The sequence below is a fragment of the Bradyrhizobium iriomotense genome (assembly GCF_018130765.1).
In the GTDB taxonomy this organism is placed as follows: domain Bacteria; phylum Pseudomonadota; class Alphaproteobacteria; order Rhizobiales; family Xanthobacteraceae; genus Bradyrhizobium; species Bradyrhizobium iriomotense_A.
On sequence record NZ_JAFCJZ010000026.1, the window covers coordinates 1 to 54,366 of the forward strand.

Genomic DNA, 54,366 nt, shown 5'->3' on the forward strand with positions numbered 1-54,366 from the left:
TCTGCTACAACTTTACCCGTGCGCTCAACATCCTTGGATTCGACGGGTTTCTGGCCGCGCTCGCAAAGACGCTTGCTCTTTGCCGATGCATCCTCGCAGCCCTCCGGCGCCGCATCCAGCTTGCTCAAGGGGCACTCTGGACAAATATCCGGCCTCTGCCCGCAATCGGCCCGTTCGCTCCGGCCTGACGCCGCCAGCGACCAATTCTTGCCCAGCCTCGACGGGTCAAACGTCGCTACCGCCGGCGCAAGCCTGTTTGCCACCTGCGCAAGTCCTTGATCCGACTAGCGCCGGCTACTGTGCATGGGGTTGTTTCGCGACTTTTATGTCGCAGCAGCTCTCACGCCGCCTGCGACACCACCCGATTACGCCCGTCGTGCTTGGCGCGGTAGAGCGCGGTGTCGGCGCGCTTGAGGACGTCGGCGACCGCCTCGCCCTTCTGCTCCAGCGTGGTGAGGCCGATCGAGATCGTGACCTCGATGCGCTTCGCCCCTTTGTGGATCGCGAACGGCTCGCCCGCGATCGAGCGGCGCAGGCGCTCGGCGACCATGCCCGCGACGTGGAGATCGGTCTCCGGCATCACGATGACGAACTCCTCGCCGCCGTAGCGGCAGGCGAGATCGATGCCGCGGATCGACTTGCGCACCCGCACCGCGAATTCGCGCAGCACGTCGTCGCCGGCATCGTGGCCGTAATTGTCGTTGATCGACTTGAAGTAGTCGATGTCGAGGATCATCAGCGCCAGCGGCTTGCCGCGGGTCGCGGCCTGCTCGGCGAGCGTCGCCAGATGGCTCTCCATGTAGCGGCGATTGTGCAGGCCGGTGAGCGCATCGGTGATCGCCATCTCGATCGAGTTCTGCACGTTGTCGCGCAAATGATCGGTGTAACGGCGGCGGCGGATCTGGGTGCGGGCGCGCGCCAGGAGCTCGGTCTTGTCGATGGGGCGCAGCAGGTAGTCGTTGACGCCGATCTCGAGGCCCCGCAGCAGCCGCGTCGAGTTGTCGGGCTCGGCGATCGCCAGGATCGGCACATGGCGCGTGCGCTCCAGCGAGCGCGCCTGGCTGCACAGGCGGAGGCCGTCGAAATTGTTGAGGTCGAGCGAGACGATCAGGAGGTCGTAATTGCCTTCGGCGGCGTGGAACAGCGCCTCCGTCGGGTTCGGCTCGACGTCGACGGTGTGCTCGGCCGCGAGGATCGTCGCCAGCCGCTCATAGGAGGACTCGCGGTCGTCGACCAGGAGGATGCGGCCGCCCTTGCCGGTGTCGGCCACCGCGCTGCGCTCGGGCGCCTGCATGCCGATCTCGAGCGAGGTGATGGCGCGCATGCGCAGCTCATCGGTCATCATCTTCAGCCGCGTCAGCGAGCGCACGCGCGCGATCAGCACGACATCGGAGACGGGCTTGGTGAGGAAATCGTCGGCGCCGGCCTCGAGCCCGCGGTTGCGGTCGGCGGGGCTGTCGAGTGCGGTGACCATCACGACGGGAATGTGGTGCGTGGCCGGATCGGACTTCAGGCGGCGGCAGACTTCGAAGCCGTCCATGTCAGGCATCATCACGTCGAGCAGGATGATGTCGCATTCGGCCCGCCGACTGATCGCCAGCGCCTCGGTGCCGTTCGAAGCGGTCATCACGTCGAAATATTCGGCGGACAGACGGGCCTCTAGCAGCTTGACGTTGGCAGGAACGTCATCGACGACGAGGATACGCGCGGACACTTTGCACTCACTTCCTATCCGATAAAACGCCGGACCGTCTCAATGAATTTGCCGACCGAGATCGGCTTGGACAAATAGGCCTCGCAGCCGCCCTCGCGGATGCGTTCTTCGTCGCCCTTCATCGCGAACGCCGTGACCGCGACGACGGGAATGGTGCGCAGCTCTGGATCGTCCTTGATCCAGCGCGTCACTTCGAGGCCGGAGACCTGCGGCAACTGGATGTCCATCAGCACGAGGTCGGGCCGCATCTTGCGCACCAGATCGAGCGCCTCGTAACCGTTGCTGGTGCCGGAAGTCTGGTAGCCATGTGCTTCCAACAGGTCGCGGAAGAGCTTCATGTTGAGCTCGTTGTCTTCCACGATCAGGACGGTCTTAGCCATCCCGCCCTCCTGATTGGCACGAAGCCGAATACATGTGACGCCTCAGGCGCCGCTCGCCGGCGCTTCGAAAACTGGATTCAAACTAGCCTCAGATTCGCTCTAGTTTCGTTAAACCCGAGGGGCCACTTTCCACGATGTGGTTTCCAGTTGCTTGCCCCGGATCGCAAGACTCAAGGCGGAGACTCGGGCATGATGCAAAGTAGACACCGAAAGTTAACGGAAAGGCAAACTGGCCCCTTGAAAAAGCCTGTTCACAACCCTCGCGAAGTCGCTGAAATCGTTGCGATTCAGGCCCTGTCCTTTGTCGCGGGCGAGCCCGAGCGGCTGGGCCTGTTCCTGGCCGAGACAGGTGTCGGCCCGGAGACCCTGCGGAACGCCGCCGCGGACCCGAATTTCCTGCTCAGCGTGCTCGATTTCGTGCTGCGCGATGACGCCACCGTGAAGGCCTTTGCGACGGCCTCGGAGCTGCATCCGACCAACGTTGCCGCAGCGCGGCAGGTCCTTGGCGATGCGCTCGGCGACCCCAATTGGGAGCGCGACGTGCCGTGACCGCCCCCGTCCCGGCCGGGCCCCGCTGCTTCTGCCGGGATTGTCTGGCCGATCTGGACATGAGCGTCCGCCGCTGCGGGACGTGCGGTTCCCCCCGCCTCGTCCGCCACCGGGCACTGGCGAGCCTGACCATCGCCCATATCGACTGCGACGCCTTCTATGCGATGGTCGAGAAGCGCGACAATCCTGACATCGCCGACAAGCCCGTGATCATCGGCGGCGGAAAGCGCGGCGTGGTGTCGGCCGCCTGCTACATCGCGCGCACCTATGGCGTGCGCTCGGCCATGCCGATGTTCAAGGCGCTGGAAGCCTGCCCGCATGCCACCGTGATCCGGCCGGACATGGCCAAATACGTCCGCGTCGGCCGCGAGGTCCGCCAGGCCATGCAGGCGCTGACGCCGCTGGTCGAGCCGCTCTCGATCGACGAGGCCTTCCTCGATCTCTCCGGCACCGAGCGCGTGCACGGCATGATCCCGGCAAAGGTACTGGCGCGCTTTGCCCGCGAGGTCGAGCGCGACATCGGCATCACCGTCTCGGTCGGCCTGTCCTGCAACAAGTTCCTGGCCAAGATCGCCTCCGACCTCGACAAGCCGCGCGGCTTTGCGACACTCGACCAGGAGGAAGCGCGCTTGATGCTGGCTGAGAAGCCGGTCGGCTTCATCTTCGGCGTGGGACCGGCGACCCAGGAGCGCCTCGTGCAGCGCGGCTTCCGCATCATCGCCGACCTGCAAAAGGCCGACGAGATCGAGATGATGCGGCAGTTTCCGAGCGACGGCCGCAGGCTGTGGCGGCTCGCCCGCGGCATCGACGACCGCCGCGTCGAGCCCGACCGCGGCGCCAAGACGATTTCCAGCGAGACCACCTTCGAGACCGATATCCGCGACTTCGCGACGCTGGAGAAGATTTTGTGGCGCCTCTGCGAGAAGACGTCGTCGCGGCTGAAGAGCAGCGAGCTTGCCGGCTCGACCGTGACGCTGAAGCTGAAGACCGCCGACTTCCGCCAGCGCACCCGCTCGCAATCGATCGCCGCGCCCACGCAGCTTGCCGCGAAGATTTTTTCGATCTGCCGCGAAATGCTGGCGAAAGAAATCGACGGCACCGCCTTCCGCCTGATGGGCGCCGGCGTCAGCGCGCTGCGCGAAGGCTCAGCTTCCGACGACACCGACATGCTCGACCGCCGCGCTGCGCATGCCGAACGTGCCGTGGACAGCCTGCGCAAGAAGTTCGGCAGCGCCGCGGTGATCCGCGGCATTGCCTATGATGGGCCGGAGAAAGCGCAGGAGTGATCGGGTCCTGCTCAACTCAGTCGCGTTCGAAGATCCGTGCACCCGGATAGACGCGCCTGGCATACTGAACGACCAACTGCCGATCCTGAGTCTCCAGGAACGGAGTTCGGATCTGACAAGACCCGATGATGAGGTGCCACAAGCCGTTGAGCTTTCGAATGACGACGTTCATTTGAGCTTCCTCGCAGTGACCCGAGCAGACTCAAATTGTAAGAATCTCCCGCCGTCGCTCAATTGTACCAGCGTAAGATCGGCGTATTCGAAGTATTGGAGGAGATATACGAAGGTATGTTGGTTGAGATTTCAACAGCCGCTGGCGCCAATGGCTTCGCAGGGGTTCAAACGATCTTACCGGCTCAGGGACTGGCACCGTGACAGGCGAACACAATCTCAACGCGCTGCTGCGTGACATGAAGCCGGAGATCCTCGACGGCATCTTCGTGTTTTGCACGCTTGCGCCGGGCGCGAGCATTCCAGCCACCATCAGCCCGATGCTGGCGTTTCGCGAACGCGAAGGAACAACGCTGGTGATCCTGCGCGAGGAGTCCGAACGTGCCGGGCTACGCTCCGCATTCCCCTCGCGCCTGATCACCCTGACGGTTCACTCCGCGCTCGACGCGGTGGGCTTTCTGGCAGCAATCACGGCGCGTCTGGCCGAAGCCGGCATCAGCGTGAACGCCGTGTCGGCCTTTCACCACGACCATCTCTTTGTGCCTGTCGACCGGGCCGATGAAGCGATGGTCGTCCTGCAGGAGATGTCCAGAACGATCCAAGATTAGTCCGTCGAGATCGCTGGGATGTTCTTGGCCAGCCCCCACTCGTCGTGAGAGAAGAATATCATTCTGCGCTGATCCCGGCAGATGACATAGCAGTCAAAGAGAAACAACACGGCAATCACAACGAATGAGGTCGCGTCTTCAATTTCTCCTTGCTCGAACAGTTGCGCCGGCACATCGATCAGCCTGCGCGTCTCGCCATAGGACTGGCGCAGACGGCTGACCAGCGGCATCCATTGTCCTGACGGCCACACCATCCAGTCATCAAACCAGACCAGCAGGCTCGTCGTATCAGCGAATTCCTCCATGACCCGCTTGACCAGATTGACTCTCTTTTGAGCATCCACCGGGATATCGAACTTCTGTTCGGGGTTGGCGTGGTCCGGCAGTTTCCACGCGCTCAAGGCAACGCCGTTGCCCGAACACCAATCCATCGCTTCTTGTTTGTTTAGGAACTGAACCATACTGGCCTTTGCGATACTTCCGGTCGCCTACGCATCGCCGCCGGATGCGCTACGGGACTGGCCGCGAACACAGCGGAAGCAGCTTGTCGCGCGTCAGAGGTGCGAGCTTGACGGCTCCGGGCGAGGACGGATCGAGCCAGAGGATCTCCTCGATCTCCGCGCCCGGCTCGACTGGATGTGCGATGACGATGCGGAAGACTTCCGCATCGACCTGCCGCCCCGGCTCATTCGCGGCAGGCGCAATGTATCGTCCAACATAGGTCATCTCGTTCGGATCGACGTCGATCCCGAGTTCTTCGGACAATTCCCGCCTGAGCGCGACTTGCGGATGCTCGCCGGCCTCGATCTTTCCGCCGGGCTGCATGAAGCTTTCGGTGGCCTTCTTCCTGACCAGCAGGACGCGCCCATCGCTCCTGCTCATCAACGCGGCCGCTATCCGAATGGCACTTTGCGATGTCATTCCGTCCACCTCAATCCGCAACCGCCACGGCCTCGATCTCGATCAGCCATTCCGGCGCAGCCAGCGCGGAGACGCCGACCAGCGTCGAGGCCGGCGGCTCCATGCCCTCGAAGAAGGCCGAGCGGGCCTTACCGATGATCGGGCGCAGCTCCGGCTTGTAGTTCACGACGAAGGTCGTGATCTTGACGATGTTCGCATAGCTCGCGCCGGCCGCTTTCAGCGCGTGCCCAAGATTCTGCATCACCTGCGTCGTCTGCGCGGCAATATCGCCTTCGCCGACGATCCGCCCTTCCTCGTCGGTCGCGACCTGTCCGGAAATGTAGATCGTCCGCGCGCCGGTGGCAGTGACGACGTGGGAATAAGCGGGATTGTGATGCAAGCCGCTGGGGCGGAGATGATCGAGCTTGGGCATGGAGGGGCTCCCGGAGTTTGTGGTTGGGAGAGAACGTAGCGGGAGAGTATGACGAGAGCTAGTCTGTCACTGCGAGGAGCAAAGCGGCAAAGAGAGATCTCGTAGGGTGGGCAAAGGCGCACAGCGCCGTGCCCACGATCCTGCAGCTCGCCGGGGAAGTGGTGGGCACGCTTCGCTTTGCCCACCCTACGGCTCTGCTCGCGCAGAGGGATCTGCCCTCAATTGCAGGGCTTGCTGTCCTTGACGTCGAACTTGCCCATCGCGCCGGAGATGACGAAATCGTTGTAGTCGAGCACGAGCTGGCGCGAGACGCCGTTCTCGTAGAGCTCGAACGCCATCGCGTAGATCGGGGTCTGCTCGCCTTCCTTCTGCTGGGCCTCGCGATCGAAATAGCTGACGGTGACCGGCCAGCGCTTCAGCGACTTCATGTGCTCGTCGGACGTCGACGGGTCAGACGAGGTGGTGCGGTCGGCGGCGACCGGCTGGCCGATCACGGTCAGCGTGTTGTAAACTTTCTGGCCGTCGTCGGAGCCGTCATAGACCGAGAGCTCAAGCAGCGACTTGCCATCCTTGGCGGCGGCGATGATGCGCTGGATCTGCTCGGTCGGGAACACGATCTTGCCGTCGAGCGTGAAGCTCTTCGGCGCCGGCAGCTTCAGCTTGACGTTGATATGGTCGCCGTCGCGCTCCGCCGAGCCGTCGACCCGGCCGGCGTCGGCCTCGTTCATCCGCGTCTCGATCTTGAAGCGGTAGCTCTTGCCCGCGGCGTCCTCCCAGGAATTGGAGCGGAGATCGCTGAGCGTGACCTTGCCCTCGCCGCTGTCGAGTTCGGACACCTGGCGGAATTCGGAAGTGTAGCCCTCGCAGGAGCTGCCGCTGAAATTGTAGAGGATGCGGCCGCGCGCGCTGTTGACCGAATTGGAGCGCGACTTGACGAGGCGCAGATCATAGAGCGCCTGGTGCGCGAGGAACGGACCGTTGGCGGCAAGCGCCTCGCCGCCGGAGCCGAAAGCGGCCACCGCAAGCGCCATCACACCGAGCGAAGTCCGGAAAAGGTGCACCATGTCTGTTCCCTGAGGAAAGCGCAGATTCGACATTTTAATGACCGTTCCATTGCGTCGCAACTGAGGCCGTTTCACGTAAAGTTGCGGCCTCCGCATTGAACCTGCTGCCCTGCCTCAACAAAATGCAGCCCCTCCGGTTGCTTGCATGTGGCGGCTCGATGGGCGAAACAGGGCGCGCCCGGCCGCCTGCGGACGTGCCGGGGTGAATGATTTTTGGACAACGAGGTCGGACATGGCGGGCACGGTCGAGCAGAAACTGGCGGAACAGGGCATCAAGCTGCACGAGGCCCCCACCCCCGTCGCCAATTACGTCCCGTTCGTGCGGACCGGCAACCTGCTGTTCGTCTCCGGCCAGGTCTGCTTCGACCCCACCGGCAAGCTGATCGCCAAGGGCAAGCTGGGCGCCGGCGTCTCGATCGAGGACGGCGCGGCGGCCGCGCGCGGCTGCGCGGTCAACCTGCTGGCCCAGGTCAAGGCGGCGCTCGGCGACCTCGACAAGGTCGTGCGCGTGGTGCGGCTCGGCGGCTTCATCAACTCGGCCCCGGACTTCCTGGACGGGCCCAAGGTGCTCAACGGCGCCTCGGATCTCATGGTCGCCGCCTTCGGTGACAAGGGCCGCCACGCCCGCACCACCGTCGGCGTCGCCTCGCTGCCCGCGGACGCGGCGGTCGAGGTCGAAGGCGTGTTCGAGGTCGCCTGACGCGCATGCGCGCTCCGGATTGGCTGACAGCCCGGCCGGTCGCCCATCGCGGCCTGCACGACATTGCCCGCGGTATCGTCGAGAACATGCCGGGCGCGGTGCAGGCCGCGATCGCGGGTAATTTCTCGATCGAGGTCGACATCCAGCTCTCGGCCGACGGCGAGGCCATGGTGCATCACGACCATGCGCTGGGCCGCCTCACCGAGGCCACCGGCGAGGTGGTCGAGAAGACCGCGGCCGAGCTGAGGGCCGTCAGGTTCAAGGACACCGACGAGCGGATGATGCCGCTGTCCGACCTCTGCGCCATGGTCGCCGGCCGCGTGCCGCTGGTGATCGAGGTGAAGAGCCGTTTCGGCGGCGACCGCAAGCTGGTGAAGCGGATGGCCGAGGTGCTGGCGTCCTATGACGGCCCCGCCGTCGGCATGTCCTTCGACCCCGACCAGGTGCTGGCGCTGCGCGAGCTTTTGCCCGCCCGCCCGCGCGGCATCGTCGCGCAGCGGAGCTACGAGGACGAATACTGGGCCTACCTGACGCAGGCGCAGCGCGACAGCATGTTGTATCTGCGCCATGGCTTGCAGACCCAGCCTCACTTCGTCGCCTTCAAGGTCGACCACCTCCCGGCCCCCGCTCCTTGGCTCGCCCGCAACGTGTTCGGCTGCGCCCTGCTCGGTTGGACCGTCCGCACGCCGGAGCAGCGGACGCGGGTCGGGCAATATGCGGATCAGATGATCTTCGAAGGGTTCGTGCCGTAGGGGCAGTCGCCATTCTCGTGTCCCGGACGCGCAGCAACGCGTAAGCGTTGTGCGCAGAGCCGGGACCCAGAAGGCGGCACGTTCGGCTGCGAGATGGGCCCCGGCTCTGCAGCGCACCGCTGAAGGAGTGCTGCGCTGCGTCCGGGGCACGAGAGCTGTGTTCCCCTCCCCCTTGAAGTCGCTGCTGCAATGCACGATCTTGGGCGCAATGGCATCATCCGACATTACGCTCGAGGCCGTACCGTCCATTGGCGAAGTCTCGCCCGAGGATTGGGACGCCTGCGCCAATCCCGGCAAGGCTCTTAACGAGAAGGCTTGCAACGGGCATGGCGCGGGAACCTCATCCGCCCTTCCAGGCGATTCCCTCGGCCTCTCAAGACCCGCCTATAACCCGTTCGTCTCGCACGCCTTTCTCTCCGCTGCCGAGAAATCGGGTTCGGCCACGATCCGCACCGGCTGGGCTGCCCGGCACCTGGTGGCCAAGCTCGACGGCCGCGTCGCCGGCGTCGTGCCCTGCTATCTGAAATCGCACAGCCAGGGCGAATACGTCTTCGACCGCGGCTGGGCGGATGCCTATGAGCGCGCTGGCGGGCGCTACTACCCGAAACTCCAGGTCTCGGTTCCCTTCACGCCGGCGACGGGACCGCGTCTGCTGGTCCGCGACGGCGTCGACCGCGACCAGATCAGGGAAGCGCTCGCGAGCGGGCTGGTGGCACTCTGCGGCGTCAGCAAAGCCTCGTCCGTGCACGTCACCTTCGCGCGCGAGGACGAATGGAACCTGCTCGCCGAGCACGGCTTCCTCCAGCGCACCGACCAACAGTTCCATTGGCACAACCTGGGTTTTGCGAGCTTCGACGATTTCCTCAGCACCCTGAACTCGCGCCATCGCAAGTCGATCAAGCGCGAGCGGCGCGATGCGCTTGCGGCCGGGATCACGATCCACTGGCTCACCGGCAAAGACATCACCGAGGATGCCTGGGATGCCTTCTTCGGATTCTACATGGAGACCGGCTCACGCAAATGGGGCCGCCCCTATCTCACGCGCGAGTTCTTCTCGCTGATCGGCGAGACCATGAGCCAGGACGTGCTGCTGGTGATGGCCCGCCGCAGCGGCCGCTGGATTGCGGGCGCGATCAACTTCATCGGCTCGGACACGCTGTTCGGCCGCAACTGGGGCGCGGTCGAGCATCATCCCTTCCTGCATTTCGAGGTCTGCTACTACCAGGCGATCGATTTCGCGATCAAACACGGCCTCACCCATGTCGAGGCCGGTGCGCAAGGCGAGCACAAGATCGCGCGCGGCTACCTGCCGCGGACCACGCACTCCGCTCACTTCATCGCCGATCCCGGCCTGCGCCGCGCCATCGATGATTACCTCAAGCGCGAGCGCGCTTATGTCGCCGAGGCAGGCCGCGAGCTTGCCGAGCTCGGCCCGTTCCGAAAGGGCGCCGACGAGGCGCCTTGACGGTTTGCCGTCGCTGGTGAAAGTAAGCGCAAATTCTAAGCCTGAAATTCCCGGGAGCCGCTGCCATGACCGCCTACGACACCAACAACATCTTCGCAAAGATCCTGCGCGGCGAGCTGCCCTGCCACAAGGTCTACGAGGACGAGCACGTCTTCGCCTTCCTCGACATCATGCCGCGCGTCCCCGGCCACACGCTGGTGATCCCGAAGGCCCCTGCCCGCAACATCCTCGACATCAAGCCCGACGACTACGCCCATGTCGCCCGCGGCGCGAAGAAGATCGCGATCGCTGCGATGAAGGCGTTCAACGCCGACGGCATCACCGTGCAGCAATTCAACGAGCCCGCCGGCGGACAGGTGGTGTTTCACCTCCACATGCACGTGATGCCGCGCCACGACGGGATCGCCATGCTGCCGCCCGCGAGCCGCAAGGAAGACGTCAAGGTGCTGGAAGAGAACGCGACCAAGCTGATGGCGGCGTTGAAGAGCTGATCGTCATTCCGGGGCGCGCCCCTTGGCGCGAGCCCGGAATCCATTCAACCACCGACTCTGACGTCCAATGGATTCCGGGCTCGACGCTTCGCGTCGCCCCGGAATGACAGACTACTCCGTCTCGAAATCGCCCTTCTGCGGCGCCGCCAGCGGCGTGAACTCGCAGCGGTCGGGCTTGATGTCGATCAGCGGCGTGTTGTCGATGCAATCGAGGCCGCGCACCAGAATGGCATTGCCCTCGATTCCGACCAGCTTGACGATCGAGGTGCCGATCGGATTGGGCCGCACCGGCGAGCGCAGCGAAAAGGTGCCGCGGGTCTTCTCGTTGTTCTTCGGGCTCTGCAGGACGATGTCGCGGCGCGACCTGTCGAGCCAATAGAGCACTTCGAGATTGCTGTAGAAATCGACGCCCTTGATGGCCGGCACGAACGGCTCAAAAATCTCGAGGCGGCAGATCGGACCGTCCTGGCGCCCCTGCCGCGGCGTCTCCAGTCGCGAGGCCCAGGGTGTGCGGATGCGGCCGATGAAGACGAGGCCGGCATCCTCGGTGGACGGCAGCTCGATGGCGACCTCGCCCTCGCGGAGTTCGTTTTCGCGAACCATATTTCCTGTTCCTTAGCTTGTCGGGGGCGGTTTTAGCCCAACCACCACTTGCCGGCCAGCATGAAGACTTCGCCGGTGACAACGCCGGCGAAGATCGAACGGCGGGTCAGCAGGAAAACGATCAGGCCCACGCCGACCGCGCCGTAGCGCAGCACATCAGGCACACTGGCCAGCGCGCCCGGCGGCTCGACCACGATCTGGGCGATGACGCCGGCGAGGATCGCGGTCGCGACCGCCCTCACCCAGACCAGTAGCTCCGAGCCCTCGTCGATGCCGCCGCCGAACCACAGCCCCAGCATGCGCCAGATCTGGTTGGGAACGACGCCGGCGATGAACAGCACGGCGAGCGCGTGCCAGTCCCCGATGAGTTGCGCAAAGCTCACGCGCGCACCTCCCGCCACCAATGCACGCCATAGGCGATCGTGCCCGCCACCACGCCACTGACGAGGATATCGAGTCCCGAGTTCATCTTCGCCGCCAGCGGATAAAGCAATATCCCGAGCGTCAACGCCACGACATCGGCGACCTCGCGGCTATTGCGCGCGGTCGAGAACAGGAAAGACAGCGGCGTCAGCAGCAGGATCGCCGCGCCAAGCGTCTGCGTCAGGTTGGCGGCGAGGAAATAGCCGACCGTGTTTGCGGTGAGGCACACCGAGACGAGGCCACAGCCGAGACCATGCACGAAGGCGATGCGCCGCTCGCGTGGCACCTGCGGCAGGAAGCGATGACACTCGACCCACAGCGTCACGGCGGTGAGATGCGCGGCGAAGATAAGCTCGCGCCGTTTCGTCGTCGGCGTGCGCATCAAGGGCAGCACCGAGACCACCATCGGAAACAGGCGGATGGCGCTGACGGTCACCGCGATCGCCGACTGGATGATGGTGGCGCCCGAGCCGAGCGTGGTGATCAGGATGATCTGCGCCGGACCTGCCCAGACGAACAGCGTCGAACAGAGCGCCCAGAGCAGGCTGAAATGGGTGTCATGGGCGAGCGCGCCGATGCCGAGATAGGTCACGAACAGCACGACGGTGAGGATCGTCTGCGTGATCGAGCGCAGCCCCCACGCAAAGGCGCGCCACGGACTTTGCCATTGAGGTGAATCGAGCGGGGGAAGCGCCACGGGAGTGCTGGCCGAGGTTACGGAATCGTGGCTGCATAACGGGCAATGCGGCCGTCCGCGTCAAGGAAGCGCGCGGCGGGGCTGGCATGCGCGCGACACCCACCGCCTGTCATTCCGGGGCGCGACGAAGTCGCGAGCCCGGAATCCATCAGGCCGCCGGGACTGCGGAGAAATGGAGTCCGGGCTCGCGCCCCAAGAGGGCGCGCCCCGGAATGACGACAGGAAAGAGACGCGCCCCTAACCCGCCACACCTCGATTCCTCAGCACAAAGCACGCGCCGCCCGCCTTGCGGATGCGGTTGCACAGATCATCCGCTTCGCTGCGCGTATCCGCCCCGATGCGCACCTGGTAGAACGCGCGCGTGCCGCGACTGCGCATCACCGAGCTCAGCAGGCTCGGATCGCGCTCGCCGATCACGGCGCTGAGCCGCGTGACCGCGCGGGAATACATCGCCAGCGCCTTGTTGCGGTCGAACCCGGCGGCGAGCTGCACACCCCAGATCTTCGCGGCGGCAAGCTCGACATGCTGCTCGAGCTCGGCGACGAATGGATTTGGCGCGCGCTTCAACAGCGCCATGAGATCGCGGCAGCTCGTCGGCGGCGAGCTCGGCGGCCCCTTGCCGGTGCTGCCCGCCTTGGCCCATGCGTCAACGCTTGTGCCCGTGATGGCATAGACGTAGTTGCGGGTCTGCTCCGGAATCGGACCGGTGCCGGCAAGCCATTCCTGCACGCGGCGCGGGCCGGCATTATAGGCGGCTGCGGCAAGGCCGAGATTGCCGAACTGGTTGCGCAGCTCGTTGAGGAATTCGGCCGACTTCGGCAGCGCCTGAACCGGGTTGAAGGGATTGAGCAGGCCGCGCTCGCTCGCGGTGCCCGGCATGAACTGCGCGATCCCCTGCGCATGCTCGCCGCTGCGCGTCATGGGCCCCACGGCATCAGCCTGGAAGCGGCTTTCCTGCCAGATCACGCGGGCGAAGAATTCCAGCGGCAGATTGGCATCGCGCGCGGCGGCCTCGACGATCAGGCAGATCGATTCCCGCGTGTCGCTCTCGCGTGCATTCGCCGGCTTTGGCGGCGGCATCGCAAGCTCCTCGACGCTGGGGACGGCGACGTTGGTTTTTGCCGGCGAGCTGTCCCATGCCACAGCCTGCAACGTCGAGACGGGCAGTGCGACGGCGAGGAATGATGCAATTCGCGCCAACACTGCCCAAGCAAGGCTGTGGCGCGGGCCGGCGCGGCATGCGACAAGATGATCCGCCATGTTGTGGCATCGTGCCATGTTTCGACGAGTTGCCAATATATGCTGCCTGACCTGCTTCTCCCAATGCGCTCCCCGGCCAAACGGATCCGCGCAATCCTCGCCCTCGCCGCCCTCGTCCTGTCCGCCGCGCCGGCCCTGGCGCAGGTCAGTTGGCGGATGACCACGGAATACCCGCAAAACAACATTTCCGGCATCGGCCTCACCACTTTCGCCGATCGCGTCGCGGCGCGTACAAACGGTTTCGTGACCGTGACGAGCGCTTTCGACAACGAGCTCAAGATCAATTCGGGCGAGATGCCGCGGGCGGCGCTGGATGGCCGCATCGCCGGGGGCGACGCCTTTGCGGGTGCGCTGTCCGGTCTCGACCCGGTGCTCGGCCTCTCCACCCTGCCCTTTCTGGTGCAATCGGTCGACGTCGCGCGCGCCACCAATACGCGGGCGCGCCCGCTCTACGAGAAAGCGTTCGCAGCCCGCGGTTTGAAGCTGCTCTATCTGACGATCTGGCCGGCGACGGGCCTCTGGTCCGATCATGCGCTCGCAGGCGCCGACGATCTGCCGAAGTTGAATTTGCGCGCCTACGATGCCAATTCCAGTGCGGTGATGCGCGCGGCCGGCGCGAATGCGCAATTCCTGCCGATGGACAAGGCGCTTGCCGGCCTGAAGGAGCACCAGCTGAACGCGTTCCTCACCTCCGGCGATGGCGGTGCGGGACGCAAGCTCTGGGACTACCTACCGTATTTCACCGCCATCAACTACGCGATGCCGATCTCGATCGCTTTCGTCCGCAGCGAGGCATTCGCCGAACTGTCCGAGCCGATGCAGCGCGAGGTGCTTGCCGCGGCAGCCGAGACCGAGCAGAGCCAGTTCGCCCTGCTGGCCAACCGCACCTCGGAGAACTATACGCGCATGCGCGACAACGGCGTCAAGATCGCTGAGCCCGCGCCGCAATCTCTCATCGGAGCGCTCCGCAACGCCGCGACCAGCACGATCGCCGCCTGGGAAGCCCAGGCCGGCCCGGACGCCGCGGCGATCGTCGCATGGGCCCGGCAGCAATAACGCGACGGGCCTTGACTTGACGCCTGATCCGACTAGCAACGGGCGGCAGTCTCAACGCCGGTTCCGCCCTGATGGCCACAATCTATTTTGACCTCGACGGCACGCTGACCAACCCGAAGCCCGGGATCACCCGCTCGATCCAGTACGCGCTAGAGCGGCTGAACCAGGCGGTGCCGAGCGAGGACGAGCTGACCTGGTGCATCGGGCCGCCGCTGCTTGCCAGCCTGAAAAAGCTCACGGGAAGCGACGAACTCGCCGACCGGGCGCTGCTGCTCTATCGCGAACGCTTTTCCGATATCGGCCTGTTCGAGAACGAGGCCTATGCCGGCATCGTGGACACGCTGACAACGCTCGCCGCGACGACGCCGCGCATGTTCGTGGCCACCAGCAAGCCCGCGGTTTATGCCACCCGCATCGTCGATCATTTCGGCCTGAAGCCATATTTCGAGCGCGTATTCGGCTCCGAGCTCGACGGCACCCGCGTCGACAAGCGCGACCTGCTGCGCTACGCGCTCGACGAGGCCAAGGTCGATCCTGCCAGCGCGATCATGATCGGCGACCGCAGCCACGACGTGGTCGGCGCCCGCACCAACGGCATGACCGCGATCGGCGTGCTCTACGGCTATGGCAGCGAGGCCGAGCTGCGGGACGCCGGTGCGCATCACATCTGCGCCGCGCATCCCGAGCTGCTCGGCCATTGCGTCGCTTAACGTAAGCCCGTCTTCCCGCGATTGCGGCGATCAGCTCGCTGCTGCAGCGATGTCCGCAGGCTCGATCGTGTCCACCGGCAGCGCGAACTGCTCGACGCGCTGGTATCGCTTCTTGTTGAGCAACAGCCGCGTCACGTCGGGCCGCGAATAATGCCCGGCGGGATCAGCAGCATTCTTGGCGACGCCGATGGCGCCGAGGTCGATCTCGGCAATCAGCAATCCCTCCTGGTCCGGCGCGAGCTTGTCGCCGATCTGGCTGCCGTCGGGGCCGTAGATTGCGGCAAAGCCGCCGCCGGCATGGAGCAGCGCGTGCTTGTCCGGCCGGTCGCAGAGTTCGTCGATCATCGCCTGCGACACCGTCGCGCACGGCGCCAGCACGAAGCATGAGCCTTCCACCGCATAGACGCGCGAGGCGGCGTTGTTGACCTCGGCACCGAGTGCCGGCGCGAAGGGATCGTAGAGCGAAAAGCTCGGCCATGCCGCGACATGCACCTGCTCATTCTGGGCGTACATCGCGTATTTCGACAACGGCTGGAGATGCTCCCAGCAGCACAGCGCGCCGAGACGGCCGATGTCGGGCCTCGCGTGCACGGCGAGGTCGCTGCCGTCGCCCTCGCCATAGACGGTGCGCTCGGCGTGGGTCGGGCGCAGCTTGCGGCGCTTTGCGATGGTCTCGCCATCCGGCCCGATCAGCCATTGCGCGAGATAAAGGCTGCCGCCGTCGCGCTCGGACAACCCGATCACCGCCGTCAGCTTCGCCTTGCGCACGGCATCGCGCAAACGCTCGGCCTGCGGGCTGTCGTAGGACAGCGAATTGTCGAAATAGCGCTGCACGAAACCGCGGCCGATCGCCCAGGCCGGCGAGTCCATCCAGATATGCCAGGGATAGCCGGGGATGAAAGCCTCCGGGAAGGCGATCAGCTTGGCCCCCTTCTCGGCCGCCTCCTTGATCAGCGCGATCGACTTGTCGATCGAGGCGTCGAGATCGAGCCAGGCGGGCGCCGCCTGCACGACCGCCACCTTGTATTTGGGATGTTCGATGCCCATGGCCGCCTCCATTGCCGGTTGATCGCGGACCTCGTCCGATGCAGTCTATTTGGCCAAGCCAGGCGGCCGGGCGCTCGACCATGGCGGCACAAAAACTCGACCGGACGGGATCGCCGCCCCGGTATGGGATTTGCCTCCCGTCAGGCTGGATCTGCGCCAACTTGCGATTTCGCGGGATGTGAAAGGGAGGCTTGCCGATGCCAATCCAGTTCACGACGGACGGCAGCCCCGGCTACCGGCGGCTCGCCCTCTGGCAGGACATCGTCTGCGACGTCTTCGTCGGGCTCGACTGCAAGTCCGACCTCGGCAGCGCCTTCCACGGCTCGGTGACGCAAGCCCCGCTCGGCAAGGCCGTATGCTCCGACGTCTGCTCCGACCGCCAGCACGTGTTCCGCACGCCCTCGCGCATCGCGCGCTCGGACCAGGATTTTGTGCTGATCGCCCTCGGCAATCGCGGCGACGGCGGCGTGGTGCAGGACGGCCGCGAGACCGTGATCCATCCCGGCGAGTTCGCGCTCTACGACACCACGCGCCCCTATGAGCTGAAGTTCAACGACAGTTTCACGCAGACCATCTTCAAGGTGCCGCGCGAAATGCTGCAGCGGCGGCTCGGCGGCACCGAGACGCTCACCGCGATCTCGTTCGGCGCGGATGCGCCGCTGGAGCGGCTCGCCTACGACTTCATCTTCAGGCTCTGCCAGAGCGCGGACCGGCTCGCGCCGAACAATGCGGCCGCCCTGTCGGAGCAGGCCGTCGATCTCCTGGCGATGGCGCTGAGCGAACGGCTCGGCGGTACCTCGCTGCCGTCCTCGACCCACCGCTCCGCCCTGCTCTACCGGCTCAAGGCCCATGTCCGCGCGCATCTCGCCGATCCCGACCTCTCACTGTCCGAGACCGCCGCCGCGCTCGGCATCTCGCCGCGCTATGTGAACGATCTCCTCGCCGACGAAGAAACGTCGTTCCAGCGCTACGTCCTTGCTGAACGTCTCGCCCAATGCCGGCGCGACCTCGCCTCGCCTCTGCTCGCCCATCGCCACATCAGCGAGATCGCGTTTGCCTGGGGTTTTAACGACCTCTCGCATTTCGGCCGCGTCTTCCGCGAGCACTTTGGGATGTCGCCGCGCGATTTCAGGCAGAGCCAGTCGCGGCACTGAGCAGCCATCTCCGCGAGCCTTCGTTAGCAGCGAAGGCAGCGCTCGCCAATTCCAGATTGTCTTGTGTTGCGGCCGGGATCAGGCTGCCACGCATGAGGACTCACGCGACGATAAGCGGATCGGAGCTGCTGCTGAGCGTGATCGCGATCCGGCTCGCGGTGCTGGTCGTGGTAGGGTGGAGTTTGACTCTGCTGCCGCAGCAGGCTCGCAATAGTGAGATTGCTTGCGGCCCCTCATCCGTAGCAAGGATCGAGGCGAAGATCGTCGGCCCGCGCATCGTCGACGCCGCGCTCGACGACATGCTTCGGCACGACTAGCCCGCTCCGAAGCAACGCCGGTATGTGAGCGCGTCGTAGGACAACGCACCTGCTTGCGCTAGTTTCGGCAACAAGGCCGCACCGATCAATCAGCAGCCAGCCAAGGAGCTATCGATGGAATACCGACGCTTGGGCCGGTCCGGCCTCATGGTGCCTGCTTTGAGCCTGGGAACGGGCACGTTCGGCGGCGTCGGCCGCCTCGCCGCCTGGGGCACAACGGACGCGACCGAAGCGCGCCGCCTTCTCGATATCTGCCTCGAGGCCGGCGTCTCGATGTTCGACACCGCCGACGTCTATTCGCTCGGCGAGTCCGAGCGCGTTCTGGGTGAAGCCATCAAGGGCCGCCGCGACAAGGTGCTGATCTCGACCAAGGCGACTTTCCGCTTCGGCGACGGCCCCAACGACATCGGCTCGTCACGCCAGCACCTGCTCGCGGCCATCGACGGTTCGCTGAGCCGGCTCGGCACCGATTACATCGACCTGTTCCAGCTCCATGGCTTCGATGCCTTCACTCCGCCCGAAGAGGTGCTTTCGACGCTCGACGTGCTCGTGCGCGCCGGCAAGATCCGTTATGTCGGCGTCTCGAATTTCTCGGGCTGGCACCTGATGAAGTCGCTCGGCGTTGCCGACAAGCACGGCTTCCCGCGCTACGTCGCCAACCAGACCTACTATTCACTGATCGGGCGCGACTATGAATGGGAGCTGATGCCGCTCGGCCTCGACCAGGGGATCGGGGCCGTGGTCTGGTCGCCGCTCGGATGGGGACGCCTCACCGGCAAGATCCGGCGCGGCCAGCCCAAGCCGGAAGTCAGCCGCCTGCCCAAGACCGCCGAGTTCGGCCCGCCCGTGCCGGACGAGCACGTCTATCGTGTGGTCGACGCGATCGACGAGGTCGCGAAGGAAACCGGCAAGAGCGTCTCGCAGATCGCGCTGAACTGGCTGCTCCAGCGCCCCACCGTTTCGACGCTGATCATCGGCGCGCGCAATGAGACGCAGCTGCGCGAAAATCTCGGCGCGGTCGGCTGGTCATTGACCAAGGACCAGGTCGCCAAGCTCGATGCGGCGAGCAAGGTGACGCTGCCCTATCCCTACTGGCATCAGCGCACGACCTTCACTGACCGCAATCCGCCGGCGGTGTAGCGGCCCGCCCTTGAGCTGCATCAAGCCCGCTTGCGTCGGCCGTGGCACGCTGCGGCCCTCGTGAGGCTGCCGATGCGCCGATTTGCCATGAAGGCCCTGTTCACGGTGCTCTCTCTCAGAAGGGCTGAGCGAGAGAGGATCGACTGGGATCGCCGTATCCTGGTCTTCTCGACGGCGGTGACGCTCGGACTCATCGCCCTCTATGTCTGGGGCAAGGCGACCGCGCGCTGGTAATTGCGGTTCCGGAACTATCGCGATCCTGCCCTGTTGGCGCAATACTCGGCCACCTGGCGGAGTTCGATTCGCCAAACCAGACGCTGCTCACAATGTCGACAGTCACCATCGAGCACGCCGACGGACTGCCGCTGCCGCAGCGCCGATGGGCCATTCTGACCATCGCGCTCGGCATCACCATGTCCGTGATCGACGGTGCCATCGCCAATGTGGCGCTGCCGACGATCGCGGCCGACCTCGATGCGAGCCCCGCCTTCTCGATCTGGATCGTCAACGGCTATCAGCTCGCCATCACGATCTCGCTGCTGCCGCTGGCCTCGCTCGGCGAGATCGTCGGCTACCGGCGTGTCTATCTGGTGGGGCTTGCGCTGTTCACCCTCGCCTCCGCACTTTGCGCCGTCGCGCACTCGCTGCCGCTGCTGACGATCGCGCGCATCATCCAGGGTTTTGGCGCGGCCGGCATCATGAGCGTCAACACCGCGCTGGTGCGCTTCACCTATCCGCACGCGATGCTCGGGCGCGGCATCGCACGCAACGCGCTGGTCGTGGCGGTGTCGGCCGCGATCGGGCCGACGCTGGCCTCGGGCATCCTGGCTGTGGCAAGCTGGCCCTGGCTGTTCGCGATCAACGTGCCGATCGGTGCGGTCGCGGTTGCGCTCGGCGCGCGCTGCCTGCCGCACACGCGCCTGGCGGCGCATTCGTTCGACTGGCAGAGCGCGGGGCTGAGCGCCGTCACCTTCGGCGTCGGCATTTTCGCCGTCGACAGCGTCGGCCATGGCGAGCCGCTCCTCACCTGCCTGATCGAATTCGCAGTCGCCGCGATCGCGGGCGCCGCCCTGATCTGGCGCGAGACGCATATGGCAGCACCGCTGCTGCCGGTCGATCTCCTGCGCATCCCGATCTTCGCGCTGTCGATCGCGACCTCGATCGCCTCGTTCTGCGCCCAGATGCTCGCCTTCGTCGCGATCCCGTTCTACCTCCAAAGTCGCTTCGGCTATTCGGCCGTGCATATGGGCCTTCTGATCACGCCCTGGCCGATCACGGTGGCGTTCGCCGCCCCGCTTGCCGGGCGTCTCGTCGAACACTATCCGGCCGGCCTGCTCGGCGGTATCGGCCTATTGCTGTTCGCAGGCGGGCTCGCCTCGCTGGCGATGCTGCCGGCCGAGCCCGGCGCCTTCGACATCGCCTGGCGCATGGCTCTCGCCGGCTTCGGTTTCGGCCTGTTCCAGACGCCGAACAACCGCACCATGATCGCCGCCGCCCCGCGTGAGCGCTCCGGCGGCGCCAGCGGCATGCTGGGCACCGCCCGCCTGCTCGGCCAGACCGCCGGCGCCGCGCTGGTCGCGCTGTTCCTCGGCCGCTACCCGCAGGAGGGCACCAGGATCGCGCTGCTCGCCGCCGTCGGCTTTGCCCTGTGCGGCGCGCTGCTCAGCATGTTGCGCCTGTCACCCGCGGGCGCGCGCGGCGCCGAGCATGTGCGGGTGCAGGACGGGCAGCGGATGAAGGGGGAATAACCAGGAGCCACGCCCAGGTTTCCTGCCGATCACGCACGCAACCTGTGCGTGGCTTAACTATCCGGAGCAGTAACCCATTGCCCTCGCGCTCCGGTTGCGATTCATTGGCGGCGGGACAAGGGGCATTTCATGCGATCATTTGGAATAGTGGCGCTCAGCGTCATGCTGGGCGGCTGCGCGTCCGTCACGCGCGGTACGACGGAAAATATCAGCATCTCATCGACACCTTCAGGCGTGGAAGCCGTGGTCAGCGGAATGGAGGTTCCGACCACCTGCACGACGCCCTGCTCCGTGGTCGTCAAGCGAAACGCCGACATCTCGATCACCTTCCAGAAGGAAGGCTATGAGCCGCAGGTCGTGCCGCTCAGCCGGGACATCCAGACCGGCGGGGCCGCCGGCTTCGCCGGCAATCTCCTGTTGGGCGGTGTCGTCGGCATGGGCGTCGATGCTGCGACCGGCGCGGCAACCGATCACAAGCCCAATCCGGTCATCGTGACGATGCAGCCGTCCGTCCGTGCTCGACCGCCGGCTCCGAAGAAGCCACGTCCTCCGGCAGCCGCGCCAGCGCCTGACACCGGTACCTGAGGTCGCTCTGCGGCCGGAGATCGGCGTCAACAATATCGGTCCAACAAAAAGGCCGGCTTCGCAGCCGGCCTTTTCGATTCATCACATGCCGATCAAGCCTTGACCAGCGGCCCCTTGGAGGTCGGCCCCTTCGAGCCGCCGGGGCCGCCCGGCTTGTTGGACTTGCCCGGCGGGCGCTTGCGGGTGCCGGGCAGCTTCTCCTGCTTCGGCGTGACCGGGCCCTCGACGAACTCGAAGCCGATCTTGTCCTTGGTCTCGTCGGCCTCGTCCTTGACGAGAACGACGCGGACGTGCCCGCCGCCCTTGAGCTTGCCGAACAGCACCTCGTCGGCCAGCGGCTTCTTGATGTGCTCCTGGATCACGCGGGCCATGGGACGTGCGCCCATCTGCTCGTCATAGCCGTGCTGGACCAGCCAGGCCTTGGCGGGTTCGGACAGCTCGATGGTGACGTCGCGGTCGCCGAGCTGCGCTTCGAGCTGAAGCACGAACTTCTCGACCACGGTGCCGATGACCTCGACGCTGAGATGGCTGAACGAGACGATGGCATCGAGGCGGTTGCGGAATTCCGGCGCGAACTGCCGGTTGATCGCCTCGTGGTCGTCGCCTTCCCGCTTGGAGCGCGTGAAGCCGAACGCCTGCTTGGCGAGATCCGAAGCACCCGCATTCGTGGTCATGATCAGGATCACGTTGCGGAAATTGACCTGCTTGCCGTTGTGGTCGGTGAGCCGGCCGTGGTCCATGATCTGAAGCAGCACGTTGTAGAGATCAGGATGCGCCTTCTCGATCTCGTCGAGCAGCACCACGCAATGCGGATGCTGGTCGACGCCGTCAGTGAGCAGGCCGCCCTGGTCGAAGCCAACATAGCCGGGAGGCGCGCCGATCAGGCGCGACACGGTGTGCCGCTCCATGTATTCGGACATGTCGAAGCGCAACAGCTCGACGCCGAGCGACGCCGCGAGCTGCTTTGCGACCTCGGTCTTGCCGACGCCGGTTGGCCCTGAGAACAGGTAGCAGCCGATCGGCTTCTCCGGCTCGCGCAGGCCCGCGCGTGCGAGCTTGATCGAGGCGGCGAGCGACTCGATCGCCTTGTCCTGGCCGAACACGGTGCGCTTCAGGGTCTGCTCGAGATGCTTGAGCACCTCTGCATCATCCTTCGACACGCTCTTCGGCGGGATCCGCGCCATCGAGGCGATCGTGGTCTCGATCTCCTTGATGCCGATGGTCTTCTTGCGCTTGTTCTCGGCGACCAGCATCTGCGCCGCGCCGGACTCGTCGATCACGTCGATCGCCTTGTCGGGCAGCTTGCGGTCGTGGATGTAGCGCGAGGAGAGCTGCACCGCAGCCTCGATCGCCTCATTGGTGTACTTCAGCCGGTGGTAGTCCTCGAAATACGGCTTGAGGCCCTTGAGGATCGCGATGGCGTCCTCGACCGTCGGCTCGTTGATGTCGATCTTCTGGAAGCGCCGCACCAGCGCGCGGTCCTTCTCGAAGTGCTGGCGGTATTCCTTGTAGGTGGTCGAACCCATGCAACGGATCGTGCCCGAGGCAAGCGCCGGCTTGAGCAGGTTCGAGGCATCCATCGCCCCGCCCGACGTCGCGCCCGCACCGATCACGGTGTGGATCTCGTCGATGAACAGGATGGCGTTGGGATGTGCCTCGAGCTCCTTGAGCACCTGCTTCAGGCGTTCCTCGAAGTCGCCGCGATAGCGCGTGCCGGCAAGCAGCGTGCCCATGTCCAGCGAGAACACGGTGGCAGCCGCCAGAACTTCCGGCACCTCGCTGTCGACGATGCGCTTGGCGAGGCCCTCCGCGATCGCGGTCTTGCCGACGCCTGCTTCACCGACGAACAGCGGATTGTTCTTCTGCCGGCGGCACAGCACCTGGATCGCGCGGTTGATCTCGGAATTGCGTCCGATCACCGGATCGATCTTGCCGTCGCGCGCCTTCTTGTTGAGGTTGACGCAATAGGTCTCGAGCGCTTCGCCCTTCTTCTTGGCGTCCTCGTTACCCTTGGCCTCGGTCTCCTCGTCGACGCCGCGCACGGGGCGCGCCTCGGAGACGCCCGGCCGCTTGGCGATGCCGTGGCTGATGTAGTTGACCGCGTCATAGCGCGTCATGTCCTGCTCTTGCAGGAAGTAAGCGGCATGGCTCTCGCGTTCGGCAAAGATTGCGATCAGCACGTTGGCGCCGGTCACCTCTTCGCGACCCGACGACTGCACATGGATCACCGCGCGCTGGATCACGCGCTGGAAGCCGGCGGTCGGCTTGGCATCGTCTGCGCCATCCGTCACCAAGTTCTCGAATTCGGTCTCAAGATAATTGACGAGGCTCGTGCGGAGCTTGTCGAGGTCGACGCTACAGGCGCGCATGACGGCGGCTGCATCGGAGTCATCGATCAGGGAGAGCAGGAGATGCTCGAGCGTCGCGTATTGGTGATGACGCTCGTTTGCGATCGCCAGCGCACGATGCAGGGATTGTTCAAGGCTTTGGGAAAAAGTCGGCATTCGCGTCCTCTATGGCCCCCACCATCATGGTCGTGATCGCCCGGTCAGGCAACAACAACCTTTGTCACATATAGTTATACAAGACCGCGGCGAAAGACCGGTTCCGCGACTCTGCAGCTAGCCACCTGGGCTATTTTCAATGCAAAACCCGTTCCGATTTGGGCGAGATCGGCGCCGGCGCAAAATTCTTAAATCCTGCCGGCTGCAACAGACGTCGCGCGCAGGCATCGCGCGACAATCACACTGCGACAGACATGAGAGCCGGCCTGGAGAGGCCCCGTAAGGTGACTACTTCTTTTCCATCACGCATTGCAGCGGATGCTGGTGCTTGCGGGCGAAGTCCATCACCTGCGTCACCTTGGTCTCGGCGATCTCGTAGGTGAACACGCCGCACTCCCCGATACCGTGATGGTGAACGTGCAGCATGATCTTGGTCGCCGCTTCGACGTCCTTCTGGAAGAACTTCTCCAGCACGTGGACGACGAATTCCATCGGCGTGTAGTCGTCGTTCAGGATCAGCACGCGGTACAGGTTCGGCCGCTTGGTCTTCGGCTTGACCTTGGTGATGACAGAGGTGTTCGGACCCGTCGGACCGCCCGAACGGTTCTCGTCATTGCTCATCCGGGGAGCGAGGGCGGCGGTGGCCGCGGACAGGTCGAGTCTGGACAACAGTTGCGGCATGGCTCAGGCGTTCAAATTCCCCACGGAAGCGTATGACGGTCCGCCGCAGAGCCCCGGCCTCCGGAGCTTCACACAGGCGCGCCGCCTCGTTGGATCGCCGCTTCCCACCGGTCCGGTCCAAGCCGTATCGGTCGTCAACAATATGGGCCCGCCCCCAGCTCGCCGCAAGCGTGCAAAGGTCCGGCCGATGCGGCCGCGACGGTCCCGATTCCCGATCCGGACAATCCTGACCGAGGTTAATCAATCCGGACCGATTTGACAAAAATTTCCGCGCCGCCTGGTTAGAACATGTTGATCAGGAACCGGCCGGTCAACTGAGCCGCGACGGTTTCGCGCGGGATCATCTCCGGACTTCTACGGTCCAGTCGAGCTGCCTTTGAATCGAGCGGCGCGAAATCGGGCAAGGACAAAGCTGTGCGAAACGCCGGGGCCCGCGAGCATTATGATCTTCGTGGAGGTGAACACCGGCAGCGACCCCATCGCCGGCGCATCGCAGTCTTGCGCGAGCAGCACAAGCAAGCTCGTCCTGAACAATTCGGCGAACCCGACCGTCCACACATTCAGGAAGATCGAACGAGCTAACCGTCCGAGCCGCGCCTAGTGCGCCAAGACGAGCCCATCGCGACAAACGAAAAGCCCGGCTGTTCAGCCGGGCTTTTTGCTTCCAGGATATCCGGGAAAGATTAGTTGGCGGCCGGGGTGAACTTCGACACGATGGTCTCGACCGGCTTGAACGCCTGCTTGGCGAGGTCGTTGTAGAGGCCGGCGATCTTCTGCGATTCCGCGACGAAGGTCTCGTAGGCGGAACGGGCGAAGTCGGTCTGAGCTTCCATGGCCTTGTCCAGCGACTTCACGCCGGAAAGCTTCTCGACGAAGGACTTGGTGTCTTCGAACGACTTCTTGGTGTAGTCGCCATAGGCGCTGGCGATCGCCTGAAGGCCGTGCTGCACCGAGGTAGCGGAGGCAACGCACTGCTCGAAGTGCTCTTTCCCGTAGTTCTGAAAGTCTTCAACCTTGAACATTTCGGAATCCTTTTCCCTGGCTCTCGTCGGGAAGCCCCGGCTCCCTGACTACTGCCCATAATTAGTGCAACGCACAATAAAGTCAAGAATCTTGTGCGACGCACAAAACTAGATGCAAATCGCAGAGATTCCCGGGGTTTCCCGCAAGGGTTCCTTAAGCTTTTGGAAACCGCGGCCCCCTACCCTGATTCCCTGGACGTGTTCAGCTTCCGCAATCGGCCAATAGCCGTTTGAGAACATCACCTTAGCCAGAACAGCGGCTCAGGCCCAACGTTCCCCGCAGTGAACACAAGCGGAGGGACGAGCCTGAGCAGGTAATGATCCCGGGTCCCATGGGCACAATTTCGCCTCACGGGCCGGTGATCAAGTCAGAAACGGGGACGGGGTTCCATGCTTCGTAAAAACTTGTCTTCCTCGCGCTTGGCGCGGGTTGGCGTTTTCGGGCTTCTTACGGTCACCACCGCAGTCATCTTCACCAACGATGCTGCCGAGGCTCGGCGCCACCGGCGCCACTATGCGCACCACCGGGTGCAGCGCGATGTGTCCGAGAGCTCCAGCCCGAAATTCGCGTCCATCATCGTCGACGGCAATTCCGGCGCGGTGCTCCAGTCGAACAGCCCGGACGGCATCCGCCATCCCGCTTCGCTCACCAAGATCATGACGCTCTATCTGCTGTTCGAGCGTCTTGAGTCCGGCAAGATGAAGCTCGACACCGAGATGCCGGTGTCCCAGCACGCCGCCGATCAGGATCCGACCAAGCTGAACCTGCGCGCCGGCCAGACCATCCGCGTCGAGGACGCGATCAAGGGTCTCGTCACCCGTTCCGCCAACGACGCCGCCGTGGTCATCGCGGAAGCGATCGCCGGAGATGAAGACGACTTCGCCCAGATGATGACGCGCAAGGCGCGCTCGCTCGGCATGTCCAGGACGGTCTACCGCAACGCCAACGGCCTTCCCAACGACGAGCAGGTCACGACCGCGCGCGACCAGGCCACGCTCGGCCGCGCCATCCAGGAGCGCTTCCCGCGCTACTATCGCTATTTTGCCACCTCGACGTTCAACTGGCGCGGCCAGTCGATCCGCAACCACAATCACCTGCTCGGCAGCGTGGAAGGCGTGGACGGCATCAAGACCGGCTACACCCGCGCCTCCGGCTTCAACCTCGTCAGCTCGATGCGCCGCGGCAACCGCCATCTGATCGGCGTGGTGCTCGGCGGCCGCAGCGGCGGCTCGCGCGATGCCATCATGCGCAACCTGCTCGCGGAGAACCTCGACAAGGGCGCGACCACGCACACTGTTGCTGCCGTCACCGAGCGCAACGGCGCTGATGCTTCTGCCGATGTCGCCGACGCGTCGGATACCCCGGCCCGCGCTGCCCCGCAGGTCCAGGCTGCTGCGGCCCCGGCTCCGGAAGCTGCCCCGTCCCGCCTCGCTGCGCGCCTGTCGACGCTCGCCGCGGCGACGGCCGCGGTGCCGCCGGCCCCACCCAAGCCGGAAGCGAGCAAGCCTGAGGTCCGGCCGACCGAATCCAAGATCGAGCCCGCGCCGCTCACCAATGGCGTGATCTCGAGCCAGCCGCTCTCCATCATCCCCGGCTCGTCCGAGCCGATGAAGCCGGTCCGGGTCAAGACCGTTCAGGTCAAGGCCGGCGCCGTGAAGGTCGCCTCTGCCGCCCCGGCTCCGGTCGCTCCGCAAGTCACGAGCACGATTGCCTCCCGCTCCGACGTCGCGGAAACCTCGGGCGCCGTCGTCGCCCGCGCCGATCTGATCAACAAGCCCGAGCCCCAGAGCCAGCCCGAAGCGCCGAAGGCAGACGTCGCCCGTACCGAGTTGCCGCGCCAGCCGGCCGGCTTCGGCACCGGCAATGGCATCCTCGGCGTGCTGCCGGCCGCAACCACCGCTGCGCCCGCCCCGGCCGCCCCGAAGCTTGCGTCCGCCGATCCGGCGCCGCAGCCGATCCAGATGAGCGCCACCACCAAGCCGGCCGTCCACAGCGGCTGGATCGTCCAGGTTGGCGCGCTCGAGAGCGAGAACGAAGCCCAGCAGCGCATCGACGCCGCGCGCAGCTCGGCCCGCGGGCTCCTCAGCAAGGCCGATCCGTTTACCGAGCCGGTCGTCGCCAAGGACAATCGCAAGCTCTACCGCGCTCGTTTCGCCGGGCTCGAGCGCGACCAGGCCGAAGCCGTCTGCCGCGCCCTGAAGCGCGCCGACATCTCCTGCATCACCGTGCGCAACTGATCGTTCGCACCGCCCCAGTCAAAATGCCCGCGCCTTGCGCGGGCATTTTTGTTTTGGGGATGCGGCGGGGCCTGTTCCGCGACAACCTCTCGTCAACAATTTACGGTTAAATTTTTACTCAAGATATCGACCACGCCGACAATGGCGGGCATCGGGGCGACGACAGACAGAGCAAACGGAGCTCACGCGGTACGGGCGTTTGTAGCGTGGTGCCGGAGTCAGCCGTTATGCGTGCGAAGCAGAGTATCCTTGGCCTCGTTTACCCGGGCAGCGAGATACGTCGAGCCCCCCTGGTCGGGATGGAGTTTCTTCATCAGGGACTTGTGGGCCCGGCTGATGTCGTCGCGCCCCGCCCCCGGCTGCAGGCCAAGGATCTGGTAGGCTTCCTCCGCCGTCATTTTGCCACTCGCCGCCGTGCGGCGCTGCCTCCCTGCCGCATCGCCCTGCGCGTTCTGACGCCAGGCGGGAAACCGGCGGTCCAGATAGCTTTCAAGTAAGGCCACGCTCTCGGCGTCGAACGCCGGGACCATCGCCAAGAGGCCCGCGAGATCGAACTCGTCGAGATCGCGCCCTGCGTGAGGGCCGGCAATGATCTGGCCGCCGAGCCGGCCGGAATCGTGGTCCAGCCGCATATCGAGGAATGCCGAGCGCACCCGCGAGGCCTGACCGGTCGGGCGCGTCGCGCCGCCGCCGAACAGCCCGCCGATGTTACCGAAGCCGGCGTTCGCCAATGGCGTCCAGCCGAGCAGCCCGGCGCCGAAAATTCCGAGCGGGATTGCCACCGCCAGCTCGCCGCGCAAGCCCGTGAAGGCCGCGACCGCCAGTGCCACCACGCCGCCGCCAAACTTGATGGTGCGCGCCAGCACCGCCGGATTGGCGGAGCGGAACATCTGGAGCAGCAGATAAAGCGTGATAACGGCGACGGCGCCGGCGATCAGGGTCATGTCCGGAATATAGTCGGCCTTGCGACAAAATGCATGGCGTTCGCCGCCGAAGGCGAGCCTGAGCCCTACTTCATCTGGCCGATCAACATCGCCGCGCCGCTCGTGGTCGTCGCCAGTTTCAGCAACGCCTCGCGGCCGCCGGCGGCGTAGGCGGCAGCTGCGCGCAACAGCTCTCGCAGCTGCGCCGCCGCGCCCGGATCGAACCGGCACCAGGCGCCGCCGGTCAGGCGCGCGATCTCGCGAAACGCCTGCTCGGCTACGGTATCGCGGCCTTCCTGAAACAGGAAGACGGGCACCTTGAGCATGCCGAGCTCGCCAGCCTTGGCGCAGAGCTCGTCGACGTTCTCCTCCATGGCATCGCCAACGAAGACAACGGCGCGCACGCCGGACGCGACCGCCTCGCGCCGGGCCTCGCTCAGCACCTTGCCGATCTGGGTGTCGCCGCCGCGGCAATCGATTTTGCTCATCAGCGTCGCCAGTTTGGTGCTGTCGGAGATCCAGCCCGAGGCGCGGCACTCGTTGAAGCCGCGATAGTAAACCAGCCGGATGTCGAGACTGCCGAGCGCCGCGGTCTCGCGAAACATGTCCGCCTGGAGCGCGCAGGCCATGTCCCAGGTCGGCTGCCGGCTCATCGTCGCATCCAGCGCGAAGATCAGCCGCCCCTTCGCGCCGGGCGCGTGCGGCGACAGCGCCCGCGCCTTGGCGACGAAGGCGGCAATGTCCTCCGAGGTCGACGTGCCGGCCTGCGGCACCGCGCCACCGGCCCTCGTCGAAACGGCATCACCGCGCGGCTTGATGGGTTCGCCCGACATCGCTGCTCAACCAAGCGTGGGGGACTAATGTGGCGAGCGCAGGCAGCCCGGTCAATGTGCAAAGCCTCCGCGGGCGGACGCCGGCGGAGGCTTTGAAATCGATGCTAATGATGAGGGAGGCGTCAGCTCTTGGCGGGTCCCATCAGAGCGACCGGACCGGGCTCGAGGATCTTGGGCGGGGACGATTGCGTGTCGACCGGCGCCATCTCGCTGTCCGTCGCACTCAGGAACTTGTCGAGCATGCCCTGGATCGAGTTCTTGGCCGCATCCGGGCCAGTGTCGCGCATGTCGTTATGCTGGAATTCGGTCTTCACGACCTGGATGCCCGCCTTCTCGCATTCCTCGTCCGTCGGGATCACGCCCGCATCGGCCTTGAACTGCGGATCGGTGGAGCGGAACGACAGGATCTTGAACTTGCCGGCGGTGACGAAGGGCACGCGCAGATTGTCGAGCGTGACGACCTTCTTGACCTCATCCGGATACTGCTTGGCGAAGTACATGGTGATGTCGCCGCCCATGGAGTGGCCGACCATCGTCACCTTGTCATAGTCAGCGTTGGGCTGAACCTTCTTCATCTCCTGCATGGCGAGATGGATGTTGGCGACGCCGCGCAGGATCTGCGGCAGCCGGCCGACATAGAGCTCGCCGGGCTTGGTCACCATCGGAGGATCGGTCGGCAGGTCATGCTGCGGGCTCACCACCATGTAGCCGCGCGCAGCGAAGATGTTGGCGAGGAAGGCGTACTCGGTGTTCTTGACGGTATTGCCGTGGTTGATCACGGCGACCGGCAGCGTGATCATGCCGGCAGTGGCCTGCATTTCCTTGTCGCGGCGCACCGCGATGTCGACGGGCACCGGACGATTGTCGCGCGAAGCGTCGTAGAAGGTGATGGTCTCGTGCTTGATCGCCCACTTGCTCGCCGTGAAATAGGCGACGCCGCAGAGGGCACTGACCGAAACCAGAACGGCAATTCCACGCTTCATTTTCGTCCTCAGCCTCAGGCTCTTGCGGCCTGAATCCCTGTTGAAAATCGTGTTCTTCCGAGGCTCTTCGGCCCCTGGTCGCCTATTCCCTAATATATGTCACAGCAGCGTGACAGGAAGGCTAAATATTGTGAACCGCCAGCCCTTTCATTGTGCGGCGCACTCATTTCTTGGGCACCCCATTCTCATACCGTTACGTCAGGGTGCAGGTCCCCATCCGACGCAACCAGTCGCGATGGGGTTCAATTTCGCAGTAAACTTGGGGTGAAACGGCCGAGCGCCGACTTGGTTCCGGGCAGGAACAACCGCTTAGATCGGCTGGAAGTAGCGATATACCGCCGCCTCAGGCGCCGAGGATGTCGTGAACCTCGAGCGGCTTGTCGACCTGGCTGAACCATTCGGCGCGATTTGCCGCACGGCGGCGACCGCGCTCGTCGAGCGGAAGCTTGAGCTGGCGGAGCAGGCTCGTCACCTCCTCCCGCGCGGTGAGATGGCCGAGATTGGGCCGCATGCCGAGCGTGGCCTCGTCGATCTCGTCGAGGGCGGTCAGGCCGCGCGGGAAGAATTCGCGGTAGACGACGCGCTCGGCGAAGCCGTCGACATAGCGGAAGCCGAGCCGCAGCGACAAATCCTTCAGCCCGTCGGCGACGAGCTGCTTGTTGCGGGAGCCGAGCATGGACAGGCGGTTGCGCACCACGATCCAGTCGGTGGTCGAGCCGTCGAGCTGGCGGCGCTTGCGCCTGACGTCCCGCACCATCTCGGCATAGTGACTCTCGCCCGTCACCGCATAGTTGGTCGGATCGACGGTGCCGAGCACGTCGAAATCGAGGAAGCTGTCGTTGATCGGCGTGACCAGCGTGTCGGCCATCGAATGGGCGAGCCGCATCAGGTAGCTGTCGGTGCCGGGCGTATCAATGACGATGAAATCGAAGCTGCTCTCGACCGCCGAGACCGCCTCCATGAACTGCTGGAACTCGGAGTTCTCGTTGTCGGCGATCTGCATGGTCTCGCCGAGCCTGATGCAGCGATGCACCGGCAGCTCGAGGTCGAGCTTGGTGCGGCGGGCCCAGGCGGCGCGGTTGTCGATGTAGTGGGTGAAGCTTTGCTGGCGGCAGTCGAGGTCGATGGTGGCGACACGCTGGCCGGCCTTCAGAAGCGCAACAGCGATGTGCAAGGCGGTGGTCGATTTGCCGGAGCCGCCCTTCTCGTTGCCGAGCACGACCACATGCGCCGAGCCTGACTGGCCTTGGCTAGCTTGCACGAGCATAGCGATCCTCAACACCCCTAACAAATATCTTCGAGTTGGCCGCGTCTGCGGTCAAGTGAAATGCGTGACAGGTAATGCAAATCGCAGCGCGCCGTTCTTCATGATGAATGGCGGCGCCATTCATCGTCTGTGATCCAGCCCACAATGTCGCAACATCGCGCGTGGTTTTGCGCGGGATGCTGTGCCGCATCCGTGCGCATGGCGTCCACGACTGCCGATTGTTAAGGTTAGCCGGCAAGGCGCCGAGCCGTTCGCCGCTGATTCCCAACCCCGTCGAGTCCTGATGTCGCCAAGTCCCCTGATCGCCCGCACGGTCCCCGCGCTCCGGCGCGCCGTCGACAATCTTCGCAAGCGAAAGGCCACCATCGCGCTGGTCCCGACCATGGGGGCGCTCCATGACGGGCATGTGTCGCTGGTACGTCTCGCCAAGCGGCGCGCCAGCCGCGTCGTGGTGTCGATCTTCGTCAACCCGACCCAGTTCGCTCCGACCGAGGACTTCGGTGCCTATCCGCGCACCTGGAAGTCGGACATCGCCAAGCTCGCGGCCGAGGACGTCGATATCGTCTGGCATCCCGGCGTCGAGGCCATGTACCCGGAGGGCTTTGCCACCCGCATCGCGCCGGAGGGACCGGCGCTGGCCGGCCTCGAGGACCGCTTCCGGCCCCATTTCTTCGGCGGCGTCGCCACCGTCGTCGGCAAGCTGTTCACGCAGTGCCGGCCGGATGTCGCGATCTTCGGCGAGAAGGACTTTCAGCAATTGCGGGTGGTGACGCAGATGGCACGGGACCTCGATCTCGGCGTCAAGGTGATCGGCTCGCGCACCGTGCGCGAGCGCGACGGGCTCGCGATGTCCTCGCGCAACGTCTACCTCTCGGCGGAGGAGCGGCAGACCGCGACCACGCTCTACCGCGCCATGAAGGAGAGCGCCGGACGCATCCGCGGCGGCGAAGCCATCGCGCCCGCCATGGCGCGCGGCGCTGCGATGATCAAGGCGGCCGGCTTTGCGCTCGACTATTTCGAGGCCCGCCACGCCGCAACGCTTGCAGAGGTCACCTCGCGCAAGGACGGGCCCTTGCGCATCCTCGTCGCGGCCAAGCTCGGCACGACGCGGCTGATCGACAATATCGCGGTTTAGAGCAGCCCGAGATCGCGCAGCTCGCGCCGCATCGGCTCTGGCATGGCCGCGATCGAGCCGGCGGCAGATTTACCGAGATCGGGCGGCACGGAATCCTCGGTGAGATAGCGCCAGCCCTGGAAGGGGCGCATCGGCCGCGGCGACACCGGGATCACCTTCGGCTGCATCACGATGCGGCAGCGTCCGATACCGTCCTTGTCGCGGAACGGCTCGATGCCGATGATCTTTTCGCGTGCGGCGATCTCGCCCTTGATGACCCAGTAGAGCGACCCGCCGGCGAGGATCTCGGCATCGCGCTTGGGCACCATGCGGGTGATGTGGATGTGGTGTTGCGGCAGACCCTTCTTCTTGGCGGTCTGCATCCGTTCGGCCACCCACTCCTTCAATTCCTTGACGGAGTCGCAGCCGACGGCGAGCTTGATCAGATGGAGTGGCATGCCCCAGCATTAGCCGGGCAGCCACGCATTTGGAATGCCGAACTACTCGTTATCCGCAGCCGGAGCAGCCGGCGCGGAAGCCGGTGGCGCGAGCGGAACCGGTGCTGCAGCCGGCGCACGCGCGGCCTTCGGCGCCGGCGGCTTCTTGGCGGCCGGTGCCGCGGGGGCCGCAGCCTGCGCCGAGGTCGCGGCCGGCGCGCGCGGCGCCGCGGGCGCAGCGCCGGCGGCAGGCGCCGCCTGGCGCGTCGCCGCAGTGGGAGGCTCCGGATTCATGATGCTCACCGGCGGCGTCGACGAGGCGCTCGGGAACTCCGCATTGGTCGGCTTGCCCGTCGGCATCGACGGCGGCATCCCCGCGAGCGCGGCCGTGGCGGGCATTGCCGGCGACGCCGCAGGCGCATTCCAGGTCGGGGCGTAGCGTGCGACCAGCGTGTCGTAGAGATGGGAATCCATGTTGGCGGCGACCTGCTGCTGATCCGTCAGCGAGCGGAAGGCGGCACAATCGAACTGCGTGCAGCCGTCGCGCGCGACCAGCACCTGCGCGACGAGGCCGTAGCGATCCCGCTCCAGCGACTTGCGCAGCACCTTCATGTCGAGCGTCAGGCTCTTCTCGGCGGTCGCGGCATCGCCGAGCGCGGTGAGCCGGTCGATCCTGACCGCGGTGTAGGCAACGGCCGCTGCTGCGGTGTCGGGGGCGCCGAACAGCGCCTTCTCGCAGCCTGCGGCCACGGCATCACCGGCGAGGCCATCGAGACAAGACAGCGCCGGCAGGCTCGCGGTGACCGCGGCTTGCGCGCGTGCCTCGGTCGGCGCGTCCTGCGCCTCCGGCCCATAGACGCGCACCGTGGCAGCCCCCGCGATGGCGATGGACAGCAGCGTAATTACCGTCAGCGCGCCGTTGGCGACCGACCTCTCGGCGCGCAGCAGCGTGACCAGCAGGATCAATCCGAAGAATGCGGCCGCGGCCAGCGTCATCCACATCGGGAGGGCCGGCGAGCGCCAGGTTTGGTCGAGCGAAGTGGCCCATGCCCAGTTCATGCGCGACGTCCCCTCACGCGAGCAGCGAGCGAATGGTCAAAGCGAGCACCGCGAGTCGGCAACTGCCCCCGCCCCCACCTTGTGAAGGCGAAGCGGGCCTTTTGACGGCGAGCGGAGCAAATTCCTCCGCGATGACAATGGGCGGTGTCGGCGGCGCGTCAGGACAGCGCCAGCTGACTTTCCTTGGCGACCCGTTCGAACGCCTCGGTCGAGCTCTTGATCCGGTACTGGCAGTCGTCGCCTTCCGTCGGCAGCAGGCGGATGACCTCATACGAGCCGCTGGCAGCGGGGCGCGCGACGTTGCTGGCCGTGAACAGAACGCGCGTTCCAACGGGGAATTTGTGCTTCAACACCCTCTCCATAACTCAAACAACGCCTGCCTCGCCCATGGTCCCACTGCGATGGCCGGCCGGAAACCCGGGTGCTGTATAGCATGCATGCGGCGTTTTTGACCAGCCTCATGCAAGCCTGGTGAACGTACAAATTTTGAAGTCTTTTCAGGACGATAACGGGAACCGCGGCCCACTTTGATACCGCTGGAACCGAGCCCTAGGCGGTATGGGGCAGATGCCCTTGCGGACTTGCCTGGTCGACGGCCTTTGGCAGCTCCTGGGCGAGGATCTCCCCCAACTGGTCGACCGGGATGTTGTAGCGGGCGGCGAGCTGGCGGACGGTGTCGTTGCCGAGCACGGCGCGGAGCTGGTCGGCCGAGATCGGCAGGTTGTGGCCGTTGCCGAGCCAGGACTTGACCTGGTCGCCGAAGCCGGCCTGCTGGAGCTTTGCGACGATCGCGCTGAGGCCGCCCTGATTGTTGCTGCCGAGCACTTCGTTGAGCACGGCCGGGAGCACGGCGGCACTGAGCTGGCCGAGTGCGCTGCGGAGCGCGGGATTGTTTTCCAGCGAGTCCAGGATTCCCATCGCGCGCCCTCTCCTAAGCCGTCGTTGCGCCGTGATTGAGCGCCGCCATCCGGCATACCGTCAAGCCGCGCTCAATCACAATCATGCTCACGCGTCCTCGAACTTCGCGATGAGAAGCGTTTCGGCGATCCCCTCGCGGGTCCATTCCTGGAACGCCGGCAGCGCCATCATCGTCTCCATGTAAGCCTTAGTATCCGCCGCCACCTCGATCGCATAGGTGCGCAAGCGATGCACGACCGGCGCATACATCGCATCCGCCGCGCCGAAGCGGCCGAACAGGAACGGTCCCTTCGACGGTCCCTTGGCTCCATAGCGCGCCCGGCACTCGCGCCAGATCTCCTCGATGCGCGCGACGTTGGCCTTCGCATCGGCCGACAGCGTTACGGCGCGGATCGGCCGGTGCAGGTTCATGCCGCATTCGCTGCGAAGGGGCACGAAGCCGGAATGCATCTCGGCGCAAACCGAACGGGCATGGGCGCGGGCCGCGGCGTCGTCGGGCCACAGCTTCTTCTCCGGATAACGCTCGGCGATGTATTCGATGATGGCGAGCGAATCCCACACCGTCACGTCGCCGTCGACCAGCACGGGCACCTTGCCGGCGCGGCTGAAGGTCAGGATCTGCTCCTTGTCGGCGGGATTGTCGGTGTAGAGCGGGATCAGGCTCTCCACGAAAGGGATGTCGTTCGCGCGCAGCGCGAGCCAGGGCCGCATCGACCATGACGAGTAGTTCTTGTTGCCGATCGCGAGCTTGAGCGTTGCCATGTCACTGATCCTTCCCGAGACGTCTTGAAGCGAGCTGCTTTTAACGCCATCGCCTGCCGCCAATCAATCGTTGCTGCGCCCGGCCATGCGTGGCAATCGTTGCGATCCCCAAGGGAGCAAGACATGAGCAGGCACTGGGTCGACATCACGGCGGTCGGCTTCTTCATCATCGAATGGCTGGCCTATGCGCTGACGCTGGAGCACTCGGCCTATGGCCGCGACAGCCTGTCGGCGCGCATGAACCGCTACCGCGAGGTCTGGGTGCGCCGCCTGCTCGACCGCGAGACGCGCATGGTCGACATGCAGATCATGGCCTCGCTCCAGAACGGCACCGCCTTCTTTGCCTCGACCAGCCTGTTCGCGCTCGGCGGCACACTGGCGCTGCTGCACGCCACCAACGACGCGATCACGATTCTGAGCAAGCTGCCGATCGACCTCAGCACCTCGCCAGCGATGTGGGAGCTGAAATGCGTCGGCCTCGTGCTGATCTGCGTCTACGCCTTCTTCAAGTTCGCCTGGGCCTATCGCCTGTTCAACTATGTCGCGATCCTGTTCGGCGGCATGCCGCCGGCCTCGCAAGCCGACACGCCGGCGGCCGAAGCCCATGTCATCCGCACCTCGCGCCTGTTCGAATCCGCCGGCCGCCATTTCAACCGCGGCCAGCGCGCCTTCTTCTTCGCACTCGGCTATCTCGGCTGGTTCGTCAGCCCCTGGGTGCTGTTCGTGACCACGGCCGCGGTGGTGGTGGTGACGTGGCGGCGGCAGTTCGCCTCCAGCGCCTGGGCGGCGATGGCGCCGGAAGGGATCGAGGGCGAGGAGATCAAGAAGCGCGGTCATTGAAGCTCTCGTGTCCCGGACAAGCTGCAACGCGTAAAGCGTTGCGGCGCAGAGCGGGACCCAGGGCAGCATGGCACAGCGCGGACGCATGGGCCCCGGCTCTGCAGCGCACCGTCGAAGAGACGCTGCGCTGCGTCCGGGGCACAAGAGCGAAGTGTGGCGCACGCTCTTTCGACTCGTCATTGCGAGCGCAGCGAAGCAATCCAGAGTCTTTCCGCGGAGGGATTCTGGATTGCTTCGCTGCGCTCGCAATGACGGAGTAAAGGGCACCGACGTCGTTCTCAAACTTCTACCGTGCTCACAGACGCGCCTTCCCGATCTCGCGGCTGATCCACCCGAGCTTTGCTTCATCTTCCACCCTCGTGCCCAAGAGGGCGCAGGGAAGGCCGGGTGCCCAGCTGGCACCCGCGGTCTGCTGCGCAAAGAGCACGCGCAAAAGAACCGCACAGCAGCATACAGGTGTAGCCAATCACTCGGCCTTCCCTGCGCGATGGTCGGACGGCTTATGCCGTGCTCTCCCGGGAGCCGAATTCCTTCTGGCCTCCCTCACCCTCACGAAATTCACCGGCACCGCGCCGGTTGACGCGACTGCCGCCTCCGCAAGAGCTTGACCGTAGCAACGACGGCCAGGACCACACGGTTTTGCCGTACGCACGGCCCGCCATTTCGCCGCAGTTTTTCCAACCCTGTCGACGGGGCCGGAAACTTACAGACGAGACGAACCTGTCAGCGCCGTTCGTCCGCGCGATGCCCAGGGCTCACGGAGAGCAATCCGTCCTACCCTTAAGCTCTCGCGCCCGACGCCGCCGCGTCCACCGCAAGCCCGGCTCGCGAAAATGACGACCTCATGATCGCCCCTCAGGGATGAGCTGGGATGGGGGACACATACGACATTTCCGAAATTCGGTAAAGTGGAATATTTTTAGCGCAGCGGGTTGACAGGCGAACGACACAGACCGGTTGCACAGAAGCCCGGATAATCGCTCACCCGGGCTACGCGAGCCTCACTCAACCTTCGCGGCCTCGAACTTCGCGCGCGCAGTTTCCATGGCGCGGCGGTTGCGCTGGGCCCAGGCCGCGATGGCCTGCAACGGTTCGATCAAGGAGAGCCCGAGCCTCGTCAGTTCGTACTCCACCTTCGGCGGGATCGTCGCATAGGCGGTCCGCTTTACCAGCCCATCCGCTTCGAGGGCGCGCAACGTCAGTGTCAGCATGCGGTGCGACGCCCCGGTCATGCGCAGGATGGCATTGAAGCGCATCGGACCGTCAGCCAGCGCACCGACGGCCATGACCGTCCATTTGTCTCCGATCCGATCGAGGACCTTGAGCACGGCGCGGCAGTCTTCGGGATCGTCCCATCCGGGCCTTGCCATCCGCGGCTGAGGCTTGAAACGCTTCATCGTCCTGTCCCTGGAATCGACACACGATCAAATCTGTTCGTGGCGCATCAAATTGTGCGTTCTTGCGGGTCTATTCGATATCGAACATATCGTCACGAACAAATTGTTCGTTACAACGATGGGGTATCGAGGATGCAGATCGGCGTCAGCGGAGCGAGTGGTCATCTTGGCAAGGCGGCGGTGGCCGAATTGATCGAGCGAAGCAGCGGGCACCACATCGTCGGCATCTCCCGCACCCCCGCCACCGTCCATGCGGCGGTCGAGACGCGGCATGGCGATTATGACCAGCCCGAGACACTGATCGCGGCCTATCGGGGCCTCGACCGCCTGCTGATCATTCCGAGCTCCGAAGTTCAGCCAGGCCGGCGCGATCGGCATTTCGTCAGCGCAATCGACGCTGCCGTGAAGGCCGGCGTCGGGCACGTCGTGATGATGTCGATCGCGGCCGCCCGCGAGGTTGACGAGCGCGACATGTACGCAGCCTATTTTACGGGCGAACAGCATCTGATGAGAGCCGCCGGGCGATGGACCATCCTGCGGATGAACTACTACGCTGAATCATTTGCACAGGTGGCCGCGATGTCCGCGGCCTCGGGCGTCGTGCCGGGGCTCGGCGAGAATCGCGTCGCCTTCGTCTCGCGCGACGACGTGGCGGCCGCGGCAGCCGGTATCCTGCTTGGCGATGGTCACGCCGGCGCAATCTACAATGCAACTGGTCCGGCCGTGGTCAGCGGCAGGGAACGTGCCGAGCTGCTGTCGGATATCACCGGCAAGCCTGTCCACTTCGTCGTCATGGATGAAGCGCAGCTTCGCGATGGCATGATCCAGGCGAAGATCCCTCAAGAATACGTCGCCGCGCTGCTCGATATCGAGCGGCGCTTCGCGGCGGGGGACTTCGACATCGTGACCGGCGACGTCCAGCGCCTGGCGGGCCGCGCGCCGCGACCACTGCGCGCGGTTTTGTCGAAGCAGTTCGGCTAGCTATCCGCCGAAATCCCGCGGGCTGAACGGCAGGTCCAGCACCTTCCATTCCCCGTAGAGATTGGCCGGCAACATCTTGTAGGGTTGGCAGGCCTGCAGCGCGCTCATTGCGGACTTGACGATGGCCACGCCCTTGGCGGATGGCGGGGCCGCCATGAGGATGGGCTCGCGCGCCAGCGTGCCGTCGGTGGCGAACACCGCGCGCAGCTTGATGTGGACGTTGTCGGTCGGATCGACGCCGGCCGGCAGCTTGGCGCAGCTCCTCAAATGACGGCGAAGCTCTGCGATGACCTCGGGCGGAAGCTTGGCAGCGATCGAATCCTTGGCGTCGCCGCCGTCGTCCTTGGGGGCATCTTTCGGTAGCTCGTTCGGCAGTTCGGGCGGCAGCCCGAGCATGACGCCATACTTGACGGTGACGTCAGGCTCCGGCGCCTGATAGGCCGGCGGGGGCGCAGCCTGCGGCTGCTGCATCGCCTGTGGCGACGGCTGGGGCTGCGATTGCGGCGGCGGCGGCGGTTGCGACGGCTGGGGCTGTGGTTGCGTCGGCTGTGGCTCTTGGGCCTGCGGCTGCGCGGCAGCCTCACGTTGCTTCGGCGCCTGCGATGATTGCGGCTGCGGCTGTTTCTGCTCCGGTTCGGGCGACGCCTTCTGCGACGATTGCGACGCGGCCTGCTGCTTGGCCGCGGGCTTCGGCGCTGTTTCCGCCTTGTCCTTGTCGGTAAAATCCAGCTTCGGCAGCTTCAGGTCGGGGACCTCTTGCTTGGCCTTCTCCTCCGCCTTCTCTTGGGCCTTCTCCTGGGCCTTGGCCTCCTCCTGCTTCACCTGCTCCGGCGTGACGATGTCCACCGAAACGGTTTCGGGCGCTGCGGCGTGAAACGGATGGACCTCGCTGATCACGATGATCAGCGCCACCAGCGTCAGATGCGCAATCGCCGACGCTGCAATATCCGTCCGTATGATCTTCCGCAGTTCCATCGCCCGGTCTTGGGTTGCCGCCCTGCTGTTAGCATACCGCGGTCCCCCCTCAATCCCATTTCGGCGCGAAGCCGAAATCGGTCAGTCGACCCTTGGGGCTGGCCAGTGTGGCAATCTGCGCCATCTCGTCGTCCGAGAGCTCGAAATCGAAGATATCGATGTTCTCCGACAGGCGTTCGACACGCGAGGTGCGCGGGATCGCAGCGACATTCTGTTGCACCAGCCAGCGCAGGCAGACCTGCGCCGGCGTCTTGCGGTGCGCGCGGCCGATGGCAGCGAGCGTCTGGTCGGACTTGATGCGGCCCTTGGCGATGGGACTGTAGGCGACCAGCGCGAGGCCATGCTTGTCGCAGGCCGCCCTCACCTTCGCCTGGTCGAGATAAGGATGATATTCGACCTGGTTGCAGACCAGCGGCTCGCCGGATAGCGCCACCGCCTGCTCGACCAGCGCTACCGTGAAGTTGGAGACGCCGATGTGGCGGGCGAGGCCCATGCGCTTGGCATGCGACAGCGCGCCCAGCGTCTCCGCCAGCGGCACGTGCGGATTGGGCCAGTGCAGCAGCAGGAGATCGACGGAGGGAAGCCGCAGCCGCGCGAGGCTCTCCTTGACCGAGCGCTCGAGGTCGTGGGGCGCGAAATGGTTGGTCCAGACTTTTGTCGTGAGGAAGATGTCGTCGCGGCGCACGCCGGAGGAGCGCAGGCCGTCGCCGACCTCACGCTCGTTGTCATAGACCTGGGCGGTGTCGATGTGGCGATAGCCGAGCCGCAGCGCCTGCTCGACCACGCGGGCGCAGGTGCGCCCTTCCAATTCCCAGGTCCCGAGCCCGATCGCCGGGATCCTTGCGCCATTGGCCTCGACGAACAGCATGAGGAATCCTCTCTGTTACGCAGCCCCGAACGGCATTATGGACCTCACCCGTCATGGTTGCCAACGGACGTCGGTGCCTGCGGGACGGATATTCAGAGCAGTGCTAACAGGAGGTTCGCGCGAGGCTTCAGGCCTTGGCGAGCGCCTGGAACACGGTGTCGGGCGCATGGGCGATCACCGCGAGCAGCGCGCGGGCGGGTCCCCGCGGGGCGCGCTTGCCCTGCTCCCAGTTGCGGATGGTCTCTACGGGAACACCGAGCTTGGCGGCGAACTCCATCTGGGTCAGGCAGGCGCGTCGCCGCAAATCGCGCACCGCGAGCGAGCTTGTGTCGGCCGGCGTCGCATTGGCCGCCGGCTGGACCGGAAACTCCTGTCCATCCCGCAACTCGACGATCCGCCCGTCCGCCTTCAGCCGCAACCGCATGTCCATTCCCCCAAGCGCAGGCGATGATGCGGCAGGTCGCTTAAGTTCGGATTAAAGATGATGGGGCCGTCATTCCGGGGCGCGCGGAGCGCGAGCCCGGAATCCATCGTGCAGGGGAGCACGCCGACAAATGGATTCCGGGCTCGCGCCAAGTGGCGCGCCCCGGAATGACGAAGCAGGCCCCTACTTCAACCCGAACCAGAGCGTCGCGATCCCGAGGAAGGAGAAGAAGCCGACGACATCCGTCACCGTGGTGACGAACGTGCCTGATGCCACCGCGGGATCGGCCCTGACGCGTTCGAGCGCCATCGGGATCAAAATGCCGCCGAGCGCGCCGGCGACGAGGTTGCAGATGATGGCGAGCCCGATGACGATGCCGAGGCCGGGGATCTTGAACCAGGCCACCGCGGCGATGCCGGTGATGACGGCGAAGGCAAGGCCGTTGACGAGGCCGACCAGCGTCTCGCGCATCACCACGCGCCAGGCATTGGAGGAGCCGAGCTCGCGGGTGGCGAGCGCGCGCACCGCGACCGTCATGGTCTGGGTTGCGGCATTGCCGCCCTGGCTCGCCACGATCGGCGCCAGCACGGCGAGCGCGACCATCTTCTCGAGCTGGCCCTCGAACAGGCCGAGCACGGAGGACGCCAGGAACGCGGTGGCGAGGTTCACCAGCAGCCAGTTGAAGCGGCCGCGGGCGATGGTGAGGAACGTGTCGGACAGCTCTTCGTCGCTGGTGACGCCGCCGAGCGCCTTGAGGTCCTCGTCGGCCTCCTCCTCGATGACGTCGACGACGTCGTCGACGGTGATGACGCCGACGAGGCGGTCTTGGGTGTCGAGCACGGGGGCTGCGACGAGGTTGTACTTGCCGAACATGCGCGCCACCTCCTCCTGGTCCTCCAGGACGGAGACGCGGCGGCGGTCCTCGTCGGTGAGTTCAGTGAGCGGCACCGGGCGGCGCGCGCGCAAGAGCACGTCGAGGGGGACGGCGCCCTGCCAGTGCTGGTCCTTGTCGACGACGTAGATCTCGTAGAAGCGGTCGGGCAGATCTGGCGTCTCGCGCATGTAGTCGATCGCCTGCCCGACCGTGAAATCCTGGGGTACGGCGATGAACTCGGTCTGCATGCGGCGGCCGGCGGAATTTTCCGGATACAGCAGGCTGCGCTCGAGCGCGACGCGCTCCTGCAAAGGCAGCTTCTCGAGGATCTCCTCCTGATCGTCCTCGTCGAGAGTCTCCAGCAGCTCGACCGCGTCGTCGGATTCGAGCTCGCGGACGCCTTCGGCGACCGTCTCCGGCGGCAGCTCCTCGAGGATCTCCTCGCGCACGGCCTCGTCGACCTCGTTCAGCGCCGAGAAGTCGAAGTCTCGCCCCGTGAGCTCAACCAGGCGGACGCGGTCGTCGGGCGCGAGAGCGCCGATCAGGTCGCCGAGGTCGGCCTCGTGCAGCTCAGCCACGCAGGCGCGCAGCGCGGCGCTGTCCCCGGCCTCGATCGCGCGGGCAATTTCCTCGACGAATTCATGACGAATTTCGCCGTCTTCATTGCGCATCGGCACGTGGTCGAGTACCGAATCCGCGGCGGCCGGGGCACCGTCCATATGTTCATCCATGGCGCGCCTCGCCGTTTGACAGGTTGGAACGAGTGGTCTGAGCTGATGGTTCAGGCAATACCCACAAGGCAACTGCGAGCGCAATGACAAAGATGCTTCGGCTGAAATGGACATCGATGTCGGCGGGCGCGGTCCTTGCGGCCCTCACCGGCATGGCCCCGGTGGATGCTGCCGAGTGCCCACGCAAGGATGCGCTCGGCACGTCGCGGATCCTGAACGTCGATGCCAAGGCCACGCCGCGCGTCGGCCTGAAGAGCTTTCCGCAGACGCTGGCGCTGGCCGATCGCGAGATCGTGCTGACCTTCGACGACGGCCCGCATCCGCCGACGACGTCGAAGGTGCTGGCGGCGCTGGCGCAGGAATGCGTGCGCGCGACCTTCTTCCTGATCGGCCTGCACGCCTCGGAACATCCCGAGATGGTCAAGCGCATCGCGCGCGAAGGCCACACCATCGGCCATCACACCTTCTCGCACCCGTTCATGGCGCGGATCCCGTTCGACAAGGCGAAGTCCGAGATCGACCGCGGCATCGCGGCAGACGAGATGGCGCTGCACGGCACCTCGACGACGACGCCCTCGACGCCATTTTTCCGCTTCCCCTATTTCGAAGCGACGCAAGCCGAGCTCGACCTGCTGCAGTCGCGCGGCATCGTCGTGTTCGGGGCCGACCTCTGGGCCAGCGACTGGAACGAGATGACGCCGGAGCAGGAATTGAGGCTCGTCACCGAGCGCCTGGCTGCCAGCGGCAAGGGTATCATTCTCTTCCATGATCCCAAGGCGCGCACGGCGGCGATCATGCCGGCCTTCCTGCGGTATCTGAAGGACAACGGGTTTCGCGTGGTTCACGTGGTCGCGGCGGGCACGTCACAGAAAAGTGCCGACGCGCGCTGATGCCGGAATGTCACGGCGGGGCAAAATGGGGTGATTTTGGCCCTATTAACACTCTGTTCATGCTACGGAATGCAAACATGGAAGAGTATGGCGCCTGAACCGTTTCCAGGCGTCTCCGACCTACTATGGCGGCAATCGAATGAGGGCAGACGGGATTGATGATCGGAAGTAGCGTTGTGGTTCGGACGCGATCGTGGATCGTCCTCTGTCTCGGGTTGCTGACCGTGGGCGCACCGGCAGCCTATGCGGCCGACTGCCCCGGCCACCCGGACGCGCTCGGCACGTCCCGCACCCTCGTGGTGGATCCGCGCGAGCATCCGCGCATCGGCACCATGCAGTACCGCGAGACGCTGCCGCTGAGGGATCACGAGGTCGTCCTGACTTTCGACGACGGTCCGCTGCCGAAATATTCGAACCAGGTCCTCAAGATGCTCGACGACGAGTGCATCAAGGCGACCTTCTTCATCATCGGCGGCCAGGCCAAGGCGAATCCGGAAGGCGTGCGCAAGCTGGTGGCGGCGGGGCACACCGTCGGCACCCACAGCATGAACCATCCGCTGACGTTCGACCGGATGCCGGTCGAGAAATACGAGCCCGAGATCAACGGCGGCATCGAGTGGACCTCGGCCGCGATGACCGATCCGTCCAAGCTCGCGCCGTTCTTCCGCATTCCCGGCCTGATGCGCGCCGAGGGCGTCGAGAACTATCTGATCTCGCGCGGCATCCAGGTCTGGAGTGCCGACTTCCCGGCCGACGACTGGCGCCACGTGTCGTCCGACCGCGTCTATCAGCTCGCGATCCAGCGGCTGGAGGCCAAGGGCAAGGGCATTTTGCTGCTGCACGACATCCAGGCGCGGACGGTTGCAGCGCTGCCAAAAATCATCCGCGACCTCAAGGCGCGCGGCTATCGCATCGTGCATGTGGTGCCGGCGACCGCGGACCGGCCGGCAACGCCGACCACGCCGGTCGAATGGCTGCTGCATCCGCCGACCGAGACGACACCGATCGCGCGCTGGCCGGCCGTTCCGAATTTCGTGTTCACCGAGACCCGGACGCTGCCGGCGCCCGCGCTGGCCGACCTCAATGCGCAGTCCGAGCATCAGCCGCTGCTGCCGCGCCGGACCAAGGCGCAGGTGGATATCGCATCCACCCTGCCCGTGCCCGGCCGCGACCTGTTCGCGATTCCGGAAGGCTCGGTCGAGGTGCTGCTGTCCACGACCCTGTCGCGGCGCGCCGCGACGCGGATGGCAATGGCGGCCGAGACGCCCCGCGCGGGCAAGGCCGCAAAGGGCAAGGCCGTCAAGCCGCACGCCCCCCGGGTCGCGCATGCGGCGCCTGCACAGGCCAAGAACACCGCACCCAAGAACACCGCACCCAAGAACACCGCGCCCAAGAGCACCGCGCCCAAGAGCACGGCGTCCCGCCCGACCCGCGTTGCGACCAGCGTGAAGAAGCGCGCCTGAAGCGGCTATTGCCGCATGATCGCGGCGACGCAGAGCAGCACGATCAGCGCAAGGAAGAACAGGTCCATATAGGACTTGAGCTCGCCGTCGCGTCGCAGCCGGGCGACGTCGGCAACGACCTGCTTGCGCGCATTGGTTCCGCCCGAGCCGTCGTTGATCGGGGCCTGAAGACGTTTCGTCTCGGCCTCCAGCTTCTCGATCTTCTGGAAGAAGTAGAACGCACGCAGCGTCGAGGCGGCGCGCATGCCGGCATAGACCAGCACCAGGATCGCGAGGATCGCCCGGTTCGGATACTTCTCCATGAAGTTCAGGCTGAAATAGACCACCGCCATGAACGCGAAATTGGTGACGAAGCGGTAGACGAAGCTGAGAAAGACCATGCTGGCTTGTGCCTTGAGGGTGCGCAGGCGGAAGCGTGCTGCGAATGCGGGGTCAGGGGGCCCGGACCGGAACTGCCGGCCGGATCCCTGCAGGCGCCCGTCTACGCCAACATTGTTTCAACAAAGATACCACGGCCCTGCAACTTGCCGCCTTTTAGCCACGCGCTGCCATAATGCAAGCCGGCGCCTGCCGCGCGCGGGCGGTCCCGCAACGGCTCAATGGAGATTTGGCGGAAGTCGCGATAGACTGGGCCGCGCCGCCATATCTGGGGTCTGCCGATGCCGAAGAAGGGAATCACGGGCCACGACGAATGGGTTCTGACCGAGGCCCTCGCGACCGCGCTGGTCGCGCTGGAGCAGCTCGCGCCGAAGCACCAGCCGAGCGCGCATATGGAGGACATCCGCAAGATGCTCGCGAACGGCAAGGAGCCGGCCGCGGTGAGCCTGCACCTCGCCCAGGCCAAATGCCGCCTGTTTCCGGAAGTCGATCCACTCGAGATCTACAAGGAATACGGCATCGGCGAGGAATACGGCTGACGGAGGCCCGAGGCGTCTGCCCCTGAGGACGAGATTTTGACGGCTGGCGCCCCCCTCTGCCGCCATCTAGCGCTTCTGACCATCCGTCGCCAAACCCAATTCCTTCGTGATCCATCTTGTAAAGGTGCGAACCGAGCGGCGATGCTTGGTTTGCGGCGGACAGACGAGATAGTGCCCGACATAGGCCGGATCGCTGGCGCGCCCGGCCAGCGGAGCCACCAGCTTGCCGCTCGCAAGTTCGCGCTCGGCCAGTCGCGTGGATTCGAGCGTCACGCCGAGACCATCGACGGCGGCAGCAATCGCCATGAAGCTGCGATCGAACCTGAACCCGCCCGGGCTCGGCGCCGAAAGGCCGTTCGTCGCGAACCAGGCGTTCCAGCGAACCCGCTTCTGCTCGCTCTCGATCAGCGAGAGTTTGAGCAGATCGGCCGGCTCGCGGATGGCGCCGGCAAGCGAAGGGGCGCACAAGGGACGCACGATTTCCTCGCCGAGCGGCAGAACAGCCATGCCTTCCTGGCGCGGCGGCCCGTAGCAGATGTCGAGGTCGAACTCGTCATTGCGGAAATGAGGATAATCGGTTCCTGCCGCCAGCCTGACTTCCAGCTCGGGATGCTTCTCAATCAGTCCCCGCAGCCGCGGCATCAGCCATTGCGCCGCCAGGCTCGGCGCACAGTGAATGCGCAAGAGATTGGATGAGCGGGCGCTGGCAACCTCAAGCCCATTCCTCAGTTCGTCGAAGGCGCCGGACACGCGCCGCAACAGCTCTTCGCCTGCCTGATTGACCAGCATCCGGCGACCATCACGCTCGAACAGCGTCGTCCCGATCTGCTCTTCGAAGTCCCGGATGGCATGGCTGACCGCGCTCGGAGTGAGCCCGAGCTCGCTCGCGGCCGCGCGGAATGACCCGGAGCGCGCGGCTGCCTCGAACACCCGAAGAGAGCGAAGGGGAAGCGGAGCCATACGACAGGTGAGCACAATTCAACTATCAGTGCAAATTTCGCGTATATTCGTGGCTGCTGGCCTCAACCATATTCCCCGCCAATCGAAACAAAATTTCTCGGAGGGAATATGCTTCTGGCCGGCAAAACCGCGATCATTTCCGGAGCGGCAGGTGCGCGCGGCATCGGCTTCGCCACCGCCAAGACGTTCGCGGCCCAGGGCGCACGCGTCGCGATCCTCGATCTCGATGGGGCCGGCGCCGCCAGGGCGGCCAGCGAGCTCGGCAAGGAGCATCTCGGCATCGCCTGCAACGTCACCGACAAGGCCGACTGCGAACGCGCCGTGGCCGAGGTGCTCAAGGCCTTCGGCCAGGTCGACATCCTCATCAACAATGCCGGCATCACCCAGCCCGTGAAGGTCTGGGATATCACCGCGTCCGACTGGGACCGCATCCAGGACGTCAATCTGCGCGGCGTGCTCTATCTCTCGCAGGCGCTGATGCCGCACATGCGTGCGCGGAAGGCAGGCGCGATCGCCTGCATGTCCTCGGTCTCCGCGCAACGCGGCGGCGGCATTCTCGGCGGCGCGCACTATTCGGCCGCCAAGGCCGGCGTGCTTGGCCTCGCCAAGGCCATGGCGCGGGAACTCGGCCCCGACAACATCCGCGTCAACTGCGTCACGCCCGGCCTGATCGTCACCGACATCAACATCGGCAAGATCCCGCCCGAGAAGGAGAAGGAGATCCTCGCCGGCATTCCGCTCGCCCGCCTCGGCCGGCCGCAGGACGTCGCCAACATCTTCCTGTTCCTGGCGTCCGATCTGTCGGCCTACACGACCGGCGCCGTGATCGACGTCAACGGCGGCATGCACATTCACTGACGACGCATAGGGGACCAGCCATGTCCGGAGCCGACCTGCGAACCAATGAGCCCCCGCTTGCGGAGCGGGCCTACGGCATCCGCCGCAACGCGCTGCGAATGGGCGAAGTTCAAGGCCAGGGCTACATCGCCCAGGCCCTCGACATCGCCGACGTGTTGGCGGCGGCCTACTTCCATGCCATGCGCTATCGCCCGGAAGACCCGGCCTGGGACGGACGCGATCGCTTCCTGCTGTCGAACGGTCACTACGCCATCGCGCTCTATGCCGCGTTGATCGAGGCGGGAATCATTCCGGAAGCGGAGCTCGAGACTTACGGATCTGACGAGAGCCGGCTTCCGATGTCCGGAATGGCATCCTACACGCCGGGCATGGAGATGTCGGGAGGATCGCTCGGGCTCGGCCTCGGCATCGCCGTCGGCATGTGCCTGGGCTTGAAGCGCAAGGGCTCCGACAGCCGCGTCTACACGTTGTTCTCCGACGGTGAGCTCGACGAAGGATCCAAGTGGGAAGCGATGATGTCGGCGGCGCACCACAAGCTCGACAATCTCATTGCGATCGTCGACGTCAACAATCAGCAGGCCGACGGCCCCTCCACCCAGATGATGGGCTTCGAGCCGCTCGCGGAAAAGGTGCGGGCGTTCGGATGGTTCGTCCAGCGCATCGACGGCAACGACCTCGATGCCGTGGTTGCCGCGTTCGATGCCGCCAGGACGCACGAGGGCGCGAGACCGCGCATGATCATCGCGGACACCCTGATGGGCAAAGGCGTGCCGTTCCTGGAGGCCCGCGAGCGCAATCATTTCATGCGCGTCGATCAGCACGAATGGCAGCTCGCGCTGCAGGCTCTTGACGAAGGGAGGCGCGCGTGACGGCGACCACCAAGACCGCGACCATGCCATCCCCGAACAAGCCTCGCCTCACCACCTCGGCCATGATCGCCTCGATCGCGTCCGAGGGACAGCGAACGAAGCCCGCTCCATTCGGCAATGCGCTCGTGGAGGTCGCACGAACACGCCATGACATCGTCGGCATGACGGCCGACCTCGGCAAATACACCGACCTTCACGTGTTCGCGAAGGAATTCCCGGACCGCTATTATCAGATGGGGATGGCCGAACAGCTGCTGTTCGCCGCGGCATCGGGCATCGCGGCCGAGGGATTTACGCCGTTCGTCACGACCTATGCCGTCTTCGCGGCTCGCCGCGCCTACGACTTCATCCACCAGACGATCGCGGAGGAAGACCGCAACGTCAAGATCGCATGCGCCCTGCCCGGCCTCACCTCGGGATACGGACCAAGTCATCAGGCGGCGGAAGATCTCGCGCTGTTCCGCGCCATGCCGAACATGACGATCATCGATCCGTGCGACGCGCACGAAATCGAGCAGGTCGTGCCGGCGATGGCAAATCACCAGGGCCCGGTCTACATGCGGCTGCTGCGCGGACAGGTGCCGCTCGTGCTCGATGAGTACGGCTACAAGTTCGAGCTCGGCAAGGCCAAGCTGCTGCGCGACGGCGCCGACGTGCTGTTCGTCTCCTCGGGACTGCTGACGATGCGCGCGCTGGAGGCGGCCCAACGTCTCGAGGCCGACAGGATCCAGGCCGCGGTGCTGCATGTGCCGACCATCAAGCCGCTCGACACACAGACGATCGTCGACGCATGCCGCAAGCCCGGACGCCTCGTCGTCGTCGCCGAGAACCACACCGTGATCGGGGGACTGGGTGAAGCGGTCGCGGCTGCCTTGATGCGCGCGCGCGTCCATCCCGCGTTCCAGCAGATCGGCTTGCCCGACGAGTTCCTCGCCGCAGGAGCGCTACCGACATTGCACGATCGCTACGGCATCTCGACGGAAGCGATATGTGCTGCCGTCAAAAGTTGGCGGTGAACCGGCCGCCTTCTCAAGAACGACACCAACAAAAAATCCCAGGGAGAACGAAATGACCAAGCAATCCAAGGCGGGCCTGAGCCGACGCGTCGTGCTGGCGGCAGGTGCATCGATTCCGCTCGTATCGATCCTCTCGCGACGCGGCGATGCGGCCGAATTCACCCTCAAATTCGCGACCGGACAGGACCCGTCGCATCCCGTCAACAAGCGGGCGCGCGAGGCGATCGACCGCATCAAGGAGGCGACCGGCGGGCGCGTCGAGATCAATCTCTTCCCAGCCAACCAGCTCGGCTCAGACACCGATCTGCTGGGCCAGATCCGCAATGGCGCGGTCGATTATCTGAACATCGGCTCCTCGGTGCTGGCAACGCTGGTCCAGAGCGTCGGCATCGTCAACACGGGCTTTGCGTTTTCATCCTACGACGAAGTCTGGAAAGCGATGGACGGCGACCTCGGAAAGTTCGTCAAGGCCGAGGTCGAGAACGTCGGTGTCATCCAGGTCTGCAAGTCATGGGACAACGGGTTCCGCCAGCTCACCTCGTCCACCCGCGAGATCAAGACGCCGGAGGATCTGAAGGGCTTCAAGATGCGCGTTCCGGCGGCGCCCATCCTCACCGGCCTGTTCCAGGCCCTCGGTGCCGGACCGACCCCGATCAACTTTAATGAAGTCTATTCCGCCCTGCAGACCAAGGTCGTCGAAGGGCAGGAAAATCCGCTGGCCATCATCGCCACCGCCAAGCTCTACGAGGTGCAGAAATATTGCAGCCTCACCAGCCACGTCTGGGACGCCTACCTCATCCTCGGCAACCGCCGCTCCTTCCAGCGGCTGCCGGCCGACGCCCAGGAGATCGTCACGCGCGAGCTGAACAAGGCGGCGGACGCCGAGCGTGCGGACATTGCCGCGCTCTCGAAATCGCTGCGTGACGAGCTTGCCGGCAAGGGCCTGCAGTTCGTCGAGGTCGACAAGGCCGCCTTCCGCGCATCCCTCGCCAAGACCAGCTTCTACAAGGACTGGCGCCAGAAGTTCGGCGACAAGGGCTGGACCCTGCTCGAGCAAGCGGTGGGTCAGCTCGGATGAGCGCCGAGACGCTGTCGGGAGAGACGGCCGCGCCCGTATCGAGCCTGGCCGCTCCATTCGATCGGGCGCTCGCGCTCCTCACCGAGCCGCTGGCGGCCATCGTGGTCGTGGCCGAAATCCTCGTCCTGCTCACCGGGGTGATCGCACGCTTCGTGTTCAATCATCCGCTGACCTGGTCAGACGAGCTCGCCTCGATCATGTTCCTGTGGCTCGCCATGCTGGGCGCGGCCATCGCACAGAGGCGCGGTCAGCATATGCGCATGACCGCGCTCGTCGGGATGTTCTCGGGCTGGCAGCGCGGTCTGCTCGAGGCCGCGGGGGCTGCGGCGCCCGCGCTGTTTCTGCTGCTGGTTCTCCACCCCGCGTACAATTTCGCTGAGGATCAGACCTTCGTCCATACGCCGGCGCTCGGTCTCAACGACGTCGTCCGGGCCGCGGCCTTGCCGGTCGGTATCGTGCTCATGCTGGCGGCAAGCCTGGTTCGCTGCGCCGATCGCGGCTGGCGCGATCTCGCGCTCGCGGTTGCGGTGATCGCAGCGCTGGCCGGCCTGCTCTATCTGCTTGGCCCCTGGATCCGCGGGATCGGCAACTGGAATCTCGTCATCTTCTTTGCCGTCCTGCTCGGACTTGGCGTACTTGCCGGCGTGCCGATTGCGTTCTGCTTCGGGCTGTCCACCGTCTCCTATCTGATGCTGACCACGACGACGCCGCTCGAGGTGATCCCGGGGCGCATCGACGAGGGCGTCAGCTCGCTGATCCTGCTGGCCGTGCCGCTGTTCATCCTGCTCGGCTATCTGATCGTCATGACGCGCATGTCGACTGCGATGGTCAACTTTCTCGCGGCACTGGTCGGTCATGTCGAGGGCGGCCTGTCCTACGTCCTGCTGGGCGCCATGCTGCTCGTCTCGGGCATTTCCGGCGCCAAGACGGCCGATATGGCGGCCGTCGCGCCGGTGCTGTTTCCAGACATGAAGAAGCGCGGCATCCACGAAGGCGAGCTGGTGTCGTTGCTCGCGGCCTCGGGCGCCATGGCGGAAACGATCCCGCCGTCGATCGTACTCATCATCATCGGCTCGGTGACCGGCGTCTCGATCGCGGCGCTGTTTACCGGCGGCATCCTGCCCGGCCTCGTGCTGGCGCTGGCGCTGGCCTTCATTGCGCGCCGCCGCATGGCGGAGGGCTCCGGTGCCGAGCGCGGCGTGACCAATATGCGCGAAATCGGCCGGACATTCGTGATCGCCGTGCCGGCCCTGCTGCTGCCGATCATCATCCGTGTTGCCGTGATGGAAGGCGTTGCCACCGCGACGGAGGTCGCCACGATCGGCATCGCCTATGCGATCGTCGTCGGCATTCTCGTCTATCGCTCGTTCAACTGGCGCGAGCTCTACCCCGCGCTCGTCGGTACGGCGGCGCTGGCAGGCACCATCCTGTTCATCATCGGCGCCGCGACCTGCATGTCCTGGGCGCTGACGCAATCGAACTTCTCGCATGCGCTCGCGGCGGTGCTGGCGCAGGCTCCCGGCGGCAAGTACGGCTTCCTCATCGGCTCCATCGTTCTGTTCATCGTGCTCGGCAGCGTGCTCGAGGGCATTCCGGCGATGGTGCTGTTCGGTCCGCTGCTCTTCCCGGTCGCCAAGCAGCTCGGCGTGCACGAAGTGCACTATGCGATGGTGGTCATTCTCGCCATGGGCATCGGCCTTTTCGCGCCACCATTCGGGCTCGGCTACTACGCCGCATGCTCGATCGGCCGGGTCGATCCGAATGCTGGCCTGAAGCGGATCTGGGCCTATCTCGCCGCGCTGGTCATCGGGCTGCTCGTCGTGGCCTTCGTTCCCTGGATCTCCACAGGCTTTCTCCCGTGATGCGACGATCGCGCACTGCCTTGCGGCGGTGGCGCGATCGCCTCGCATGAAAATGGTGCTCGCCCTATGTCAGCTGATGCCTCCCTCACCCTCGACCCGACGCGTCCATCAGGCGAGCTCCGCCAGCGCATGGCCCATGCGATCCGCTTTCTTGCGGTCGATGCCATTCTGAAAGCTGGCGAAGGTCATCAAGGGGTTCCGCTCGGCATGGCGGAGATCGCCACCGCACTGTTCGCGCGCCATCTGAAGTTCAATCCGAAGGACCCGCTCTGGCCGGATCGTGACCGCTTCGTGGTCTCGAACGGCCACGGATCGATGCTGCTCTACGCCCTGCTGCACCTCACCGGCTACGAGAAGATCTCGCTGTCGCAGGTCCAGTCCTTCCGCGAGCTCGGGTCGCACTGCGCCGGTCACCCCGAATATGATCCCGCCGCCGGCATCGAGACGACGACGGGGCCGCTCGGCCAGGGCATCGCCAACGCCCTCGGCATGGCCATCGCCGAGGCCCGCTTGCGGGCGCGTTTCGGTGCCGGAATCGTCGATCACATGACATACGCGTTCGTCGGTGACGGATGCCTGCAGGAGGGCGTGGGCCAGGAGGTCATTTCGCTTGCCGGACACCTGCGCCTTGGCCATCTCGTCTTTGTCTGGGACAACAACGAGATCACCGACGACGGCGCGACCTCCTTGAGCATTTCCGAGAACGTGGCCGAACGCTTTCGGGTTGCCGGCTGGCACGTCCTGGAAGTCGACGGGCACGATATCGAGGCTGTCGGCAACGCCTTCGCGAAAGCGCGACAGGATGATCGCCCATCGCTGATCGCCTGCCGTACCACGATCGCCAGGGGCATCCGGCGCCTCGAGGGCCAGCGCGGCGGGCACAGCGGCAAGCTGTTTGACGCCGACCGCAACGCGATGGCGGCTTCGCTGGGCTGGCCAGCGACACCCTTCGCCATTCCAAACGAAGTGGCCGCAGCCTGGCTCGATGCGGGAGCGCGCTCGCAGGCCGCATACGACGCCTGGCAGCGCCGCGCCGCGACCATGGACGGCTCCGATCGCGCATCCTTCGGACGCGCCATCGCCGGGCATCTTCCCGAGGGATGGCGCGACGTCACGTCGTCCTACAAGGCGCGATCGATCGCTGCAGGGCAACCGGCGCCCTCGATCGAGACCTCCGGCGAGGTCGCCAGTGCCCTCTACGACGTCATACCCGACATCATGACGTGCTGTGCCGATCTCGAGGCGCCGACGAACCACAAGCGCCAGCTCACAGCCTTCACCGCGACCGATAACCGGGGCCGCTATGTTCACTGCGGCGTACGCGAACACGCGATGGGGTCGCTCGCCAACGGCATGGCCGCCCATGGCG

The 54,366-nt window shown here is 65.3% G+C and carries 59 protein-coding genes (1 of these 59 only partly in view); 28 read left to right on the forward strand and 31 right to left on the reverse strand.

Annotated elements, in window-relative coordinates:
• Positions 1 to 340: 340 nt before the first annotated feature.
• Positions 341 to 1,714 (reverse strand): PleD family two-component system response regulator, encoded by a 1,374-nt coding sequence (locus tag JQ635_RS32620; RefSeq protein WP_211413885.1) that lies wholly within the window; start codon positions 1,712 to 1,714, stop codon positions 341 to 343.
• A gap of 14 nt (positions 1,715 to 1,728) precedes the next feature.
• A complete protein-coding gene (locus tag JQ635_RS32625; protein ID WP_027553080.1) occupies positions 1,729 to 2,094 on the reverse strand; it encodes a response regulator in 366 nt (121 codons plus the stop codon).
• A gap of 237 nt (positions 2,095 to 2,331) precedes the next feature.
• Here JQ635_RS32625 and JQ635_RS32630 point away from each other — a divergent pair, with 237 nt between their 5' ends.
• Positions 2,332 to 2,643 (forward strand): DUF3572 domain-containing protein, encoded by a 312-nt coding sequence (locus tag JQ635_RS32630; RefSeq protein WP_211413886.1) that lies wholly within the window; start codon positions 2,332 to 2,334, stop codon positions 2,641 to 2,643.
• Entirely contained in the window at positions 2,640 to 3,929 is a 1,290-nt protein-coding gene (locus tag JQ635_RS32635) for a DNA polymerase IV (RefSeq protein ID WP_211413887.1), read from the forward strand. The genes JQ635_RS32630 and JQ635_RS32635 overlap by 4 nt, the downstream gene beginning before the upstream one ends.
• A 16-nt stretch (positions 3,930 to 3,945) precedes the next feature.
• On the opposite strand, the gene JQ635_RS32640 is transcribed toward JQ635_RS32635, so the two are convergent.
• Complete coding sequence (locus JQ635_RS32640; protein ID WP_201760246.1) at positions 3,946 to 4,101, reverse strand: hypothetical protein; 156 nt, start codon at positions 4,099 to 4,101, stop codon at positions 3,946 to 3,948.
• Between the two features lie 199 nt (positions 4,102 to 4,300).
• Here JQ635_RS32640 and JQ635_RS32645 point away from each other — a divergent pair, with 199 nt between their 5' ends.
• Positions 4,301 to 4,708, forward strand: a complete 408-nt coding sequence (locus JQ635_RS32645; RefSeq protein WP_211413888.1) for an ACT domain-containing protein — start codon at positions 4,301 to 4,303, stop codon at positions 4,706 to 4,708.
• On the opposite strand, the gene JQ635_RS32650 is transcribed toward JQ635_RS32645, so the two are convergent.
• From JQ635_RS32650 to JQ635_RS32665, 4 genes are all read right to left on the reverse strand, one after another.
• Positions 4,705 to 5,169 (reverse strand): hypothetical protein, encoded by a 465-nt coding sequence (locus tag JQ635_RS32650; RefSeq protein WP_211413889.1) that lies wholly within the window; start codon positions 5,167 to 5,169, stop codon positions 4,705 to 4,707. The genes JQ635_RS32645 and JQ635_RS32650 overlap by 4 nt on opposite strands.
• 49 nt (positions 5,170 to 5,218) lie before the next feature.
• Positions 5,219 to 5,590 (reverse strand): NUDIX hydrolase, encoded by a 372-nt coding sequence (locus JQ635_RS32655; RefSeq protein ID WP_433996585.1) that lies wholly within the window; start codon positions 5,588 to 5,590, stop codon positions 5,219 to 5,221.
• 49 nt (positions 5,591 to 5,639) lie between these two features.
• Positions 5,640 to 6,041, reverse strand: coding sequence for a RidA family protein (locus tag JQ635_RS32660; protein ID WP_211413891.1), 402 nt, complete (start codon positions 6,039 to 6,041; stop codon positions 5,640 to 5,642).
• A gap of 218 nt (positions 6,042 to 6,259) precedes the next feature.
• Positions 6,260 to 7,105, reverse strand: a complete 846-nt coding sequence (locus JQ635_RS32665) for a cell envelope integrity EipB family protein (protein ID WP_211413892.1) — start codon at positions 7,103 to 7,105, stop codon at positions 6,260 to 6,262.
• A gap of 232 nt (positions 7,106 to 7,337) precedes the next feature.
• Here JQ635_RS32665 and JQ635_RS32670 point away from each other — a divergent pair, with 232 nt between their 5' ends.
• The 4 genes from JQ635_RS32670 to JQ635_RS32685 all read left to right on the forward strand — a co-directional run bounded on the left by JQ635_RS32670 (position 7,338) and on the right by JQ635_RS32685 (position 10,513).
• Positions 7,338 to 7,805: a RidA family protein gene (locus JQ635_RS32670; protein WP_024341067.1), complete on the forward strand. Its 468-nt coding sequence runs from the start codon at positions 7,338 to 7,340 to the stop codon at positions 7,803 to 7,805.
• A gap of 5 nt (positions 7,806 to 7,810) precedes the next feature.
• Positions 7,811 to 8,557 (forward strand): glycerophosphodiester phosphodiesterase, encoded by a 747-nt coding sequence (locus tag JQ635_RS32675; RefSeq protein ID WP_211413893.1) that lies wholly within the window; start codon positions 7,811 to 7,813, stop codon positions 8,555 to 8,557.
• Positions 8,558 to 8,765: 208 nt separating this feature from the next.
• Entirely contained in the window at positions 8,766 to 10,022 is a 1,257-nt protein-coding gene (locus JQ635_RS32680) for a GNAT family N-acetyltransferase (RefSeq protein ID WP_211413895.1), read from the forward strand.
• A 65-nt stretch (positions 10,023 to 10,087) separates the two neighbouring features.
• Positions 10,088 to 10,513, forward strand: a complete 426-nt coding sequence (locus JQ635_RS32685; protein ID WP_211413896.1) for an HIT family protein — start codon at positions 10,088 to 10,090, stop codon at positions 10,511 to 10,513.
• 111 nt (positions 10,514 to 10,624) lie between these two features.
• Here JQ635_RS32685 and tsaA read toward each other — a convergent pair whose 3' ends face one another.
• From tsaA to JQ635_RS32705, 4 genes are all read right to left on the reverse strand, one after another.
• A complete protein-coding gene (gene tsaA, locus JQ635_RS32690; RefSeq protein WP_211413897.1) occupies positions 10,625 to 11,116 on the reverse strand; it encodes a tRNA (N6-threonylcarbamoyladenosine(37)-N6)-methyltransferase TrmO in 492 nt (163 codons plus the stop codon).
• Positions 11,117 to 11,148: 32 nt separating this feature from the next.
• Entirely contained in the window at positions 11,149 to 11,499 is a 351-nt protein-coding gene (locus tag JQ635_RS32695; protein ID WP_211413898.1) for an AzlD domain-containing protein, read from the reverse strand.
• Entirely contained in the window at positions 11,496 to 12,236 is a 741-nt protein-coding gene (locus JQ635_RS32700) for an AzlC family ABC transporter permease (RefSeq protein WP_211413899.1), read from the reverse strand. The genes JQ635_RS32695 and JQ635_RS32700 overlap by 4 nt, the downstream gene beginning before the upstream one ends.
• A gap of 237 nt (positions 12,237 to 12,473) precedes the next feature.
• On the reverse strand, positions 12,474 to 13,496 hold the full coding sequence (locus JQ635_RS32705; protein ID WP_246583913.1) for a lytic transglycosylase domain-containing protein: 1,023 nt from the start codon (positions 13,494 to 13,496) through the stop codon (positions 12,474 to 12,476).
• A gap of 39 nt (positions 13,497 to 13,535) precedes the next feature.
• Between JQ635_RS32705 and JQ635_RS32710 the strand changes: the two genes are divergently transcribed.
• Positions 13,536 to 14,552: a TRAP transporter substrate-binding protein gene (locus JQ635_RS32710; protein WP_211413900.1), complete on the forward strand. Its 1,017-nt coding sequence runs from the start codon at positions 13,536 to 13,538 to the stop codon at positions 14,550 to 14,552.
• A 71-nt stretch (positions 14,553 to 14,623) separates the two neighbouring features.
• On the forward strand, positions 14,624 to 15,262 hold the full coding sequence (locus JQ635_RS32715) for an HAD family hydrolase (protein WP_211413901.1): 639 nt from the start codon (positions 14,624 to 14,626) through the stop codon (positions 15,260 to 15,262).
• Positions 15,263 to 15,292: 30 nt separating this feature from the next.
• On the opposite strand, the gene JQ635_RS32720 is transcribed toward JQ635_RS32715, so the two are convergent.
• The gene (locus JQ635_RS32720) at positions 15,293 to 16,309 is read right to left on the reverse strand and encodes a carbon-nitrogen hydrolase family protein (RefSeq protein WP_211413902.1); all 1,017 of its coding nucleotides are present in this window, start codon (positions 16,307 to 16,309) and stop codon (positions 15,293 to 15,295) included.
• Between the two features lie 197 nt (positions 16,310 to 16,506).
• Between JQ635_RS32720 and JQ635_RS32725 the strand changes: the two genes are divergently transcribed.
• The 6 genes from JQ635_RS32725 to JQ635_RS32750 all read left to right on the forward strand — a co-directional run bounded on the left by JQ635_RS32725 (position 16,507) and on the right by JQ635_RS32750 (position 21,253).
• Complete coding sequence (locus tag JQ635_RS32725; protein WP_211413903.1) at positions 16,507 to 17,463, forward strand: helix-turn-helix domain-containing protein; 957 nt, start codon at positions 16,507 to 16,509, stop codon at positions 17,461 to 17,463.
• Positions 17,464 to 17,555: 92 nt separating this feature from the next.
• Positions 17,556 to 17,780: a hypothetical protein gene (locus JQ635_RS32730; protein WP_211413905.1), complete on the forward strand. Its 225-nt coding sequence runs from the start codon at positions 17,556 to 17,558 to the stop codon at positions 17,778 to 17,780.
• 114 nt (positions 17,781 to 17,894) lie between these two features.
• Positions 17,895 to 18,920: an aldo/keto reductase gene (locus tag JQ635_RS32735; RefSeq protein WP_211413906.1), complete on the forward strand. Its 1,026-nt coding sequence runs from the start codon at positions 17,895 to 17,897 to the stop codon at positions 18,918 to 18,920.
• 72 nt (positions 18,921 to 18,992) lie between these two features.
• Positions 18,993 to 19,154: a hypothetical protein gene (locus tag JQ635_RS32740; protein ID WP_211413907.1), complete on the forward strand. Its 162-nt coding sequence runs from the start codon at positions 18,993 to 18,995 to the stop codon at positions 19,152 to 19,154.
• 92 nt (positions 19,155 to 19,246) lie between these two features.
• Positions 19,247 to 20,668: an MFS transporter gene (locus tag JQ635_RS32745; protein WP_211413909.1), complete on the forward strand. Its 1,422-nt coding sequence runs from the start codon at positions 19,247 to 19,249 to the stop codon at positions 20,666 to 20,668.
• Positions 20,669 to 20,797: 129 nt separating this feature from the next.
• Complete coding sequence (locus JQ635_RS32750; RefSeq protein ID WP_211413910.1) at positions 20,798 to 21,253, forward strand: PEGA domain-containing protein; 456 nt, start codon at positions 20,798 to 20,800, stop codon at positions 21,251 to 21,253.
• Between the two features lie 92 nt (positions 21,254 to 21,345).
• Here the strand turns inward: JQ635_RS32750 and clpA are convergent, their stop codons facing one another.
• From clpA to JQ635_RS32765, 3 genes are all read right to left on the reverse strand, one after another.
• A complete protein-coding gene (gene clpA, locus JQ635_RS32755) occupies positions 21,346 to 23,757 on the reverse strand; it encodes an ATP-dependent Clp protease ATP-binding subunit ClpA (RefSeq protein WP_211413911.1) in 2,412 nt (803 codons plus the stop codon).
• Positions 23,758 to 24,045: 288 nt separating this feature from the next.
• Positions 24,046 to 24,378, reverse strand: a complete 333-nt coding sequence (gene clpS / locus JQ635_RS32760) for an ATP-dependent Clp protease adapter ClpS (RefSeq protein ID WP_015685564.1) — start codon at positions 24,376 to 24,378, stop codon at positions 24,046 to 24,048.
• Between the two features lie 743 nt (positions 24,379 to 25,121).
• Positions 25,122 to 25,460: a phasin family protein gene (locus JQ635_RS32765; RefSeq protein ID WP_018647402.1), complete on the reverse strand. Its 339-nt coding sequence runs from the start codon at positions 25,458 to 25,460 to the stop codon at positions 25,122 to 25,124.
• Positions 25,461 to 25,850: 390 nt separating this feature from the next.
• On the opposite strand from JQ635_RS32765, the gene JQ635_RS32770 reads away from it, so the two are divergent.
• The gene (locus JQ635_RS32770; protein WP_211413912.1) at positions 25,851 to 27,698 is read left to right on the forward strand and encodes a D-alanyl-D-alanine carboxypeptidase; all 1,848 of its coding nucleotides are present in this window, start codon (positions 25,851 to 25,853) and stop codon (positions 27,696 to 27,698) included.
• A 218-nt stretch (positions 27,699 to 27,916) separates the two neighbouring features.
• Here the strand turns inward: JQ635_RS32770 and JQ635_RS32775 are convergent, their stop codons facing one another.
• The 4 genes from JQ635_RS32775 to JQ635_RS32790 form a co-directional block, all read right to left on the reverse strand.
• Positions 27,917 to 28,642, reverse strand: coding sequence for a DnaJ domain-containing protein (locus JQ635_RS32775; protein ID WP_211413913.1), 726 nt, complete (start codon positions 28,640 to 28,642; stop codon positions 27,917 to 27,919).
• A 65-nt stretch (positions 28,643 to 28,707) separates the two neighbouring features.
• Positions 28,708 to 29,454 carry a VWA domain-containing protein gene (locus JQ635_RS32780; RefSeq protein WP_211413914.1) on the reverse strand — a complete coding sequence of 249 codons (747 nt, stop codon included), beginning with the start codon at positions 29,452 to 29,454 and terminating at the stop codon, positions 28,708 to 28,710.
• Between the two features lie 122 nt (positions 29,455 to 29,576).
• A complete protein-coding gene (locus JQ635_RS32785; protein WP_211413915.1) occupies positions 29,577 to 30,437 on the reverse strand; it encodes an alpha/beta fold hydrolase in 861 nt (286 codons plus the stop codon).
• Positions 30,438 to 30,780: 343 nt separating this feature from the next.
• Positions 30,781 to 31,704, reverse strand: coding sequence for a division plane positioning ATPase MipZ (locus JQ635_RS32790; RefSeq protein WP_211413916.1), 924 nt, complete (start codon positions 31,702 to 31,704; stop codon positions 30,781 to 30,783).
• A 283-nt stretch (positions 31,705 to 31,987) separates the two neighbouring features.
• On the opposite strand from JQ635_RS32790, the gene panC reads away from it, so the two are divergent.
• Positions 31,988 to 32,839: a pantoate--beta-alanine ligase gene (gene panC, locus JQ635_RS32795; protein ID WP_211413917.1), complete on the forward strand. Its 852-nt coding sequence runs from the start codon at positions 31,988 to 31,990 to the stop codon at positions 32,837 to 32,839.
• On the opposite strand, the gene JQ635_RS32800 is transcribed toward panC, so the two are convergent.
• The 5 genes from JQ635_RS32800 to JQ635_RS32820 form a co-directional block, all read right to left on the reverse strand.
• Entirely contained in the window at positions 32,836 to 33,276 is a 441-nt protein-coding gene (locus JQ635_RS32800) for a DUF1489 family protein (protein WP_211413918.1), read from the reverse strand. The genes panC and JQ635_RS32800 overlap by 4 nt on opposite strands.
• Positions 33,277 to 33,318: 42 nt before the next feature.
• The gene (locus JQ635_RS32805; RefSeq protein WP_211413919.1) at positions 33,319 to 34,314 is read right to left on the reverse strand and encodes a hypothetical protein; all 996 of its coding nucleotides are present in this window, start codon (positions 34,312 to 34,314) and stop codon (positions 33,319 to 33,321) included.
• Positions 34,315 to 34,472: 158 nt separating this feature from the next.
• Positions 34,473 to 34,676: a hypothetical protein gene (locus JQ635_RS32810; RefSeq protein ID WP_018647393.1), complete on the reverse strand. Its 204-nt coding sequence runs from the start codon at positions 34,674 to 34,676 to the stop codon at positions 34,473 to 34,475.
• Between the two features lie 187 nt (positions 34,677 to 34,863).
• The gene (locus JQ635_RS32815) at positions 34,864 to 35,232 is read right to left on the reverse strand and encodes a YidB family protein (protein WP_211413920.1); all 369 of its coding nucleotides are present in this window, start codon (positions 35,230 to 35,232) and stop codon (positions 34,864 to 34,866) included.
• Positions 35,233 to 35,319: 87 nt separating this feature from the next.
• Positions 35,320 to 35,994 (reverse strand): glutathione S-transferase family protein, encoded by a 675-nt coding sequence (locus JQ635_RS32820; RefSeq protein ID WP_211413921.1) that lies wholly within the window; start codon positions 35,992 to 35,994, stop codon positions 35,320 to 35,322.
• 123 nt (positions 35,995 to 36,117) lie between these two features.
• On the opposite strand from JQ635_RS32820, the gene JQ635_RS32825 reads away from it, so the two are divergent.
• Positions 36,118 to 36,834 (forward strand): DUF599 domain-containing protein, encoded by a 717-nt coding sequence (locus tag JQ635_RS32825; protein WP_211413922.1) that lies wholly within the window; start codon positions 36,118 to 36,120, stop codon positions 36,832 to 36,834.
• A gap of 1,001 nt (positions 36,835 to 37,835) precedes the next feature.
• On the opposite strand, the gene JQ635_RS32830 is transcribed toward JQ635_RS32825, so the two are convergent.
• Positions 37,836 to 38,231 (reverse strand): winged helix-turn-helix transcriptional regulator, encoded by a 396-nt coding sequence (locus tag JQ635_RS32830; RefSeq protein ID WP_246583914.1) that lies wholly within the window; start codon positions 38,229 to 38,231, stop codon positions 37,836 to 37,838.
• Positions 38,232 to 38,270: 39 nt separating this feature from the next.
• On the opposite strand from JQ635_RS32830, the gene JQ635_RS32835 reads away from it, so the two are divergent.
• Positions 38,271 to 39,212, forward strand: coding sequence for an SDR family oxidoreductase (locus JQ635_RS32835; RefSeq protein WP_349631892.1), 942 nt, complete (start codon positions 38,271 to 38,273; stop codon positions 39,210 to 39,212).
• Here the strand turns inward: JQ635_RS32835 and JQ635_RS32840 are convergent, their stop codons facing one another.
• The 4 genes from JQ635_RS32840 to mgtE all read right to left on the reverse strand — a co-directional run bounded on the left by JQ635_RS32840 (position 39,213) and on the right by mgtE (position 43,084).
• Positions 39,213 to 40,187, reverse strand: a complete 975-nt coding sequence (locus tag JQ635_RS32840) for a hypothetical protein (protein WP_211413923.1) — start codon at positions 40,185 to 40,187, stop codon at positions 39,213 to 39,215.
• 49 nt (positions 40,188 to 40,236) lie between these two features.
• Positions 40,237 to 41,055 carry an aldo/keto reductase gene (locus tag JQ635_RS32845; RefSeq protein ID WP_211413924.1) on the reverse strand — a complete coding sequence of 273 codons (819 nt, stop codon included), beginning with the start codon at positions 41,053 to 41,055 and terminating at the stop codon, positions 40,237 to 40,239.
• Positions 41,056 to 41,182: 127 nt separating this feature from the next.
• Positions 41,183 to 41,485, reverse strand: a complete 303-nt coding sequence (locus JQ635_RS32850; protein WP_211413925.1) for a helix-turn-helix domain-containing protein — start codon at positions 41,483 to 41,485, stop codon at positions 41,183 to 41,185.
• A gap of 177 nt (positions 41,486 to 41,662) precedes the next feature.
• Positions 41,663 to 43,084: a magnesium transporter gene (mgtE, locus tag JQ635_RS32855; RefSeq protein WP_211413926.1), complete on the reverse strand. Its 1,422-nt coding sequence runs from the start codon at positions 43,082 to 43,084 to the stop codon at positions 41,663 to 41,665.
• A gap of 116 nt (positions 43,085 to 43,200) precedes the next feature.
• Between mgtE and JQ635_RS32860 the strand changes: the two genes are divergently transcribed.
• Entirely contained in the window at positions 43,201 to 43,974 is a 774-nt protein-coding gene (locus JQ635_RS32860; protein ID WP_211414008.1) for a polysaccharide deacetylase family protein, read from the forward strand.
• A 158-nt stretch (positions 43,975 to 44,132) separates the two neighbouring features.
• Positions 44,133 to 45,437 (forward strand): polysaccharide deacetylase family protein, encoded by a 1,305-nt coding sequence (locus tag JQ635_RS32865; protein WP_211413927.1) that lies wholly within the window; start codon positions 44,133 to 44,135, stop codon positions 45,435 to 45,437.
• Positions 45,438 to 45,442: 5 nt separating this feature from the next.
• Here JQ635_RS32865 and JQ635_RS32870 read toward each other — a convergent pair whose 3' ends face one another.
• A complete protein-coding gene (locus JQ635_RS32870) occupies positions 45,443 to 45,817 on the reverse strand; it encodes a hypothetical protein (RefSeq protein WP_211413928.1) in 375 nt (124 codons plus the stop codon).
• 279 nt (positions 45,818 to 46,096) lie between these two features.
• Here JQ635_RS32870 and JQ635_RS32875 point away from each other — a divergent pair, with 279 nt between their 5' ends.
• The gene (locus tag JQ635_RS32875) at positions 46,097 to 46,354 is read left to right on the forward strand and encodes a hypothetical protein (RefSeq protein WP_211413929.1); all 258 of its coding nucleotides are present in this window, start codon (positions 46,097 to 46,099) and stop codon (positions 46,352 to 46,354) included.
• Positions 46,355 to 46,420: 66 nt separating this feature from the next.
• On the opposite strand, the gene JQ635_RS32880 is transcribed toward JQ635_RS32875, so the two are convergent.
• Positions 46,421 to 47,314 carry a LysR substrate-binding domain-containing protein gene (locus JQ635_RS32880; protein WP_211413930.1) on the reverse strand — a complete coding sequence of 298 codons (894 nt, stop codon included), beginning with the start codon at positions 47,312 to 47,314 and terminating at the stop codon, positions 46,421 to 46,423.
• Between the two features lie 108 nt (positions 47,315 to 47,422).
• Between JQ635_RS32880 and JQ635_RS32885 the strand changes: the two genes are divergently transcribed.
• The 6 genes from JQ635_RS32885 to tkt all read left to right on the forward strand — a co-directional run.
• Positions 47,423 to 48,172, forward strand: coding sequence for an SDR family NAD(P)-dependent oxidoreductase (locus JQ635_RS32885; RefSeq protein WP_211413931.1), 750 nt, complete (start codon positions 47,423 to 47,425; stop codon positions 48,170 to 48,172).
• A gap of 20 nt (positions 48,173 to 48,192) precedes the next feature.
• Entirely contained in the window at positions 48,193 to 49,041 is an 849-nt protein-coding gene (locus JQ635_RS32890; RefSeq protein ID WP_211413932.1) for a transketolase, read from the forward strand.
• A gap of 23 nt (positions 49,042 to 49,064) precedes the next feature.
• Positions 49,065 to 50,057 (forward strand): transketolase family protein, encoded by a 993-nt coding sequence (locus JQ635_RS32895; protein ID WP_211414009.1) that lies wholly within the window; start codon positions 49,065 to 49,067, stop codon positions 50,055 to 50,057.
• Between the two features lie 52 nt (positions 50,058 to 50,109).
• The gene (locus JQ635_RS32900) at positions 50,110 to 51,135 is read left to right on the forward strand and encodes a TRAP transporter substrate-binding protein (RefSeq protein ID WP_211413933.1); all 1,026 of its coding nucleotides are present in this window, start codon (positions 50,110 to 50,112) and stop codon (positions 51,133 to 51,135) included.
• Positions 51,132 to 52,997 carry a TRAP transporter large permease gene (locus JQ635_RS32905; RefSeq protein ID WP_211413934.1) on the forward strand — a complete coding sequence of 622 codons (1,866 nt, stop codon included), beginning with the start codon at positions 51,132 to 51,134 and terminating at the stop codon, positions 52,995 to 52,997. Before JQ635_RS32900 ends, JQ635_RS32905 begins: the two co-directional genes overlap by 4 nt.
• A gap of 66 nt (positions 52,998 to 53,063) precedes the next feature.
• Positions 53,064 to 54,366 carry the 5' portion of a transketolase gene (gene tkt / locus JQ635_RS32910; RefSeq protein ID WP_211413935.1) on the forward strand. Its footprint extends 713 nt past the window's final position, so the window shows 1,303 of its 2,016 coding nt (coding positions 1-1,303); the start codon lies at positions 53,064 to 53,066; its stop codon lies off the right edge, out of view.

Bases quoted from the DNA above. Each gene is read 5' to 3' on its own strand.
- JQ635_RS32865 (WP_211413927.1), top strand. From the start codon at position 44,133: ATGATCGGAAGTAGCGTTGTGGTTCGGACGCGATCGTGGATCGTCCTC.
- clpS (WP_015685564.1), bottom strand. From the start codon at position 24,378: ATGAGCAATGACGAGAACCGTTCGGGCGGTCCGACGGGTCCGAACACC.
- JQ635_RS32775 (WP_211413913.1), bottom strand. From the start codon at position 28,642: ATGACCCTGATCGCCGGCGCCGTCGCCGTTATCACGCTTTATCTGCTG.
- JQ635_RS32765 (WP_018647402.1), bottom strand. From the start codon at position 25,460: ATGTTCAAGGTTGAAGACTTTCAGAACTACGGGAAAGAGCACTTCGAG.
- JQ635_RS32650 (WP_211413889.1), bottom strand. From the start codon at position 5,169: ATGGTTCAGTTCCTAAACAAACAAGAAGCGATGGATTGGTGTTCGGGC.
- JQ635_RS32625 (WP_027553080.1), bottom strand. From the start codon at position 2,094: ATGGCTAAGACCGTCCTGATCGTGGAAGACAACGAGCTCAACATGAAG.
- JQ635_RS32660 (WP_211413891.1), bottom strand. From the start codon at position 6,041: ATGCCCAAGCTCGATCATCTCCGCCCCAGCGGCTTGCATCACAATCCC.
- panC (WP_211413917.1), top strand. From the start codon at position 31,988: ATGTCGCCAAGTCCCCTGATCGCCCGCACGGTCCCCGCGCTCCGGCGC.
- JQ635_RS32890 (WP_211413932.1), top strand. From the start codon at position 48,193: ATGTCCGGAGCCGACCTGCGAACCAATGAGCCCCCGCTTGCGGAGCGG.
- JQ635_RS32665 (WP_211413892.1), bottom strand. From the start codon at position 7,105: ATGGTGCACCTTTTCCGGACTTCGCTCGGTGTGATGGCGCTTGCGGTG.
- JQ635_RS32860 (WP_211414008.1), top strand. From the start codon at position 43,201: ATGTCGGCGGGCGCGGTCCTTGCGGCCCTCACCGGCATGGCCCCGGTG.
- JQ635_RS32885 (WP_211413931.1), top strand. From the start codon at position 47,423: ATGCTTCTGGCCGGCAAAACCGCGATCATTTCCGGAGCGGCAGGTGCG.
- JQ635_RS32875 (WP_211413929.1), top strand. From the start codon at position 46,097: ATGCCGAAGAAGGGAATCACGGGCCACGACGAATGGGTTCTGACCGAG.
- JQ635_RS32655 (WP_433996585.1), bottom strand. From the start codon at position 5,590: ATGAGCAGGAGCGATGGGCGCGTCCTGCTGGTCAGGAAGAAGGCCACC.
- JQ635_RS32785 (WP_211413915.1), bottom strand. From the start codon at position 30,437: ATGAAGCGTGGAATTGCCGTTCTGGTTTCGGTCAGTGCCCTCTGCGGC.
- JQ635_RS32780 (WP_211413914.1), bottom strand. From the start codon at position 29,454: ATGTCGGGCGAACCCATCAAGCCGCGCGGTGATGCCGTTTCGACGAGG.
- JQ635_RS32800 (WP_211413918.1), bottom strand. From the start codon at position 33,276: ATGCCACTCCATCTGATCAAGCTCGCCGTCGGCTGCGACTCCGTCAAG.
- JQ635_RS32680 (WP_211413895.1), top strand. From the start codon at position 8,766: ATGGCATCATCCGACATTACGCTCGAGGCCGTACCGTCCATTGGCGAA.
- JQ635_RS32725 (WP_211413903.1), top strand. From the start codon at position 16,507: ATGCCAATCCAGTTCACGACGGACGGCAGCCCCGGCTACCGGCGGCTC.
- JQ635_RS32820 (WP_211413921.1), bottom strand. From the start codon at position 35,994: ATGGCAACGCTCAAGCTCGCGATCGGCAACAAGAACTACTCGTCATGG.
- JQ635_RS32905 (WP_211413934.1), top strand. From the start codon at position 51,132: ATGAGCGCCGAGACGCTGTCGGGAGAGACGGCCGCGCCCGTATCGAGC.
- JQ635_RS32810 (WP_018647393.1), bottom strand. From the start codon at position 34,676: ATGGAGAGGGTGTTGAAGCACAAATTCCCCGTTGGAACGCGCGTTCTG.
- JQ635_RS32735 (WP_211413906.1), top strand. From the start codon at position 17,895: ATGGAATACCGACGCTTGGGCCGGTCCGGCCTCATGGTGCCTGCTTTG.
- JQ635_RS32675 (WP_211413893.1), top strand. From the start codon at position 7,811: ATGCGCGCTCCGGATTGGCTGACAGCCCGGCCGGTCGCCCATCGCGGC.
- JQ635_RS32880 (WP_211413930.1), bottom strand. From the start codon at position 47,314: ATGGCTCCGCTTCCCCTTCGCTCTCTTCGGGTGTTCGAGGCAGCCGCG.
- JQ635_RS32745 (WP_211413909.1), top strand. From the start codon at position 19,247: ATGTCGACAGTCACCATCGAGCACGCCGACGGACTGCCGCTGCCGCAG.
- JQ635_RS32705 (WP_246583913.1), bottom strand. From the start codon at position 13,496: ATGGCGGATCATCTTGTCGCATGCCGCGCCGGCCCGCGCCACAGCCTT.
- JQ635_RS32825 (WP_211413922.1), top strand. From the start codon at position 36,118: ATGAGCAGGCACTGGGTCGACATCACGGCGGTCGGCTTCTTCATCATC.
- mgtE (WP_211413926.1), bottom strand. From the start codon at position 43,084: ATGGATGAACATATGGACGGTGCCCCGGCCGCCGCGGATTCGGTACTC.
- JQ635_RS32895 (WP_211414009.1), top strand. From the start codon at position 49,065: ATGCCATCCCCGAACAAGCCTCGCCTCACCACCTCGGCCATGATCGCC.
- JQ635_RS32840 (WP_211413923.1), bottom strand. From the start codon at position 40,187: ATGGAACTGCGGAAGATCATACGGACGGATATTGCAGCGTCGGCGATT.
- JQ635_RS32770 (WP_211413912.1), top strand. From the start codon at position 25,851: ATGCTTCGTAAAAACTTGTCTTCCTCGCGCTTGGCGCGGGTTGGCGTT.
- JQ635_RS32710 (WP_211413900.1), top strand. From the start codon at position 13,536: ATGCTGCCTGACCTGCTTCTCCCAATGCGCTCCCCGGCCAAACGGATC.
- JQ635_RS32790 (WP_211413916.1), bottom strand. From the start codon at position 31,704: ATGCTCGTGCAAGCTAGCCAAGGCCAGTCAGGCTCGGCGCATGTGGTC.
- JQ635_RS32870 (WP_211413928.1), bottom strand. From the start codon at position 45,817: ATGGTCTTTCTCAGCTTCGTCTACCGCTTCGTCACCAATTTCGCGTTC.
- JQ635_RS32805 (WP_211413919.1), bottom strand. From the start codon at position 34,314: ATGAACTGGGCATGGGCCACTTCGCTCGACCAAACCTGGCGCTCGCCG.
- JQ635_RS32715 (WP_211413901.1), top strand. From the start codon at position 14,624: ATGGCCACAATCTATTTTGACCTCGACGGCACGCTGACCAACCCGAAG.
- JQ635_RS32815 (WP_211413920.1), bottom strand. From the start codon at position 35,232: ATGGGAATCCTGGACTCGCTGGAAAACAATCCCGCGCTCCGCAGCGCA.
- JQ635_RS32640 (WP_201760246.1), bottom strand. From the start codon at position 4,101: ATGAACGTCGTCATTCGAAAGCTCAACGGCTTGTGGCACCTCATCATC.
- tsaA (WP_211413897.1), bottom strand. From the start codon at position 11,116: ATGGTTCGCGAAAACGAACTCCGCGAGGGCGAGGTCGCCATCGAGCTG.
- clpA (WP_211413911.1), bottom strand. From the start codon at position 23,757: ATGCCGACTTTTTCCCAAAGCCTTGAACAATCCCTGCATCGTGCGCTG.
- JQ635_RS32720 (WP_211413902.1), bottom strand. From the start codon at position 16,309: ATGGGCATCGAACATCCCAAATACAAGGTGGCGGTCGTGCAGGCGGCG.
- JQ635_RS32845 (WP_211413924.1), bottom strand. From the start codon at position 41,055: ATGCTGTTCGTCGAGGCCAATGGCGCAAGGATCCCGGCGATCGGGCTC.
- JQ635_RS32900 (WP_211413933.1), top strand. From the start codon at position 50,110: ATGACCAAGCAATCCAAGGCGGGCCTGAGCCGACGCGTCGTGCTGGCG.
- JQ635_RS32850 (WP_211413925.1), bottom strand. From the start codon at position 41,485: ATGGACATGCGGTTGCGGCTGAAGGCGGACGGGCGGATCGTCGAGTTG.
- JQ635_RS32750 (WP_211413910.1), top strand. From the start codon at position 20,798: ATGCGATCATTTGGAATAGTGGCGCTCAGCGTCATGCTGGGCGGCTGC.
- JQ635_RS32685 (WP_211413896.1), top strand. From the start codon at position 10,088: ATGACCGCCTACGACACCAACAACATCTTCGCAAAGATCCTGCGCGGC.
- JQ635_RS32670 (WP_024341067.1), top strand. From the start codon at position 7,338: ATGGCGGGCACGGTCGAGCAGAAACTGGCGGAACAGGGCATCAAGCTG.
- JQ635_RS32740 (WP_211413907.1), top strand. From the start codon at position 18,993: ATGCGCCGATTTGCCATGAAGGCCCTGTTCACGGTGCTCTCTCTCAGA.
- JQ635_RS32830 (WP_246583914.1), bottom strand. From the start codon at position 38,231: ATGAAGCGTTTCAAGCCTCAGCCGCGGATGGCAAGGCCCGGATGGGAC.
- JQ635_RS32730 (WP_211413905.1), top strand. From the start codon at position 17,556: ATGAGGACTCACGCGACGATAAGCGGATCGGAGCTGCTGCTGAGCGTG.